The organism is Salinicola sp. MH3R3-1 (genome assembly GCF_001937155.1).
GTDB classification, from domain to species: Bacteria; Pseudomonadota; Gammaproteobacteria; order Pseudomonadales; family Halomonadaceae; genus Salinicola; species Salinicola halophyticus.
Genome location: NZ_MSDP01000010.1, coordinates 57,248 through 114,918, shown reverse-complemented (window position 1 = coordinate 114,918; position 57,671 = coordinate 57,248). Strand labels below are relative to the sequence as shown.

The window sequence follows — 57,671 nt, the reverse complement described above, 5'->3', positions numbered from 1 at the left end:
AACCAGACAGGCAACAACACTCAATAAAGCCCACAAGGAGTTCATGCCATGACAGACGCTGCTATTGCAGGTCCCCAGGTCATCATCGGCCTGGGTATCGCCATCTTCGTGATGATCGCGCTGGTGCTGAAGACCCGCGTTCATGCGCTACTCGCCCTGGTCATCGCCGCCTCGATCGCCGGCCTGATCGGCGGCATGTCGCCCAATGCGGTAATCGATTCGATCACCACCGGCTTCGGCAAGACGCTTTCCACCATCGGTCTGGTCATCGGCTTCGGGGTGATGATGGGGCGAATTCTCGAGGTCTCCGGTGCCGGCCAGCGCATGGCCTATTCGATTCTCAAGCTGCTCGGCAAGGATCGCGAGGACTGGGCCATGGCGATTACCGGCTATATCGTCTCGATCCCGATCTTCTGCGACTCCGCCTACGTGATCCTCAATCCGCTGGTGCGGGCGCTGGCGCGCAACAGCGGGCGCTCGGTGCTGACGCTCGGCATCGCGCTGGCCTCGGGGCTGGCGGTCACCCATAGCGCGGTACCGCCAACGCCGGGGCCGCTGGGCGTCGCCGGTATTTTCGGGGTCGATATCGGCCTGATGATCGCCTGGGGCCTGGTCTTCACCGCGCCGGCGCTGATCGTGATGGTGCTTTACGCCCGTTTCATGGGGCCGCGTATCGAGGCGATGATCGAGCGTGACGTGCCGGGATCGCTGAAACGCGACACCGAAGACGATCCGCTCGCGGCTCACCTGGAGGAAAGCGAGCTGCCGACGCTGTTCAAGTCGGTGTTGCCGATCGGGCTGCCGATTCTGTTGATCTTTCTCAACACGCTGGTGACGGCGGTGGTGGGCGACAGCGATGCGCCGGGTATCGTCGTTCAGATCGTCCAGTTCGTCGGCCATCCGGTGATCGCGGTGGGCATCGGCGTGCTGGTGGCGGTCTACGGTCTGGTGCCGAAGATGCCCAAGGATCAGGTCCTGGCGCATCTGGAAAAAGGCGTCGAAAGCGCCGGTATCATCCTGTTGGTGACCGGTGCCGGGGGCGCGCTGGGTGCCGTGCTGCGGGCCAGCGGTGCCGGTGACTACATCGGCGAGAGCATTGCCGGACTGGCGCTGCCGGCGGTGCTGATCCCGTTCATCATCGCCACGCTGGTGCGCTTCGTGCAGGGCAGCGGCACGGTCTCGATGATTACCGGCGCGTCGATCTCGGCGCCGATCCTGGCCTCGATGCCGGACGTCAACATGGTGCTGGCGGCCCAGGCGGCGTGTCTCGGCGGGCTATTCTTCAGCTACTTCAACGACAGCTACTTCTGGGTCGTCAATCGCCTGCTGGGGGTCAAGACCGCCAAGCATCAACTACTGGTGCTGTCGGTGCCGACCACGCTGGGCTGGGCCACCGGGCTGGTGGCGCTGCTGGTCGCCAACTCCTTCGTGGGTTGATGGCCGCCCGTCAGACGACAAGGAGTCCCGATATGAAAATCACCCGCGTCCGCGCCCGGGTTTTCGAATGGAAAGGCGAGACGGTGCCGCCTAAGGCGCACTTCTGCACCAACGCCATGGATGCGCTGTGGGATCGCGGCGATGCGATGCAGAGCTTTCGCTTTCACGGCTGGACGGTGATCGAGATCGAGACCGACAGCGGTCTGGTCGGTCTTGGCAACGTGGCGTTGGCGCCGAGGGTCGCCAAGACCATCGTCGACCAGCATCTGGCGCCGCTGATCGTGGGCCAGGATCCGTTCGACTACGAATACCTGTGGCAGCGCATGTACCGCGCCACGCTGGCCTGGGGGCGGCGCGGCATCGGCATGGCGGCGATCTCCGGTGTCGATATCGCGCTCTGGGACCTGATGGGCAAGGCGCTCGACAAGCCAGTGTTCAAGCTGCTCGGCGGTCGTACCAAGGAGAAGATCCCGTGCTACGCCTCCAAGCTCTACCACGACGATCTCGAGGTCATGCAGGCGGAGGCGCAGGGCTATCTCGACCAGGGGTTCCAGGCGATGAAGATGCGTTTCGGCTATGGGCCCAAGGACGGGCCGAAAGGCATGCGCGAGAATCTCAAGAGCGTCGCGGCGGTTCGCGAGGTGATCGGCGAGGATATCGACCTGATGGCCGACTGCTACATGGGCTGGAATCTCGACTATGCCCGGCGCATGTTCCCCAAGCTGGCGCCTTTCGACCTGCGCTGGCTGGAGGAGCCGGTGATTGCCGACGATATCGACGGCTACGCGGAGCTCAATCGCATCGCGCCGATGCCGATCTCCGGCGGCGAGCATGAGTTCACCGTCCACGGTTTCCGCCAGTTACTGGAAAAGCGTGCGGTCGCGGTGATCCAGTACGATACCAACCGGGTTGGCGGCATCACCGTGGCGCGCAAGATCAATGCCATGGCGGAAGCGTTCGAGGTGCCGGTGATCCCGCATGCGGGGCAGATGCACAACTACCATCTGACGATGTCGTCGCTGGCATCGCCAATGTCGGAGTTCTTCCCGGTGCATGACATCGAGATCGGCAACGAGCTTTTCTACTACCTATTCGAAGGCGACCCCGAGCCGGTCGATGGTTATCTGGACCTCGCTGACGACATACCGGGGCTCGGCCTCTCCCTCAACGAGCGCTACCTCGACGGTTTCCATATCCTCGAGTGAGGGGCCGTGGCGGCGCGAACAGCGTCGCGTCGCCACTCACCGGAGCCCACCGTCGCGGCGCTTCACGCCATCACGTCACCACATTCGCTTGAGCAGGTTGTCCCGGCGCACGAACTGATGCCAGACCACTGCCGCGATATGCAAGCCGATCACGTAGTAGAACACCGTGCCCAGCGTCTTGTGGATCGATTCCAGCGAGTGGCCCACATGCGGCAACACGCCGAAGGGTGAAGGCACCGCCAGTGACGTACCGGGGATCGGGATCGCGCCGTCACTCAGCCATACTGTCGAGATGCCCAGCAGCGGCTGCGCGAACAGAAACGCGTAGAGCGCCCAGTGGGTGATGCGCGACAGCAGTTCGAGCTTCGGGTGCAGTGGCGGCGAAACGGGTGGCGGAGACTTCCGGAGGCGTTCGATCAACCTAGGGATCGCCAACAGCAGCACGCCGATACCCGCCCAGAAATGGCTCTGGAGCAGAAAATCCGGTATGCCGGTATCGCGCGGGAAGAGATCCGTCGACAGGATGAGCGCGTAGGCCAGCACGACCAGTGCGGCGACTGTCCAGTGAAAGTGACGGGCCTTTGCCGAATATCTGTTGATGGGCGTGATGTTCACGACATGCGATCCTCTGATGGACGAGCCAACATCCATCCTAGTCGGCGCCGGCTTAGGGCTGACTTAACAGGGCTGACTTAAGCCGGGATCGCGCATTGCCTTCAAGCGCATCCGCCGTGGCGCGACCTGCAGCACCACGGCGTGAGGCCATCATGAACCTGTCAGGGCTTTTTGGCCTGCAAGCGTTCAGCCAGCCAGGCGCGGGTACCGGGATGGCCGCTGCGCTCGGCCCGTTCGGCAAGATCCAGCGCGAGTTCGACGTCGCCGGCCTTGAGCGCAGCGTCGATCATGCGGCGGTAATCGAAATCCGGCGCATTGGTCGCTGTGGTCGGAGCCGTCGTTGTGGTCGGAGCCGTCGCTGTGGCCGGCGCGGCCGCGCTGGGCTGCGGGCGGGAGCCGGACGTCTGAGGCATCTGCGCGGGGTTGCTGCCAAGTAGTGGCGCCATGCCGGTGTCGCGAGTCAGCGAGGCGATCTCGAGCGACACTTCGCCAGTCGCGGCATGGGTGGCGCGAGGGTCCGGGCCGGCAGGTTCGGCGAGACCTCTCACACGGGCGTAGGCTTTCTCTTCCGACTCGTAGGGCGTCGATGCCTGGCGATCTTCAGTACTGGTATAGATGACGACGTACTGGGCATCCGCCCCCGGCGTCAAACTGAATTCTCCCCCCAGGCGCGCGGCAGTAAAGCCGGTGGGACGACGTACCTTAAGTGAATCGCTCGATACCTTTCTGACCGGCTGGAAGTTCGCGTCGAGCACCAGGATCGTGGGTGCGAAGACCTGGCCGTCGCGAATCGAGCTGGAGACGCTCAAGGCGATCGGCCCGTTGTTGCGGGGTAGCTCGAAGGCCTGGAAGAAACTCTTGCCGTCGCCGAAATCATGAGCCGGGGACTGCGGCGTGAAGTTCAGCGTCAGCGTCTCCTCCGCCGTAATGGGGCGGTACGGCAAACTGGCGAGAGAGCTGCAACAGTCCGTCGTGCGCGCCAACGCCTGCTGCCCTTCCTGCGGCGGGAGGGTCGGAGAGTGGGGCGCCATCAGCGGTGTGCTACATCCCGCCAGGGCAATGAGTACCGTGCTCAACGGCACGATCAGTCGATACGAACGCAACATTCGGCAACTCCTGCTGGAGACGAAAACGGCCCCGGGGCATGAAGCCGCCGGAGCCCAAAGGATCGAAACAGCGCGAGCATGGCTCTCGCGATTGTGGGGATCAGCTACCCCACCACACCTCCATCTGCGCACCGAAGGTCAGGCCATTGTTGTCGTCGATGTCGACGTTGTTGGGGCCGGCGCCGGTGTCGAGCGAGTTGGCTTGGCGGGCATCGGTGTAGGCGTCGCCGTTCCACTGTGCGTAAGTGGCGAACAGGCGGATGGTCGGGCGAATCATCGCGCCGCGACCGGCCGACCACTGCTGAGCGAGGGTCAGCTTGGTCAGATGGTGATCGCCGCTGTCATAGCCGTTCACGCCACCCTGCGGCTCGATGCGGTCATAGCCCAGCTCGACCGCCGTGCTCATGATATCGCTCCAGTAGTAGACTGGGCGCACGCCGGCAGAAAACCACTTGCGGCCGGTGTTGTCGTCCATGTCCTTGTCTTCGTAGACGAGGGCGTAGAGCATGTCGAGCTTGTCCGGCGCCAGCCAGATCTGGCCGCTGTCGAGCACGCGCCACATGCTGCCTTCCTGGCGCAGCGAGCCGGTGCCGCGGCCGACGGCGTTGCCGTCACGGGTGATGATGCCATCCGTCGCGTACTGCACGGCAAAGGTGTTGCTGCCGCCGAACCAGCCGCTCTGGGTGTGCTCGATGGTGCCCATCCAGCCCTTGTCGCCGTCGTCGTAATCGACGCCTTGATCGTCGTAATAGTCCTTCTGCCACTTGGATAGCGACGAACGGCCGTAGTCGATACCCAGCTGCAGCGTGCCGCCGGGATTGACGGGAATGTCGGTCCAGCGCGCATCGACCGTGTCGTCCGAGATCTGCTGACCGGAATCAGGGAACAGGCCATCGCCGTCATCGTTGCCGGAGCTGCGGGTCCAGGCGAAACTCAGCTTGCCGGTGCCGACATCGATATCCGAAATCCCCACACCAGGACCGGAAACGTCCCAGTAGTAGAAGTCGTTCATGTGGATATCGTGGCGTTTGTAGAAGCGCTTACCGGCCCAGAGCGAGGCGCCGGGTAGGCCACTGACGACGTTGGTACCCGAGACGTACATTTCCCGTAGGGCGATGTCGTTGTCATCGTCCTGAAGCGATTCGGAGTCGTTGTCCTGGGCGGTGACATAGGCGACGCGGCTGGCGAAGTCGAACGACGTATCCTGCTGCTGATAGAGCTGTGCGCCCAGGCCCAGCTCGGCATAGGTCTCGCATTCGTTACCCAGGCGGTACTTGGCCGGGGCTCCTGCCGACTTGAAGCAGGTCTGGCTGCCGCCGCCGGAGGTCGAACCGATACCGGAACGGGCGTAGCCGAAAAAGTTGGGATTGATATCGGCATGGGCCAGGGCCGGCATGACGCAGGAAGCGCCGATGACAGCGGCGAGGAGCGGCCGGCGTAGCACGGATTGTGAGGCAATCATTATGGGTGTCCCTCGTGGTCTTATCGTTGATTGCTGTTGTTGATTGCTGTTTTTTGGCAGCCGTATGAATCATTCGGCTACGCAAGGCGCTCTGGAAGAAATCCGCCGTCGGCGGACACGCGCGAGGCTCTGCCAAAGCGTCATGCTCGGCGTACTCACATCCTGGTAGCTACCCGAAAGGGGTGTGAGCGAATCCGGTTTTTATCCATTATCGATGTGGCGATGTTGCGTTCCCTTGTTACCTGTTGCTGCCTTGCCCGCTCATGAATCGAGTATCAGCGACCGGCTTTTGGCCGGAAAGAATTTGGCGAGAATGTCGCACTGACTACTTATTCGTTCGCTGAAACATTGCCAGCTTCATTGGAAGCCTGAGTCGTAAATCCGCATTGACTGGCGCTATGCGACCCGGTGCTGCCATTGATGTGTCGCTTCGACACCTCGCCAGGCATGAGTCGTTGTTTTTGATCACCGGCGATGGGCGCCATTATTTCGATTAATTCGTAAACTTTCATTGTAACCATGGTCTAGTTAGACAAAGGTCTGAACTAACTCCAGTGTTACTCTTCAAAATCGCATTTTTTACAACGACCTATGAAGATTTCCTGTGCTGTGTAAGCTTTGTCCTACATACCAAAGTATTAAATATTACTAGCTGTCAGCTGTGATAAAGACGGCGCTCTTTTTGACGGTGATCAGGGCACGGCGATTCGGGTTTTTAAAAAATACTGTTGTCGGCAATGAGATAAAGGGGCCGGCTCGGGACCAGGATACTAATGCGCAGATAAACAGTTTTTGCCATATTGACGGTGGCTCTCATGCGCATGACCGCTGATGTGCCGGGCCGAATAAGCAGCGATAAGCCGGCTGGATCCCCGCCATGCAGGAGATCCAATGGTCGATGCCGTGCCGGGTGATTAGCGCAGTGCCTACTGATCAGGTAACGCACAGCGGTCATCGCGATGCACCAGGGTTAGAGAGACGCCCCTCGATCCATTGGCTTGGCCTAAGCTTCAGAGGCAAGGGTGGCGATTCGAGGATCGAGTCAGCACGGAGAACCAGGGAAGAGCGAGGATGGTGAACCGGAATGAAGCACTGAAAAGAGCAGGTGCCAATCCAATGGATGACGAGAGGAGTGACGAGCGACTCATGAGATCAGAGCGGGGACACGAGCCAGGCATGTCCATACCCAAGGAGCGCCACTACTCCGATCGTGTGGGTTGGCTGCGGGCGGCTGTGCTTGGCGCCAACGACGGTATCGTTTCCATCGCCAGCCTGATCATCGGCATGGCGGCGGCGGGCGCGACGCTGGCCGGCGTGTTGACGGCGGGCGCCGCCGGAGCAGTCGCCGGGGCGATGTCGATGGCGGCGGGAGAGTATGTCTCGGTCAGCTCGCAGAAGGATACCGAGCATGCCGATCTGGCGCGTGAACGGCGTGAGCTGGACGCCAACTACGAGTTCGAAACCCGTGAGCTGGCGGAAATCTACGAGGCGCGAGGCTTGTCCACCGCGCTGGCGCATGAAGTGGCCGAGAAGCTGATGCACCACGACGCCCTGGCCGCTCACGCTCGCGATGAATTGGGTTTCAGCACGGTCAACGCGGCACGCCCGTTGCAGGCGGCGCTGACGTCGGCACTGACCTTTCTCGCCGGCGCGGGGTTGCCGATCATCGCCTCGCTGATGGCGCCACGACACGCCATTTCGGTGGTCGTCGCCGTCGGTTCGTTGGTGGCGCTCGGCCTGCTGGGGATACTGTCGGCGAAAGTCGGCGGTTCGCGCCCGCGGGTGGCCGTGGTTCGGGTCACTGTATGGGGGTTAATGGCCATGGGCGCAACGGCTGCGGTCGGCTGGGCCTTTGGCGTGGCCGGGACCTGATCGGGCACGCATCGGCTGTCGCGAGCCAGGCTTGCAGGGTGGCCGGCAACGACTTGCCGAGCTCGTACCCTTCAACTAAGACTGTTGTTCATTGGCAGACAAGCCATTGGCAGGTAAGCCATCTGCACGAAGTCGGTCTGAACGAGTGACGTCTGCTTTACGGCTGACTCGATTCAGTTCGCTTGCCTCGTCCAGTGCACAACCCAACCCGAGCCAAGGAGCGGCCAACGATGGTCAAGAAAACCGAAATCCATGCGCAGCAACAGTCGCTACCCGGTAAAGAAGGCCTGATGCAGCCGCCAGCGGAATTCATTCGCCCGGGCTATCGCGGTAGCGGCAAGCTCGAAAACAAGATCGCGCTGATTACCGGCGCCGATAGCGGTATCGGCCGTTCTGCAGCCATTCACTTCGCCCGCGAAGGTGCCGATGTCGCGGTCATGTATCTCAGCGAAGACGACGATGCCAAGGAAACGCAGCGCCTGATCGAGGCGGAAGGACGCCGGTGTCTGCTGATCGCCGGTGACATCCGCGATGCCGCGTTTTGCCGCTCTGCGCTCGAACGTGTCGTCGAGACCTTCGGTGGGCTCAATATTCTGGTCAATAACGCCGGCACGCAGCAGGTGTGTAACGATCTCACCGAGCTCGATGACGAACAGTGGCGCGAGACGTTCGCCACCAACATGCATGGCATGTTCTATCTCACCAAGGCGGCGCTTCCTCATCTGGGCGAAGATGACGCGATCATCAATACGACCTCGGTCAACGCCTATATCGGCCCCGATTTTCTGGTGGATTACACCGCGACCAAGGGGGCGATCGTCAGCTTTACCCGGTCGCTGTCGAACCAGGTCGTGGGACGTGGCATTCGCGTCAATGCGATCGCGCCGGGACCGGTATGGACACCGCTACAGCCCGCCACGCTAGGCGCCCACGACCCGCAGATGCTCGAGGATTTCGGCTCCGATACGCCGATGGGGCGCGCCGCGCAGCCGTCAGAACTGGGGCCGTGCTACGTCTTCCTGGCCTCGCTGGATTCGTCCTTCATCAGCGGTCAGACGATTCACCCCAACGGCGGGATGGTGGTCAATGGTTGATCTCTCCCGGTTAGCAGCGGCGAAGGTGGAATGGACATTTACGTCACGGGCGGGGTGAATAGGCGCACGATCCATACGGTTCCTCGTTGAGGATATCGTCGACAGACGACAGGGCTGAGGAGGCTCGAGAAAGCATGCCAGGTACGACTTCCAATTTGCCGCCACGCCAGGACAGCTGGCTGGACCGGCCGGCGCATCTTCATTGGCTGGAAAGTGAAGGCCAGCGTCTGCTGGCGTTCTATCGCGCTTCGCGCCATCCCGAGTGTGGTTTCGCCGCGCTCGACGAGGATGGCCGACTGCCCGGTGATGCCAACCCCGACACCATGATTACCGCCCGCATGACGCACTGTTTCGCGCTGGCCGCGATGCGCGGCGAGCCGGGCATGGCGCCATTGGTGGCGCACGGCGTCGCGGCGCTGAAGGGCGACCTGCGGGATAGCGAGCATGGCGGCTGGTACGGCGAGCGGCCCAGGTCGGGTGAAACGCAGACCAAGCAGGCCTATATCCACGCGTTCGTGGCACTCGCGGCCGCCAGTGCCTGGCAGGCAGGCGACGAGGAGGCCAAGCCGCTGCTCGACGACATCGTCGACGTGATCGAAACCCGGTTCTGGGCGGAAGACGAAGGGCGGATGCGCGAGGGGTTCTCGCGTGACTGGCGCGAAGACGAAGCGTACCGCGGCGGCAACAGCAACATGCACGCTACCGAAGCCTTCCTGCAGCTGGCCGACGTTCTCGACGAGCCGAAATGGCGCAGGCGCGCGCTTTCCATCGTCGACAGGATCATCCACGCCCACGCCAGACCCAATGACTATCGCGTCGTCGAGCACTTCGACAGCGAGTGGAACGAGTGGCGCGACTACAATCAGGATACCCCCAAGGATAAATTTCGCCCCTACGGCGCCACGCCGGGCCATGCCTTCGAGTGGTCGCGGCTGATGCTGCACCTTGAAGGCGGGCTGTTGCGCCATGGCGAAGAGACACCGGGCTGGTTGCTCGAGGATGCCCAAGGGCTTTTCCATAGCGCGATCAAATTGGCCTGGCACGTCGATGGCCAACCGGGCCTGGTCTATACCCACAACTGGGATAACCAGCCGGTAGTGCACGAGCGCATGCATTGGACGCTCGCCGAAGCCGCCGCGACCTCGGCGGCGCTGCTCAAGCGTACCGGCGACGCCACCTACGAAACCTGGTATCGCTGTTTCTGGGATTACATCGATCGTTTCCTGATCGATCGCGAACGCGGTAGCTGGTGGCAGGAGCTCGATCGCCACAATAATCCGTCCAGCGAAGTGTGGAGCGGCAAGGCGGATCTCTATCACGCCTATCAGGCAACGCTGCTGCCCCGTCTGCCACTGTCACCGACCCTGGCCAGAGCGATCGCCGACGGCGCTTTGTAACGGGGCGGCCGTCAGTTCGACATGGAGCGCGCGGGGGTCGATTCGTCAGCTCCCGCGCCGGTCGACTTGGTCTGGTCCAGCACGCGCAGTTGATCCCGGCCGCCGCGTTTGGCCTCGTATAGCGTGGCGTCGCCATGATCGATCAGCGCGCCCAGATCATTCGGTGGCAGATCGAATACGCTGCCGCCGATGCTCAGCGTCACGGCCATGGGGGTGACGACAGTCGTCGAGGCGACTGCATGAAAGCGAGCTCGCAGCTCCTCGCCCAGCCTCGTGGCTGTCTCGCGAGGGCTGTCGCTCAGCAAAATCGCGAATTCGTCGCCGCCCAGGCGGGCCGCCAGGGCGCCTTCGGGCAGAATCTCTCGAATCAGTTCGCTCAACGTCACCAGCAGCCGGTCCCCCGCCGCATGACCATGCAGGTCGTTGACCGGCTTGAAGTTGTCGATGTCGATCAGCAACAGCGCCCCCGGCCGATCATGGGAGATATGTCTCAAGAATCGCGGCGCTCGCGTCTCGAACGCGCGCCGGTTGTAGAGCGCGGTCAACGGGTCCCGCTCGGCGAGTCGCTCGATCTGCCGTTCGCGCCGGTAACGCACCGTCCCGGTCATCGACAGCGCGATCAGCAGGATCGCCATGACGCCTTCGATCAACGAGATTCGAATCACCAGGCCGCGATAGGCCACGAGGTCGATCAGCTCACCGGGAATCAGCGCCAGTGCCACCTTGGCGAGATAGAAGACGCCGTGAATGAGCAGCGTGTAGTGCAGTTGGCGAGTGCCCAGCGTTGCCACGTCCCGTTCCAGCTGGAGCAGCAGGCTCGCTCTCAACGCGAGGGTGGCGACCAGCAACGAGTTGACGATCAGGTAGAACTTCGACGAAGTCGTGCCGTCCGGCAGCAGTAAAAGGCCACACCAGATCGGGATCAACAGCCACCAGGCCGGTGACAGCCGTCCGTCGACGAAACGCGCCACCCCCAGCAGGAACATCCAGTGCGCGAACACCAGCAAGCCGTTGGCGAACCAGACGCCGATCAGGAAATGGCCACTGGTGCGCAGCAGCGCCAGCGAACATCCCAGCGTGATAGAGGCGAAGCCGGTGGACCAGTAAAGCAGTGAGACATCCTGCGTGCTACGCCACTCCAGCAGCAGGTAGAGCGCTGCAGCGGCCGCAATGGCGATGGTCAGTGTCAGTATCGTGGCAGGGTCGAACGCCATGTTCGGATCGATCCATGTGAGTATCGGCGAGAGCGGCCTTTTTCGTCATGATCAGCGCCTTACCATGCGCTCGCCAGCCAGAGCCCATGCGCGAATGTGTCGGGATGGCGTCGGTCATTTAAGCGCTATCGACCTCACGAGTCACGTTCTGAAGTCAAATTTCCGGCAGTCACCATGCGCTGCCGACCACACTGCGACACTCCGGTTGGATGGCATCTTCTCGAACGTTCTCGGCAGCCGTTCGGCCACCGACTTTGCTTTCCACTTTCCGTTTTTCATGGGGCAGAGCGACCGGGTCATGGCATCGGCGGCATGGTAGAGACGACCGCAGCAGCATCTGACCGAGTCCTGCTCTCACTAAAGACCGGTACGACGACGGGGAAGCAAGCGGCATCAACAGTCACCCCGAGCGGCCGGGGCCGCTCGGGTGGTGCCACACGTCATCACCGGTGTTACCAGTGATAGCTCACTTTCGCGCGGATCTCCCGACCGGGGTTGTAGTAGTTGGCGGTGCCGGAGCCGACGACGTGCTGCTCGTCGAAGAGGTTGCTGACGTTGACCGTGAAGTCGGTGTTGCGGACGATCCGGTAATCGAAGGCGGCGTCGATCAGTGTCGCCGAACCGCTCTTCGACGTATTGGCGGCGTCGAAATAGTAGCCATCGGTATAGCGGGCGCCGAGGCCGACGCTCATCTTCTCGCCCGGCAGCGTGTAGTAGCCCCACAGCATGGCGGTGTGTTTCGGAGCGATGGCGAAGTCGTTGCCTTCGATCGAGGCGCCACTGTTGAGCGTGCCGCTCAGCACTTCCGTATCCAGGTAGGAGTAGCCGCCGACGATGCTCAGGCTGTCGGTCAACTCGGCCTTGGCTTCGAGATCGAGCCCGCGCGCTCGGGATTCACCCACGGTCTGCTGATCGATGGCGCCATTGTCCTGCACCACGGCGATGGTCACGTCGTCTCTTTCGAGGTTGTAGACTGCCGCCGAAAACTGGGCCTTCATGCCGTCGGGCGAGTACTTCAGGCCAACCTCCTGCTGCTTGCCGCGCTCCGGGGTGACGCCGATGGTGGGCGGCGCGACCGACTCCACGTAACTGATGTAGGTGGAGAGCTCATCGCTGACGATATAGGTCAGCGCGCCGCGAACGGTGGTCTCCGAGACATCGTCGCTGTCATCGAAAGCGGCGCCGTAGGATTCGCCCTCGCTGGAGAGATCCATCGAGTCGTTGCGCACGCCGGCACTGACGACGAAGCGATCGTAGAAGGAGAGGTTCTGCGTCAGGAAGACCGAGCGAGTTCGGTAATCCTGGTTCTCGTACCGGTAGGGTGTCAGGTTATCGGGGCCGCCGCTGTAGACCGGATTGGCGATATCGATGGGCGCTGCATCGCCGTAGATGGATTGAGTATCGGTCGAGGCATCACGGTACTCGACGCCGCCCAGCGTGCTGCTGTCGATATCGCCGACGCTGGCATCGTACTGCAGGATCGTGTTGCCGATGAATTCGTGAGCGTCGGTATCGGTACCGAAGTAGTCACGATCCAGTAGCGTACCGGTGCGTGCCGCGGAATCGGTGATATAGACGTACTGGAAGCCGTCCTCGAGATCGCTGTAGCGGACGTTGGCGCGCAGCGTCAGGCCGTTTTCGAAATCGTGGATCAGCTGGCCGGTGACGCTGGTGCGGTCGACATCATGGTCGTTGAAACCGGGTTCGCCGAAGAAATCGTCCCGGTCGTACTCCCGGTCGAGCGGATAGCCGCCGCTGTTGGGCGTGTCATCGCGATTGAGATAGTCGAGGATCAGCGTCGCCGAGGTCTGATCCGTCGGTTCCCACGTCAGGCCGCCCATCAGCAGCCCGTTGTTGTTCTTCGAGTGGTCGTACTCGCGATCGCTGTCCTGAATCTTGCCGGTGAAACGGTAGGCGAGCGTCTGGTCCGAATCCAGGACATCACCGACATCGATGCCGGCTTCCTTGTGATCGAACGAGCCGTAGGAGAGGAAGCCGTTGCCGAAGCGCTCGAAACGCGGTCGCTTGCTGACGAAGTTGACCGAGCCGCCCGGATCCGCTGGACCGAACAGCGTCGAGTTCGAGCCGCGCAGCACTTCGATGCGTTCGTAGGCATAAGGGTCTTCCCGCACGCCGCGCATGGAGCCGAGCGTCATGCCATCGCGATAGGTCGTGGCCTGAAAACCGCGAATCTGGAAATAGTCGTTACGGTCGTCGGTGCCGTAATAGTCGGTGACGACACCGGGGGTGTACTGCAGGACTTCTTCGGTGGTCTGGGCACCGCGCTGCTCGATCTCTTGCTGGGTGATCACCGAGACGGAGGCAGGCGTGTCCTGAATGCTCGTGGCGACTTTGCCGCCAACCCATAGCTCGCGGGCGACCACGGTATCGGCGTCGTCATCGGGCGCTACCTGAGCGTTGACGATAACGGGAGATAGCCGGTACGCCCCGTCTTCTGTCTGCTGCGCGCACCCGATGGCGGGAATGGCGAATAGTACGGAGCCGCAGAGAATCGCCGTGGTGGTCTGGTACCACCAAGGCGGGTTCCCGCGGCTCACGATCGTGCGATTGCGACCGCTCATCGTGATGATCCCCAAGAGTGAATGATCCCTTCTTATAGGCCCGCGGTTTTTTTAGTAGCGGGCTCGGGGATTATCCGTAGCATACGACGGCCAGTCAATAATGATAATTCTTCTCAGTTTCATTCGCGTTCAGGAATGGCTGACTCGTCCACTGTCGGAATCTTGTGCGGCAGCGCGCACTCGTCGATGATCGATAATGAAACGACCTCCCTCTGCGTCAGGCAGAGGGAGGTCGTTTCGTTTCGCCTCGCATTGGGCAACTGTCGGTGCCCGCCACTGGGGCGCGACTTCAGTCTTCGATACGCGAAAGCAGGCGTTGGCCCCGACGAGTCCGGCGAGCGCGACGCAGGCCGCTGGAGGCCATCTTCCAGCCCAGGATCCGGCCCACGCCCACCGCAACGCCGGAAGCAGCGCCCCACAGCAGCGCCTCGCGCCAGCGTACGTCGGGATCGTCCGGGTTGATTGGTGGTTCGAAAGCGTGACGACGGGTCGCTTGCTTGAGCGCCTGGCGGGTCGCCACGCCCGAGAGGATGGCCGTGGAAGTGCCGATTATTGTCCAGAGCGTGTAGGGTTTCATGCAGGCCTCCTTGCTGAATTCGAGGCTATCAGCATGGCCGATGACGGAACATCTCTCCACCCGGTAGCCCGAATCGCTTCTACCGTTCGCAACCGGCCGAGCGTCTCGCGCTGCGGTGGCGCTTCGGGGAGCGGCCTTCGAACCGAGATCGCTCAGACACTTTGCCTTTCCACCAGCCTCACCCCGAGGTCGAGGCGTCTGTCGCTCTCCGGCAGTTCCCCCTTGAGCCGTGACAGCAGCATTCGGGCGGTGTGCTGGCCGATTTCCCGGCGCGGCGGTTCGATGGTGGTGAGCGGAGGCACGGTACTGGTGGTGAAGTCCAGATTGCCGAAGCCGGCAAGGGCAACGCGGTCGGGAATGGCCCAGTGCTGGCGTTGGCATTCCATCATCACCCCGAGCGCCACCATATCGTTGGAACAGGCGATGGCTTCGATTTCGGGGTGTTCCTGGAGCAACGTCTGAGTCAGCCGGCCGGTCTCTTCGGCATGGCTGCGCCCGCTCAGCTCGCGAAGCTCGACCGTGCCGCCGGCGGCTTCGACGGTGTCGCGAAAGCCGTGGTAACGATCCCCTGCGCGCACGTCGCGCTGAAAGTTGGTGCTGACGAAGGCCATCCGGCGCCGGCCCTGACGCAGCATGTGCTCGGCCACCAGGCGACCGCAGCTGTGATGCGAAAACCCCACCACCATGTCCAGTCCCGGCTGACCGTAGTCCCACATCTCGACGATGGGCGTGTCGTTGTGGGCGAGCAGCGACAGCGACTTGCGGTTATGCAGAAAGCCGGTCAGCACCAGGCCGGCGGGGTTCCAGCTCAGGATCGAGCGGATCAGCTCCTCTTCCCGCGAATCGTCGAACTCGGTGTTGCCGATCAACAGTTGATAACCGGCGCTGCGCAGATGGCGTTCCAGCGTCTCGAGCGTCTCCGAAAAGAACGAGTTGGTGATGGTGGGCACCAGTACGCCAATCACGTTGGAGCGAGAAGAGGCCAGCCCGCCGGCCATGGTATTGGGGAGATAGCCGAGCCGGTCGATGGCCGCCTGGATCTTGTCGGCGCGGCGGGGGGAGACCTCGCCAGGTCGGCGCAGGTAGAGCGATACCGTGCTCGGTGAAACGTTGGCCAACTGGGCGACTTCGCCCATGGTCACGCGCTGTGAACTGCGTCTGTTTCTGGCCACTTTCGATCCTTAAAACGTCAGCGTCATCGGTTTGCGAACTGGTGCCGGTACGTGACGTTCCATGCGTTGCTGTTTCGATGATGTTTCGATTTGGCTCGGTAGTGTACCGGGTCATTGGCGAGGTTTCGTCTCGTCAACGGCTCTCGTCTTTTGGTCTAATTCTACGACGAATGGACGAATGGCAATGATTGTCCGTCAAAAATCGTAGCGCTACGATTTTAGCTCGATTCGCAGAGCAGGCGTTATGCATCGAAAGGCTTAGGCGAGGCAGCAACTCGATCGAGACCAGGATAAGCGCTCAGAGGTCTATCGAATTCTGCTAAAGCGCTTGTTTTCCGCCGTTTTCGCAGCGCTACGAAAAATGGAGCTAACCATGACATCATTGCGTTATTCGCTGGCCGTACTCGCGCTGATCGGCGCGACCCAGTCGGCCGTGGCCGCCGACAATCTGGACATCATCGTGCCGTTCGCGGCCGGTGGCGCCACTGACATCGTCGCGCGCAGCTTCGAGCCGACTTTCTCGCAGCAGCTGGGCGTTACCTCGGTGGTGCGCAACGTCGCCGGAGCCAGCGCTACGGTCGGTACCGCAGAAGTCGCCAAGAGCGAGGGCAATCCCAACATCATCGGCTACGAGCCGGCCGGGGCGCTGACGATTCAGCCCTCGCTGAAAAAGCTGCCCTACGGTCCGGATAGCTTCACCTACATCTGCCGCACCGTTTCCAATCCGATGTTCCTGATGGTCTCGAAATCCTCCGATATCACCTCGTTCAAGCAGCTGGTCAAGGAGTCCCAGGATCAGCTGTTTCTCTATGGCTCTTCCGGCCCGGGAACGCTGCCGCATCTCGCCATGGCGGCAACCGTGGTCAACAGCGACCTCAAAGCCGAGCACATTCCCTACAGCGGTTCGGGCCCGGCGATGAATGCGCTGGCGGGCAACGAGATCCAGATCATGGCCGATACCGAGACCATTCTCGAAAACTACGATCTCCGCCCGCTGGCGGTGTTTGCCGACCATCGCGTCGAGGGCTACGACGACGTGCCGACGATCGAGGAGCTCGGTCTGCCCGAGCTGGATTTCGCCGTCTGGCAGGGCGTCGTCGCCCCCAAGGGCATCTCGGATGAACGTGCCCAGCAGTACGCCGATGCCTGCAAGGCGACGGTCGAATCGGACAAGTTCAAGACCTTTGCCGACAAGGCCAAGGCGGGTATCGCCTATCTCGGGCCGGATGATTTCAAGGCGTTCGTGCAAAAGCGCTTCGAGGCCAACAAGCAGGTGCTGAAGGATGCGGGTCTGACGCAGTAAGCCGTTTTCACGATCCGTTGTTCGCTTGAGCGATGGCTCTCTCGATCTCTCAGGAGTCGCGATTCATGTTCGCATCCTTGATTCACCCCCGCGTCTTGACCGCGCTGGCGCTGCTGCTGGCCGGTGGCGCTCTTTCGGTCTCGGCATGGCAGGGGCCGGACAGCGCCATGCTGGTGCCGCGCATCGTGCTGACGATCTGGTGTGTGATGGCGCTGGCGATATTGATCGGCGAGCTGGTGCGCCGTGTGCCGGTGAAAAACGTGACGCTGTCGCCACTGCCGCTGCTGATGGCGGCGGTGCTGATCGCCGCAATTGCCACGGCGAGTCTCGGTTTCCTGATCCCGGCGCTGCCACTGGTGGCGCTGACGCTGTGGCTGTTCCGTATCCGACGGCCGTTGCCGCTGCTGGTGGGCACGATCGTGATCGGTGGCGGGCTGTGGTTCCTGTTCCACCATGTGCTGCTGATCCGGCTGCCGGCGCTGCTGACGAATGGAGTGATCTGAGATGGACGTGATTCTGGCGGCGATGGGTGACGCCTTCACCTGGCAGGCGCTGCTCGCCATCGTGATCGGTACCTGGGCGGGCATCATCATCGGTGGGCTGCCCGGGCTGGGCTCGGTGGTGGGCTTGACGATCTTCCTGCCGTTCACCTTCGGCATGGATGTCATCACCAGCATGGCACTGCTGATCGGCGTCTACTGCGGTTCGGTCTACGGCGGTTCGATTACCGCGATCCTGATCAACACGCCGGGTACGCCGCAATCGGCAGCGACCACCTTCGACGGTTACCCGATGACCCAGCAGGGGCGGGTCGACGAAGCGCTGGGCTGGGCGACCTTCGCCTCGTTCTTCGGCGGCGTGCTCTCCTGCGTGCTGCTGATCTTCTGCGCCCCGCAGCTGGCCAAGTTCGCCGTCAACTTCGGCTCGATCGAAGTCTTCGCGCTGGTCTGTCTGGCGATGCTCTGCATCGTCGGGATCTCTCGTGGCAGCCTGCTCAAGGGCCTCGCCTGCGGGATGATGGGTTTCTTCTTCTCGATGGTCGGCAGCGACCCGATCACTGGCGCCGACCGCTTCACCTTCGGCACCTACGCGCTCAGCTCGGGGCTGGATCTGATCCCGGTGGTAGTGGGGGCGTTCGCGCTGTCGGAAGTCTTCGTTCGATTTTCGGCGCGTGACGAGGAAGCCACTTCCATTCCCGAGGCGCGGCTGCGCTTCCCCACCCTGCGCGAGATCGGCCGACGCCTGATCGAACTGGTGCGGGGTTCGTTCATCGGCAGTTTCGTCGGCGCACTGCCGGGTACCGGCGCGGCCGCGGCGGCGTTCATCAGCTATGCCGCGGCGCAGAAACTGTCGCCGCGGCGGGCCAATCTGGGTAAGGGCGAGCCGGATGGCATCATCGCCTCGGAATCTTCCAACAACGCGGTGACCGGCAGCGCCTTCATTCCCACCCTGGCGCTGGGCATTCCCGGCGACGTGGTCACGGCGATGATGATGGGCGCCATGGTGATTCACGGCATCACACCGGGCGTACGTTTGATGGCGGACCAGGCGCAGACGGTCTACGCGCTGTTCGTGGTGCTGATCATCGTCAACGTCGCCATGCTGATTCTGAGCAAGCCCTCCATCGGGCTGTTCCGCTACCTGTTCAAGCTGCCGCTGGGCTTCGTGATGGCCGGCATCGTCATGTTCAGCTTCATCGGCGCGGTGTCGGTACGCGGCAATCCGCTGGATCTGGTGGTCGCGGCATTGACCGGGATTCTCGCCTACGTGCTACGCCGCGGTGGCTATCCGCTGGCGCCGCTGGTCATCGGCATGGTGCTGGGGCCGGCGCTGGAGAGTTCATTGCGCCGAGGCCTGCTGATCTCGCGCGGTGACTTCTTCTCGTTCTTCACCCATAGCGGTATCGCCACCACGCTGTTCGTGTTGATTGCGCTGTTTCTGGTCTGGACAGTGGCGGCGGGCGTGCTTGAGTGGCGGGCGAAAGTCGCTGCTCGGGAGGAGCGATCATGACGCTGACCCTAATCTCGTTTCTCGGATTTACGGCGCTGGTTGCGGTCATTTCCTGGTGGAAGACGCGGCGTGACGATCTCAGTCAGATATCGGGCTATTTCCTGGCCGGGCGCAGCCTGAGCTGGATCGTGATCGCCGGCTCGCTGTTTCTGACCAACATCTCGGCGGAGCAGTTGACCGGGCTCAACGCCAACGCCTTCAGCAACGGCGCCAACGTGATGGCGTGGGAGACCGTGGCGGCGCTGACTCTGATCGTGCTGGCCTTCGTCTTCCTGCCGCGCTACTTGCGCTCCGGCATCGGCACCGTGCCGCAGTTTCTCGAGCACCGGTACGGCCGGCGGATGCGGCTCGTCGCCTCGTTCATCTTCATCTACGCCATCGTCATCGGCTTCCTGCCGTTCGTACTCTACGCCGGTGCGATTACCCTCGGCCAACTGTTCGATATCGGCACGCTGTTCGGCATCGGCCAGACCGCCACGACCTGGGTGATGGTCATCGCCATCGGCGTGGTCGGGGGCATCTACGCGGTCTTCGGCGGGCTCAAGGCGGTGGCGGTCTCGGACACCATCAACGGCGTCGGCCTGCTGATCGCCGGGCTGCTGGTGCCGATCCTGGGCCTCTATACGTTGGGCGGCGGAGATCTGTTCGGCGGCTGGCAGGTGATGACGACCCAGGCGCCGGAGCGGCTCAACGCCGTCGGCACCTCGCCGGACGCCAACATCCCCTGGTACGGCATGATCTCCGGCGTGCTGCTGATCAACCTGTTCTACTGGTGCACCAACCAGGCGATCGTGCAGCGGGCGCTGGGTGCGCGTTCGCTGGCCGAGAGCCAGAAGGGCGTGCTGGCCGCCGGATTCCTCAAGATGGCCGGCGTCTTGATGCTGGTGTTGCCGGGCATCATCGCCTGGCATCTCTACCAGCAGGGCATGCTGGAAATTCCCACCAAGCCGGGGAGCGAGACGCTCAACGCCGATGTCGCCTATCCGGTGCTGGTGCGCTCGATCCTGCCGCCCTGGCTGACCGGCTTTTTCTGCGCGGCGATGTTCGGGGCGATTCTCAGCTCCTTCAACAGCGGCGTGAACAGTCTCTCGACGCTGATCAGCCTGGATATCTACAAATCGCTGATCAAACCGAACGCCACCGACCGCGAGACCGTCCGCGTGGGGCAGCTGTTCGCCACTGCCACCATCGCGATCTGCATCGTGATCGCGCCCTATATCGCCAACGCCGATAGCCTCTACACCCTGATGCGCACCATCATGGCGGTGATCAATGTGCCGATCTTCACGGTGATTCTGTTCGGCGTGATCTCCAAGCGAGCGCCAGCGCTGGCGGGTTACGTCGGCCTCGTCTTCGGCATGACGTTCTTCTATCTGACGCACTTCGTGCTGGGTGACGATCTCGGCTTCGTCCAGGTCCACTGGTTGCTGCTAGTGGGGATCAACTTCCTGCTGATGCTTGGCGTGATGACGCTGGTGCGCGTGCTGAAGCCGCTGCCCGAGCCGGTCGAGATACCGGATACGCGGGAAGTCGACATCACGCCATGGCGCTATGCCCGGCACGCCAGCTGGCTGCTGGTGGCGCTGTTCGTGCTGGTCTACGCGGCGCTGTCACCGTTGGGCGTAACTTCGCCCTCCGGCTCTATCGTCATCGTCCTCGGCGTCAGCGGGGTCACTTTGCTGGTGCTTTACGGCCTCTACCGCCTGATCGCTTCTCGCCTGCGCGGCAAGTCCGCGCAGACGGCCCGGTCCAGCACGTAAGTTCATCCCATTCTCTATCCGTTGCGGAGTCATTCTCCATGAAGATCACTGATCTCAAAACCCACGTACTGGCCGCGCCGCTGGAGCAGCCGTTTTCGTTCTCCCAGGGCTGGGTGCATCAGCGCACGGCGATGCTGGTGGAGATTCACACCGAGGATGGCCTGATCGGCTGGGGCGAATGCGTCAACCACGGCCTGCAGCCGCCGCAGGTTGCCCAGGCGATGGTCGAATACGCGCTCAAGCCGCTGGTGATCGGGCGCTCGGTGTTCGAGCGGGAAGTGCTGTGGGAGACGATGTACAACCACACCCGCCCCTACGGTCAGAAGGGCGTGGCGCTGTTCGGCATCGCGGCGATCGACATCGCGCTGTGGGATCTGGCCGGCAAGGCGCTGGGCCAGCCGATCCACCGCTTGATGGGTGGCGCTTTTCGCGACGAGATCCGGCCCTACGCCACCGGTTTCTATCGCCGCGAGGGCGGCAACTATCCCGAGGAAGTGGTCGAGGAGGCGCTGCGCCATCAGGCCAACGGCTACCGGGCGATGAAGATCAAGACCGGTTTCGGCATCGAGGCGGATATCCGCGACATGCGCGCGGTGCGCGAGGCGGTGGGCGATGAGATCGCGCTGATGATGGACGCCAACTGCGCCTACAGCGTGCCGGCGGCGCGGCGCATTCTGATGGAGCTCGAAGAGACGCGGGTGCATCTGTTCGAGGAGCCGCTGAGCCCGGAGAACCGCCACGGCTATCGCGAACTCAAGGGCGTCTCGCGTACTTGGATCGCCGCCGGCGAGAACGAGTACTCCAAGATTGGCTACCGCGACTGGATCAGCGAAGGCGCGCTGGACGTGATTCAGCCGGATATCGGCGCCGCCGGCGGGCTCACCGAGTGCCGCAAGATCGCTGCGCTGGCCCAGGCCTTTCACGTACCGATGATCCCGCACGTCTGGGGCACCGGCGTGGGGTTGGCCGCCGCCGTCCAACTGATCGCCACCTTGCCGCCGCAGCCGCTATCGCTCACCCCCGACGAACCGATGCTCGAATACGATCAATCGGCGCACCCGTTCCGTCAGGAGCTGATTGGCGGCGAGTTCCAGCTCAACGCCAACGGCTGTGTCGAAGTGCTCGACAAACCGGGCCTGGGCATCGAGATCGATCGATCCATCATCGACCAGTACACCGTCCAGTAACTGGCGCCCACAGGAGATCTCATGAGTCAGAACCGTAAAATCCTGCTGCTGGGCGTCGATGGTCTGATCCCCGAGCTGGTCGAGCGCTTCTGCGCCGAGGGCGTGCTGCCGAACATCCAGCGCCTGCGCGACGAAGGCGGCTCGACGCGGCTGCTGCCCTATATCTCGACCTGGGGCGATACCAATTTCGTGACGTTCCTGACCGGCCAGGCGCCCGGCACCAGTTGGGTCGGCCAGCGCCTCCCACCCAGCGGCACCGGGCATCTGCTGGAGCTGATGCGCGACGCCGGCCAGCGGGCGGCGCTGGTGCACTTCCCCGAAAGCCTGGTGCCCGCGGGCGAGCGCGATCTCTGCTTTGCGCCGTTCTACAGCGGCAGCGGCCCAGCGCCGATGGAGCTGGCGCCGGCGTGCCTGCACAGCACCCATCTCGACCGGTGGACATCGACACCATCGACCGAAGCGCTGGGCTGGCCGCCCACCGGCACGCTGGCTCACCACCAGAAGCACAATCGCTTCGCCATCGAGCGCTCGGATGACGGTTTCGTCGCGCTGATTCCCGCCCATCGTGGCGAGCCGGTACCGGTAACGTTGCGTCTCGACGGTGGGCGTTTGCGTCTCGAGATCGCGAGAGCGGAAGCGAGCCTGCGCGTCGACGAATGGAGCGACTGGCTGCCACTGACGGACGAGCACGCCATTGAGGGCAAGCCGGCGGCGGTGCGCTTCAAGCTGCTCGATCTTGATGCCGACAGTGGCAGGATCGACCTGCTGCAGTCCCAGATCACCGCACCGGAAGGCAGCAGCGGTAGGCCGGGCCTGGCGCGCCGGCTGATCGAACGCCACGGGCCGTTCCTATCCAAATGGACCGTTTCCGCCGACCCGGATACCCGCTACTTCGAAACCAGTTTCGAAGAGGGGCGCTACCAGCTCGAGTGGCTGGTCGACAGTGCGTTGACCCTGCTCAATGACGAGGGTTTCTCGCTCTTCGCCACCGTCTTCCGGCTCAACGACGAGACCCATCACACCTGCCTCGCCCAGTGCGATCCCGAATCCAAGTTCTACACGGCCAGCGATCACGAGCGTTATCTCGAGGTGATCCGGCGCTCGTACCGCATTCTCGACGCCGCCGTGGGCCGGGCCCTGGCCGGCTGCGACGACGACACCACGCTGGTGCTCGCCTCCGATCACGGCGACGTGCCCAACTCCCACCTCTGTGATATCCACAGGCGGTTGGCCGAATTCGACCTGTGCACGATCGACGGAGAGGGCAAGCCCGACGTCGCCGCGAGCCAGGCGTTGCTCAAGGACGAGCGCGGCGGCCTGGAAATCTTCGTCAATCGCGACCTCGTGCCGACAGCCGAGATCGAGCGGGTACAGACGCGCATCCTCAAGGCGCTGACCACCTGGTACGTCGAAACGGCTAGCGGCGAGCGCAACGTGGTCGCGCTGGCACTCAAGAAACAGGACGCCAGCCCGCTCGGCTACTGGGGGGAACGCATGGGCGACGTGCTCTTCGCCTACGCCCCCGGCTTCGTCTGGGGCACCAACCAGCGCGGCGATACCGTCGCCGAACTCGTCACCCCCGGCGCCAATCACGGCCCGCAGGTGCCCACCGCCAGCACCGGGTTCGCCTCCAACCACGGCGTGGCGTTCTTCCACGGCGCCGGCATTCGAGCCGGCGTCGAACTGCCGTTCGATACCCATCGCGGCATCCAGCGCATGGACAGCGCCGGGGCCACTTTCGCGCGGTTGCTCGGGCTCTCCACTGACTCGCTGGAGGGCAAGGTGCTGGAGGGGTTGCTGGAGTCACGCCGGTAGAGGAAACGCGACTCGGACGACGCACAAGTCGTCAGTGCGGACCGCCCAGATACCTTCAGGCCAGCCCCTCACTCATCAATTAGTCCGCCCTCTTCATGAAAGGGGTGCGGCATTCCATAGTCGCCGAACACGGCGTGGTGAGTGATCAACTCTCCATCGCGCCAGAGATGAAGTTGATAGCCCGGCGGCTCCATGACGAAAGCAGAGGGACCGTTGTCGCGTAGATCGAGCGCGACCTGGTGGGCGGTGCTGGGGCAGCAGCTGGCGATGGTGCCGGCAAAGCGCTGAAAGATCGTGCGGTGGACATGGCCGCAGATGATGCGTTCCACGTTGGGGTAATCGCGCACGATCGCGGCCATCTCGGCTGCGCCGGTGAGGCCGATGGCGTCCATATGCGCGATGCCGGTGGCGAATGGCGGGTGGTGCATGAAGATCAGCGTCGGCCTCTCCGGCTGTTCCGCCAGACGTGCTGCAAGCCAGTCGAGACGCTGGGCGCAGAGTTCGCCCCTTCCTTCACCGGGAATCAGGGTATCCAGCGCCAGCAACCTTAGCGGAAAGCGTTCGATGGCGTATTGGATGAACGGGCCTTCACCGAGATAATCGTGCTCGGGGAAGGCGGCGCGCATCGCCTGGCGATCGTCGTGGTTACCGGCAATCAGATACCAGGGAATTTCCAGCGGCGCGAGCCGCTCGGCCAGCGTAGCGTACTCTTCAGGGCGGCCGAAATCGGTGGCATCGCCGGTAATCAGCACCACTTCCGGGCGTGGGTCGAGCGCGTTGAGTGCGGCGACGGTCGGCGGCAGATAGCGGTCGGTCTCGACCACGCGATAGGCCTTCTGGCCCGGCTGGCGAACGTGCAGGTCGGTGATCTGGGCGATCAGCATGATGACGGTCCTTGAAGACGGTAGTCCCTAGTTCAGGCGGCGTGGGTCTGATCCAACGTGACGGCAACGGTATCGCCCGGCTGCCACGGGGCATCGGGTCCGGCCAGCGCCGTGAATGGCTGACCGTCGTCGAGGACGAGCTCGAAGCGGATATGGCTGCCAAGATAGAAGCGGGCGACGATGTTGGCCTCGAGCCCGTTACCCGGCGAGCCGAGTCGTATCTCGTGCGGCCGGAAGCTGAGCGACTCGACGCCGTGGTGAGCGCTCACAACACTGCCCTGAAGCTGGCAAAGCGTGCCGATGAAGTCGGCAACGAAAGGAGAGGCGGGTTCGCGATAGAGCGTCTCCGGCTGCCCGATCTGTTCCAGCCGTCCGGCAGACATCACCGCTACCCGGTCGCCGAGCATCATCGCCTCCTCCTGATCGTGGGTGACGATCACGCAGGTGATGCCGAGCTTGCGTAGCAGGGCGGCGAGATCGACCCGCAGCTGTTGGCGCAGGCGCGCATCGAGTGCGGTCAACGGTTCGTCGAGCAGCAGTACGCGGGGCTCGATGGCGATCGCCCGGGCCAGCGCCACGCGCTGCCGCTGCCCGCCGGAGAGCTGATCGACTCGGCGCTCTGCCAGCGCTTCCAGCTCGACCAGTTCGAGCATTTCCATGACGCGCTTTCGCCGCGTATCGACATCCACCCCGCGAATCTTGAGTCCGTAGCCAACGTTCTGCGCCACGTTCATGTTGGGAAACAGCGCGTAGCCCTGAAAGACCACGCCGACGCCTCGCGCCTCCGGCGCTACCCGGGTGACGTCGTCGTTGCCGAAACGAATGATGCCGCCGGCGTCGGTCTCTTCCAGACCGCAGATCATGCGAAGGAGCGTGGTCTTGCCGCAGCCGGACGGGCCGAGCAGGGCGAGCGTTTCGCCGGCGCGCACTTCCAGGTCCAGCGGCTCGAGCGCGCGAGTACCATCGGGCCAGGTCTTGGCGCAGTTGTTCAGGGTGATGGAAAGCGCCTGAATGGGTGAAGCAAGGGTCATGTCGAAGCTCCAAGCGAGATGCTGCCACTGCGCGTAGTGCGGGCCGCGAACCACTGCAGGCCGACCATCAGTGGCAACAGCATCAACAGGAAAACGAGGGTGTAAGCGGAGGCGACCTCGAGACGCATCGAGGCGTAGCTGTCGGCCAGCCCGACCGGCAGCGTCTTGGTCAGCGGCGTGTGCAGCAGCCAGGTCAGGTTGAATTCGCCGATGGAGAGCGTCACCACGGTCAGCGCGCCGGTGACGATACCGCTGCGGGCGGCAGGCACGATGATGTCGAAAAAGCGTCGGCGGCGGCTGGCGCCGAGAGTCGCCGCGGCTTCGTCCAGCACCACCAGATCGGCGCCCTGCATCCCGGCGCGCACCGCGCGGACCATGAACGGCAGCGTGAACAGCACATGGCCGATGACGATGAATAAAACGCTACTGCGCAGCCAGCCGACGCTACCCCAGGAGACGATCAGGGCCAGTGCGGTGGCGAGCCCCGGCACGGCGACGGGGAGCGTCAGCAACTCCTCGAGCAGGCGGGAAAGTCGGCCGGGAAACAGCGTCAGCACCCAGGCAGCGGGCACGCCGATGACTGCAGTGATGACGAGCGTGGCCAGCGCCACGCCGTAGGAGCGCCAGATCGTGTCGGCATAGAGATCCCAGACCTGAACTACCCAGTCCAGCGTCAGACCGCTGGATAGCCCGACGAAATAGTTCTTCGTCAGCCCGGCAGTAACGGAGAGCAGTACCGGGCCGATCAGGAAGGCAGTGACGGCCAGGGTAATCGTCAGGCCCAGCCGGGTGTCGAGGCGAGAATGGATCATGGGCTTGAAGTCTCAGCGGCATGGTTTAACGGTCGGTTCGACGGTCTGTTTTGAATATCGGGGAAACGACATCAGCGGGCGCTGGCCGAACGGTTGGCGAGCGTGTTGGCGATATAGAGCGCCGCCCAGGTGGCCAGCCCCAGCACCACGGAGAGTGCCGCGGCAACCGGAATATTCGCGTAGTTGGTGAACTCGTCGTAGATGGTTATCGGCAGCACGTCGATCTTGGTGCCGAGCGTGAATACCGTGCCGAAGGCGCCCATGGCGGTGGCGAAACACATCGCACCGGCGGCGGTCAGCGCGCTGGTCAATGCCGGCAGCTCGATATCGACGAAGCGTCGCCAAGGGCTTGCGCCCAGGGTCTGCGCCGCTTCCAGCCAGTGCCTGTCGATCCCTTCCACTGCCGCCATCAGCACACCGATGGTGCGCGGCAGCAGGAAGTAGAGATAGCCGATGAACAGTCCCGCCATGCCGTAGGCGAGCACCATCGGTTCACCGGAAAGCGCTTTCGCCAGCGTATTGAGCACGCCCTGGCGCCCCGTGGCGAGAATCACCAGAAAGCCCACCACCACGCCGGGAAAGGCGAGTGGAAAGATCAGCAGCGACATCAGCACCCGCCGCCCGGGAAACGCCGGGTGACGGGCGAGAAATCGGCTGACCGGTAGCGCGATCGCGAGCGTGGCAAGCGTTGCCGCCAGCGACAACCCCACGGTGTTGGCCAGACTCTGCCAGTAGCGCGGCTGGGTCAGCACCAGCCAGTAGGCGGAGACGTCCATGCCCTGAGGCGTCGCCGCGCCCAGCCCGGCCAGCTTGGCCATCGGCAGCAGCCAGAAAGCGACGAACAGCGTGATGGCCGGAATGGCGATGATCAGCCAGGCGCGGCGACCCATCTCAGTCGACCTCGTTGGCGTAACGCTGGGAGAAAGCGCGCTGGGCTGCCGCCATCTCGGCGTAGTCGATGGTCCCGGCACGGGCATAGTCGCTATCCGGCAGGAACTTCGCCTGGGCTTCCTTCGAGGCGGCACCCGGACGCACGGGGCGCAGGTAGGCATCGGCCCAGATCGACTGCCCCTTATCGGAGAGCACGTAGTCGAGCACCTTCTTGCCCGCTTCCGGGTTGGGATCGTTGGCTACCAGGCTCATCACGTAGGGCACGGTGATGGTGCCCTCCTGCGGGATCACGAATTGGACGTTGGCGTTGTCGTCGTAGCGCGCCCGATAGGCGTTGAAGTCATAGTCGAGCAGGATCGGAATCTCGCCGGAGAGCACGCGGGCGTAGGCGGTCTGCTTGGGTACGATGGGGTCGTTTTCCTGCAGCTTCTGAAACCACTCGATCGCCGGGGTGAAGTCCTTTAGCGAGCCACCCAACGCGCCGTTGACCGCGACCGCACCGACGTAGCCGACGAAAGCCGAAGACGGGTCGAGATAACCGATCAGGCCGCGATACTCCGGCTTGAGCAGGTCTTCCCAGGATTGCGGCACCGGCGTATCGCCCAGCGCATCGACATTGACCATGAAGCCCAGCGTACCGGAGTGAATCGCGAACCACTTGCCGTCCGGATCCTTGAGGCCGGCGGGAATTTCGTCCCAGTGGGCGGGTTTGTAGGCTTGCACCAGGTTCTGCTCGGCGGCCTGGATGCCGAAGGTGACGCCGTAATAGACGACATCGGCGACCGGGTTGCTCTTCTCGGCAGTGATCGAGGCCAGCGACTGACCGGAATTCTTGTTGTCCTGGGGCACGTGAATGCCGGTGTCCTGCTCGATGGCCTTCAACTGGGTGCCCCAGTCGGCCCACTCCGGCGGGCAGTTGTAGCAGATAGCGTTGTCGTCGGCCTGGGCCGCCAGCGGGCTCAGAGCGGCGCCGACGACTCCCAACGCCATGGCGGCGGCGCGTAGCGTGTGCTTCAACATGATGCAATCCTCAAGAGTGGCAATGCGATGGTTGAACGGCTTGGTGCGACAAACTGGCGACGGTATCGCCGCCAAACAGGCGATGGGGCAGGCGCAGAGAACGGCTGCCTTCGCCGCCGAGCGCGCTGAGTAGCTCCTGGCAGGCCTGGCTACCGATCTCGAAACTCGGCTGGTGGACGCTGGCCAGCGACGGCACCATCAAGGCGCCGAATGCCATGCCGTCGAAACCGCATACCGAAAGATCCCTGGGCACGCGTAAACTGAGTGAAGACAGTTCGGCGATCACGGCGGTGGCGAGCAGATCGTTAGAGCAGAACAGCGCGGTCGGCGGCTCCGGTGACGCCATCAGGCTCTTCAGACGACCTCGATCGGCAGCGGTATGCTGCGGCATCGAAACGTGGATCGGCGCTGGCAGGCCCAGAGTCGCGGCGCGATCCAGCACGCCATCGAGACGCTTCGACGCGCGATCGGAAGCGTCGAGCGGGCCGCTGATCATGGCGAGTTGGCGATGTCCGCATGCCACCAGATATTCGACCATGTCGCCGGCGGCGGCGTGGTTGTCGACGCTGACGAAAGGATGCGAATCGCTCTCGTTGTAGGCCAGCACGAAGGGCACGTCGCTGGCGGTCAGCTCGTCGAGGGTGGCGCTGGTACTCGGGTCGGAGACGGTCAGGATCAACCCGTCAACGCGGTGATCAAGCAGGCTGCGAGCAGCGGTTCGTTCGCGCTGACTGTCGTAGCCCGTCGTCGCCAGCATCACGCTGTAGCCGGCCTCCAGTGCACGCGCTTCGGCGCCCTCGAAACAGGCCGCGAAGACCGGGTTTGACATTGTCGGCAGCAACAGTCCCAAGGTCTTCGTGCTGCCCGAGCGCAGGCTGCTGCCGATCCGGTTGGGCCGGAAACCGAGACGCTTGGCGGTCGCCAGGATCCGCTTGCGAGTCGCGTCACTCAGCATTTCGGGTCGGTTGAACGCGCGTGACACCGTGGCCGGAGACACGCCGGTCTGTTCGGCAATCTGGACGAGCGATGGACGTGGCGTGAATGACATAACGGCAACGCAGCCTGCATGAATGAAAACGTTTGCAGTTTGAGTTCGGCGCGTGACACTGCGATGACGTCAACATGTCAGTTGAATGATGCGTATCCGTTGAAAGTTGCGAAGAAGGGAGGCGCCGGCGCCGCTGACGGGCATGGTGGGCTTCAGGACAACCGGCCAATGGACAGCCTTGATTAACCTGAAGGAGTCACCGGGGCGATGCTCAACTCGCCAATTCGAAGATCCAGACGTCAAAAAAAGCCCTCGTTGAGAGGGCTTTGTTATTGGAAACGTGGTTTGGAACCTCGCCTGTTGCTGCGGCTAGCTACTAGGCACGGATGTTCTATGAATTGATGTCCGGCTTCTCGGGGGTGAAGCTGGGTGGGTCGCTGGCCGGGAAGCTGTCTTCACTCATGTCGTCGACGCGATCCTGGATCTCCTGTTCGGAGGGGATTTTTGGAAAATCGTCGATCGGATCCGTCAATATCCAGTGGGTCTCCTGCCGCGTGATTCGGTTCGCCGGGATACGATAGGTCGTACCCACTTCCGTCTCCACGAGGACGTTTTGCGCGCCGTTTTCCTTGCTGACTCGGCCGATCCATCGCTGGTTGCCGTCAAGAACCGCGTTTTTATCGTTTTCCCATGTCTTCGACCTGTATCGGATCTGTTGATGAAGCGGGGGCCGCGTTTTGCACCATGCGGTCCCTGACGGGAGGCCCTCTACCAACCCGTCTTACGATAGCCCGTTCTCTCGATGGCGACCGTTAATGTGCTTTAACGTCGGAGGGCATCCCGATTCAGGAAGAGGATCGGGAAGCCCGCTCCGCTCTGCATGAGTTATCTCGAGACCGCCGGCGAGGCGGGGAGGCGATCCAGGATGGGAGTCACTCCGCCAGCTGGTAGATCCACACGCTGAATCCGCCCAGGGTATTGGGGCCGAAGGTGTGGGTCAGCGGTACATCGGTGGCGTCGCGGCCCTGGGCGATCAGCACGCGGCCGATGCAGGGCGCGTTGTTGCGCGGGTCGAAGGTCCACCAGCGTCCGCCGAGATAGACTTCCATCCAGGCGGCGAAGTCCATGTCGGCATAGGGCGGCGGGTTGCCGATATCGCTGACATAGCCGGTGCAGTAGCGGGCGGGGATGTTCATGCAGCGGCACAGCGTGACGGCCAGATGGGTGTAGTCGCGGCAGACGCCGACGCGTTCCCGGTAGGCTTCCGCGGCGGTGCGAGTGGGTCGCGAGTGCTCGTAGCCGAAAGTGATGTGGTCGTGGACGAAATCGCAGATCGCCTGAACGCGCTGCCACCCCGGCGGGGTGGACTGGAATCGTTGCCAGGCGATTTCGCTGAGCAGATCGGTTTCGCAATAACGGCTACCCAATAGATACAGCAGCACGTCCGACGGCAGTGTCTCCACCGGATGCTGCTGCGCCGTGACATCGACCGGATCATAGCCGCCGTCGTCGTGCAGCACGGTGTTGGTGCCCAGTGAGAAGGTGCCGGCGGGCGCCACCAACCGATTGCACCAGTTGCCGAAGCTATCGCGATAGCTCGATAGCGGAACGATGGGAGTGGTCGTCAGGTGATCGGGCTGCTCCAGGCTCGCGAATCGTGAGTGGTGCACGTTGAGCATCGCGATCATCGGCGTGGGCGCAGCGAACTGATAGATCATCTCGCAGCCTAGTTGAATTCTCACAGCGGTATCTCCTGGCGAACCTGTCGAGAGGAAAAGGGCGGCTGATGGCCAGCCCGAACTGATGGGGCGTGAGCGATAGGACGTAAGCGTTGAGATTTGAGCGGCAGGACAACCGCCATCACAAGACATGACGGTGCGTAGAAGCCGTCATGGCGTGTCTTCATTTCAGTATGGGCTGCCTTCGGCGATTAGGCGAATCGACGACCTGCACCGTCGTTGGTAGTGGTTGTGGCTGTGGCTGTGGTTGCCGTTGCGGTTGCCAGGACCGTGGCCCGGCGGGCGCGGCGACTAGAGCTGCAGGGCACGTAGTCGTTCACCGAGCCCCCCTGGGGCCCGGGCATCCTGACGGGTGCTGGTCAGGACCTTCAGGGTTTCGCGCCAGTCGATGGTGTAGCCGTGCTGCTGCAGGGCGGCAACCAGATGCACGTCCTCCTGGGTGGCGAGCGGGGCGAAACCGCCGACCGCCTGATAGGCGCCGGCAGCAACGCCGAGATTGGCGCCATGGATGTGCCGGCCATCGGGCAGGGCGCGTCGATAGGCGACGAAGCGGCGGCGCAGCTCCCGGGGTAGCTGGTCCCAACCCTCCAGCCGGATACCGCCGCAGACGGCATCGGCGCGACTGTCGAGCTGCTGGGCGAGCCAGTCGGGCTGAACGATGGTGTCGGCGTCGGTGAAGGCCAGCCAGCGCGCGCCGCGTTCGATCAGCCATTGCGCGCCGACATGGCGCGACATGCCGACGTTGGTGAAGTCGACGTCGAGCGTCGTCACGCCACGTTGGCGCGCGACGGCGTGGGATCCATCAGTGCACGCGTCCAGCACCACGACGATACGCACGCCTTCCTCGATGACTGCCGGATGCCCCGCCGCGGCCTGCAGCGACTCCAGACAGGCGTCGAGCAAGGCCTCCTCGTTGTGGGCCGGCACGACCACACCGATCATGGCGCGACCTCGGCAGACCACAGGTCCAGGCGGAAATCGCGCTCTGTCAGGGTACTGACACGGGGCATTTCGAGGATCTCATGCAGCCGTTCATGCACGACGTCGCCGCTCATCCGGCCATCGGCCAGTGGATGGCGCCAGTGGCACGCCACCAGCTCGCCAGACGGGTGCAGGGCGCGTTTGAGACCCTCGATCGTTGCCTGTAGTGCGGCGGGTTCCAGGTAATACCCCAGCTCGCTGAAGACGACAAGATCGAATGCCCCGGTGGGAAGCGCCTCGGTTGGCGTGTCCGACAGCTCGTGCTGCTCGACCTGTGCGTATCGCCAGGGTGCCAGTCGGCGGCGAGCATGAGCGACGGCGCTGGCGCTGATGTCCCAGCACAGCAGTCGATCGCAACGCGGCGCCAGGTCGGCGCTGAGTACGCCCACCGAGCAGCCGGGTTCGAACGCGTGGCGATAACGCGAGCGCGTTAGCATTGCCAGCGTCAGAGCCCGCTTGCGCTGTTCGTACCAGGAAGCGTCGTAGTGCCACGGATCGCTGGATTGGGCGTGCAGACGCTCGAAATGCGCGTGAAGTTCGAGCCTGGCATCGGCCTTGGCGGCATCTTGCGTGCCGGCTTCGGCAATGCCGGTCGAAAAGTCTTCATTCGTGCCAGGTTCGTTCATGCCAAGTTCGTTCATGTCACGGGCGCTCATACCAGCAGCACCTCGTGATCCTGCATCAGGCGAGCAAGCGCCTGGGCAGACAGAATCGGTGGCCGGCCGGTCGTGGGGTCGGGCTCGCACTGGCTGACGTGTTCGCGCATGGCGTGCTGCTTGCGCTCGATTTCGGTGGCCGTCGACGGCAATCGGTAAGCGCGATGCCACGGCACACGCGGGTCGTCCGGCGTTGCCCAGTGCCACATCCAGATCGGCATCTCGAGCAGGGTGCGTTGGCTCTCCTTCAGCAGCTTGGCGCAGACCTCGCCGACCGCTTCATGATCGGCATGGCCATCCCCGCGCCATGTCGTGACAATGACGTCGTCGTCGCGCAGCACCTTGTGCAGCCGGAAGGCGAGTTCCGCCGTTTCCGTGGCGACTTGCGTATCGGGCAGTCTCAGGCGAATCGTCTCGATGTCGTCGAGCCCCAGGCAGGCCAGTGCGCGTTGGCTCTCCTCGGGTCGCGTGGCGGCCAGCCGCTCGGGTGGCCAGCGTGTCGAGTCCGGGTGGCTGCCGGTGCCGTCGGTCACCGAAACCATCAGCAGTTCGCGACCCAGGGCATGACACTGCTGCAGCAGGGCGCCGCAACCGAGGATCTCATCGTCGGGGTGCGGTGCTACCACCACCACGCGTCGACCTTTGGCGATTCGCGCTTCCAGATCGAACGTGGGCAATGCCGCCAGCTCCGGCCAGTCAAGCCAGATCTCCAGCGGCGTGCCATCGCCTTCGATTCGCCGCTCTTTTCCGATCATGGCCACAGATTCCATTCCGAAATTTCCTCGTGATCCTGTCGGCGATAGTCCCCGATCGCCTGCAGGTCGCGCTCGGCGTGGCACTGGCGGACGAATACCGGCAGGTCGGCGATCAGCCGGGCAAATGCCGGATCGCGACAATAGGGGCCGGCACCGACGCCGCGGCCGACATGATGAATGACTTCCTCGACGACGGCGTCGACGGCGCAGCGTACGGACAACGCCAGATAGCGTGCATCGGCGTCGGGGTGCTCGTCGATCCAGCTGGCGGCCTCTCGCAGGCGCGCTTCACCATGGCGCAGCGCGAGTTCGACCGCGCCCAGATGCGCCAGGGCGTGCGGGTCGTCCCGCTTGGCGACGCTCGCCCGCAGTATCTCGCCCAATCTGGCGGCGGCGCCCCACCAGCAGGCGGCGATGCCGATGCCGCCCTGCCAGAAACCGGGACGTTGTAGATAGCCTCTGGCGGGACCGACGAGAACTGACTCGGCGCCGTCGAAATCCACGTCCACGCTCTGGGTGGCCGCCATACCCACGGCATGCCAGCCGGTCTGCGTGACCCGAACGCCGGGCGTTTGCATCTCGACGGCAGCGAGATAAGGAATTTGCTCATGCCAGGCGGTGACCAGTGCGTGAGAGACCGTCGCGGCGCCGGAGCACCACGCCTTGCGACCGTTCAGGCGTACGCGCTGGCGGTCCGGCAGCGGCCCGGTCGTCGCTTCATCAGCAATGATCTCGACGCGGGCAAACGGCGGTTCCGCGGCCCACACGGCCCATGTCGCCTCTGGCGGGAAGCGATCGGCGTCGCTCAGCTCGGCGATGATCGCCAGCGCGTCGGTGTGGCCTTCGAACAGTTTGATCAGCGCGAGATCGAGTCCGGCAATGTCTGCAAGCGTCGCCCAGCGGGTCAAGGTCTCGCCCTGGGCCGGCCGTGGCAGTCGATCGAGCTCCAGCGCGATCAACTGCTCGAGGCGCCGCGCGAGTGTCTGAGGCTCTTCCGCCGGCGTTGCCCACTCGGTGCGAAGCCGACGCAGCGCGCGCCGCCAATCGGGGTGGGGCATCGTACGCTCCTTCGTAAAACGTGGCGCCTGCCTTGGCGCATCACATGCTCATGCTCGACAAGATACTGTTTAAGCAAGGGCGGGGGATTCGATCCAGGTTAAGGAGGAATCGATATAAATCGCTGGGCGGCCCAGATAGCGATGTTCGGCCGCGACCGGCTGGTGCTTTCGCTTGCAGCGATGAACATCAGATACTCAGATAGTCTCCCGGCAGCCGCTGTGCAAGAAAATCCATCAGCAGCCGAGCGCGGCGGGAGAGCGCGGTCTGACGATAATAGACGACGTTGATGCGCTGGGTCTGGAACTGCGTCTGCTCGGGTAGTATGTCGATCAGCGTGCCGAGCTGGCGGGGGCGAAGGGTCATGTAGTCGGCGAGACAGGCGATGCCCTCGCCGGCCGTCACCAGCTCCAGCAGGGTTGGACCGCTGGAAGCGGATAGCGAAGGTTTCACGTGAAACGGCTGGCCCTGGGCGTCGAGCAGCGGCCAGTCATTGAGGTGATCCAACTGGCTGAAACCGAGCAGGCTGTGGTCGGCGAGATCCTCGACGCGGCGAGGCACGCCATGGCGCTCGAGATAGCCAGGGCTGGCGAGAAGCCGCAGCGGGCTGTGGCCGAGCGGACGGGCGTGCAGCGAAGAGTCGTTCAGCTCGCCGATGCGTATGGCGAGGTCGACGCGCTGCTCGAGCAGATCGATGAAGCGGTCATGGGTGTCGAGTTCCAGCGTGATGCCGGGATAGCGGGCCCGAAACTCGCCGATGATCGGCACGATCACGAACTGCATGAAACTTGGCGCAGCGTTGACGCGCAGCCGCCCCTGGGGCTGGTCATGGTGGCCGACGATTGCCTCCTCCGCGATTTCCACGGCAGCCAGTATGCGTCGACAATGGGCGAGGAACGTCTCGCCCTCGTCGGTCAGCTCCAGCCGTCGCGTCGTCCGTCGCAGCAGTGTCGTCGCCAGTTTCTGCTCCAGCCGGTTGAGAGCCCGGCTGACGCCGGAGACGGTCATTTCCAGCCGCTCGGCGGCGGCCGTGATCGAGCCGCTGTCGACTACGGCGATGAACGCCTGCTGCTCTTCCAGGGTGCTTTTCATGGCGCGGCGATCGCCTTCCGGGATGTTTGTTGATTTTAAATCAAAAGTGACTTGTCGCCAGCCGGGTTTTTCTTTCTTGGGTATGGGGCACAATCAATCATCGATTAGTGGCGGCACACGGCCACTTCATCATTGTCCATCGAGAGGCGACTTCATGAAGATACTTTTGATCAACGGCGGCAAGCCCTTCGCCCATTCCGGCGGTGAACTCAACAATACGTTCCACGAAGTTGCCGTGGAGGAGCTGCGTGAACTGGGTCATCAGGTTCACGAAACGATCATCGAGCAGGGCTACGACGTCGACGCCGAAGTGCAGAACTACCTATGGGCCGACACCATCGTCTATCAGATGCCCGGCTGGTGGATGGGCACGCCGTGGAGCGTTAAGCGCTACATCGACGAGGTGTTCACCGCCGGTCATGGATCGCTCTACGCCAACGATGGGCGCTCGCGTCAGGATCCGAGCAAACAGTACGGCAGCGGCGGGTTGCTGCAGGGTCGACGCTACATGCTCTCGCTAACCTGGAACGCCCCGCGGGAAGCGTTCGACGAGCCGGGAAACTTCTTCGAAGGCCGCGGCGTCGACAGCGTCTACTTCGCGTTCCACAAATCGCAGACTTTCGTCGGACTGGAAGGGTTGCCCACTTTCATTGCCAACGATGTCATGAAGATGCCGGATGTCGAACGCCACACGGCGGAGTATCGCGAGCATCTGGAGCGGGTTTTCGGCACGGCAGGAGCACCAGCTGCCGAGGCACGAGGTTCGGTATCTGTCTGAGAATTTCGTTCCTTGAAAAACTTGCGCGTGACACGAAGACAGCGCTGGCTGCCTTTGATCCGTTTAGAGTCTCGGGTCGGGCTCGAAGGGCAGCGCCTCGGCCGTCGCGACGACCTGCTCGAACAACGGATGTTCAGGATTGAGCATGTAGTTTAGCTCTCGTGGTACCACGATGCTGGGCAGTGCCAGCGCGAGGCTTTGACCGGAGGTCAGCCAGCCGTCGCCCAGCTCGGCGGTCTCCGCTGGTGCCGGTGCTTCCCTCCAGTTTTCCGGTAAATCATCTACCCCGACGCGCAGAATACTGTCGGCTGGCAGCGTCAGGCGCAGCAGCGTATAGGCATTGAGCAGTCGGTAGTTTTCCAGATGTACCATAATTTCCAGCAATGCCAGTGACTCGGAACCCGCAACGTACACACAGGCTCTGCCGGGACTGTTCCAGCGTCCTCCGAAGAGTCGTGCGCCTTCGCCATCGAATGCACTGTCCTGATACTTCCGTTTGACCAACCGATAGGCAGTGATCTCGTTCACGCAGAGACCCCGTGCTCCAGTCGGCCGATCAGGTTCAGTACCGTTTGGTATTCGGCCGATGTCGCGCTCATCTCGACGGGTCTGCGCCCGCCCAGCCCGATATTGGGATCGAGCAGCCAGGCGCGTGCCCCATCGGCATCGCCTTCAAACAGATCCAATGTCGCCTTGAAGAGCTCGGCAAAGCGATACAGCCGGTCGCTTTCCGCCATCTTGAACCGCCCCGATTTGGCGCGGCGGTTCAGCGTGGCAGAAGGAATCGCGACGTAGCCAGCCAAAGCTTTTTGCTCGATGCCCGACATCTGAGCCAATCTGGGGTAGACCCGGTACTCCAAGCCTTCATGGAGCACCTCATGCAGGCGGCGCCCGCGAGCGGGCAGGCCGATCTGCTGCCAAAAACCGGCGGCTGGTGCTTTTGGTGGCTGGTATTGCGTGAAGTGGCTGTCCATGGCGGAATTCTCATTTGGTAATTTTTGGATATATCAAATGATATACTCGGCGCGATCGCAACCGTCAAGTGACGCTCATGGCCTGAAAGGGGATCTATCGAATTGGCATTGCCTTGAGCCCTCTTGTTTCCGATATACTCATCCGCATTTTTCCCGATCGTGCGGTCGGGCCTGACGCCAACGGAAGCAGTCATCAATATGGCAAAAGCACAAGCGAAGAAAGGCACTGCCAAAGGCTTCGAAGAATCTTTGTGGGACAGCGCCAGCAAGCTGTGCGGCAGCGTGGAATCGACCAAAGATGTTAAGAGAACTTAAAACGGCACTGGCGACACTACTGGTTGAACAGCCATGAACCCTGCCGGTTCACGATTCTCAGGACAATTGTTAAATAAACTGCCATCGAAAATCAGAACATCAAAAGCATATCTCCGAAATTTTTAAATTTTTCTGAGACCAAGAGAATTTCGCAATGAATGCCGTAGAGATAGAAGAAGCTGTCTCCCAGCTTTCGACCGAGCCTTTCGACCCCGAGCAGTTCCCCTTCGTCTTCCTTGCCGCCTTCGGCAACAAGGAAGCGACGATCAAGCGTCTGCGCGCTGGCAATACCAACAAGTCGGATGTGGGAGGCGTTCTTCAACGCAACAATATCCATATCGCCATCGCCGAGCCCGGTAGGACAGCCGAAAAGCTGGCTGAGTTGAAAGCCAGCCTGATGACTGAGCGACAGAAGGCGAAGTTCATTCTCGTCACCGATGGAGAACAGATCGAGGCCGAGGAGATCGGCTCTGGAGAGGCGCTTGCCTGTCGCTACGAGGAATTGGGCAATAACTTCAGTTTTTTCCTCTCGCTTGCCGGTATCTCTACTGTTCGAGAGATCAAGAATAATCCCATCGACATCAAGGCGACTTCACGTCTTAATCGCCTGTATGTTCAGTTACTCAAGGATAATGCTGACTGGAGCACGGCCGAGAAACGCGGAGATCTCAATCGTTTCATGGCTCGGCTGATATTCTGCTTTTTTGCTGAGGACACCGGAATCTTCAACGGCACCGGCCTTTTCACATCGACAATTCAGAAAATGAGCGTGGCCGACGGCTCCAACACCAAAGACGTCATCCTTGAACTTTTCCGTACCATGAATCTCGATCCGCGAGAGGGTGAGCGCAGAAATGTACGTTCATGGGCGGATAATTTCCCGTACGTGAATGGCGGGCTCTTCGCCAGCGATATCGGTTGTCCCCGCTTTACCCGCACCACTCGGGCCTATCTGATTCGAGCAGGCGAGCTGGACTGGAAATCCATCAACCCCGATATTTTTGGCTCCATGATCCAGGCCGTTGCCGATGATGATGAGCGCGGCGAGCTGGGCATGCACTATACTTCGGTGCCGAATATCGAGAAGGTACTGAATCCGTTGTTTCTTGATGATCTTCGAGAGCAGCTGGAGGCAGCAGGCACCAATAAGCGCAAGCTCTTCAACCTGCGTCAACGGCTGTCACGCATTCGCGTGTTCGATCCAGCCTGTGGATCCGGAAATTTCCTTGTGATCGCCTACATCCGCATGCGCGAGATCGAAGACGAGATCTTGCGGCGCCGGGGCGAGCCCCTGACCCGATCGGCAATTACTCTCACTCAGTTCTTCGGGATCGAAATCAAGAATTTCGCTGCCGAGATTGCGCGGCTGTCACTGCTGATTGCAGAGTTCCAGTGTGACGTGCGTTTCATTGGCCAGGCTGAAGCACGAACGCTGGTTCTGCCGCTTCATGCGACGGGAAATATAACGAAGGGCAATGCGTTGCAGATTGACTGGACAGAAGTCTGTCCAGCGGTGACGGTCTCGGTTAGGAAATATGACCAAGGGACGTCGGCTAGGAGGTCGAACCTCGAGACAAATAATGAAGAATGGGAAACATACATCTGCGGAAACCCACCTTATCTTGGGAGCCAAGACCAAAGCAAGAAACAAAAGCAAGATTTAGCCTTGGCCTTTAGTGGGGCTATAAAATCTACTAAGTCTGCTGATTATGTCTCGGGTTGGTTTATTAAAGCTAGCCAGTACTCCAAAAGAGGTGGTGGTAGATTCGCCTTTGTAACTACAAACAGTATCTGCCAAGGGAGGCAGGTTGCTCTCTTTTGGCCTGCTTTTCTCGGTGATAATCTTGAGATTCAGTTTGCTGTTCCTTCTTTCTTGTGGAGGAACCTTGCTTCACATAAAGCAGCGGTTACAGTTTCAATTGTAGGAATTGGAGTGAAGTCTAATCGACCAAAATTCGTATATGAAAAAAACCAAATTCAAGAAGCCAAATTTATCGGGCCCTATCTGATCCCAGATCATCAAACCATTGTGTCTCCCTCTCGGAAAGTTCTCAGCGGGCTTACACCAATGTCTAACGGGTCTATGCCAAATGACGGCGGGGGACTACTAATGAGTCTTGAAGTATATTCTGATCTTGTATCCAAGTTCCCTGGGGCAGCAAGGTTTTGTCGTCAGTTCTTGGGTTCGCATGACAGTATCAATGGTGATATGCGTTACTGCTTGTGGATAGAAGATGAAGAATTTGAACAAGCTCTGAGTATCTCTGCTATTCATGACCGTATTGAATGTGTGCGTAAACATCGGTTATCAAGTGATCGAAAGGAAACTAATGAGCTTGCGGATATTCCATATGCTTTTGGTGAAAGAAGACATGGGGAAGGTCGTGCGCTATTAGTCCCGCGTCATAGTTCAGAAAGCCGCCCATATCTTCCGTCACTTTTTGTTGGGGAAGATACAGTTATAGGTGATAGCGCTATCTCAATGCGTGGGTTTAAGATGTGGGAGTTGGCTTTGTATTCGTCCAAGCTGCACTTGGCTTGGGCAGCAACAGTGTGCGGAAAAATAAAAACAGATTATCGTTATTCAAACTCTCTTGGCTGGAACACTTTTCCCGTCCCAAAGCTCACCGAGCAGAACAAGGCCGACCTCACTCACTGTGCCGAGAATATTCTGTTGGCTCGAGAGAAGCATTTTCCCGCTACCATCGCGGATCTCTACGATCCCGAGCAGATGCCCGATGGCTTGCGTGCCGCGCATGACCAAAACGATGAAACACTTGAGCGCATCTACATCGGCCGCCGCTTCCGCAATGATACCGAGCGGCTGGAAAAGCTGTTCGATATGTATACAAAAATAATGACTGCCCAGGAGAAGGCATCGTGACAGATTCAGCCAAGAGTGCATCTTCCGTTGCCGTGCAGTATGCAGCAACGGGCGCGTCGAAGCAGTCGAATGAACTGGGCATGCGTGCCATGCAGGAGCGTGCTTTTAATAAGCGCGGTGAGAAGTATCTGTTGATCAAGTCACCGCCGGCCTCGGGCAAGTCGCGAGCGCTGATGTTCATTGCGCTCGACAAGATCGAAAACCAGGGGCTGAAGCAGGCGATCATCGTGGTACCGGAGCGCTCTATCGGAGCATCCTTCAAGAATACGCCACTCTCGGCCAACGGGTTCTGGGCCGACTGGACTGTGGCGCCTCAATGGAACCTCTGCAATGCGCCGGGCGCCGATGATCCGAAGGTGGCCAAGGGCAAGGTCGATGCGGTACGCACCTTTCTTGCGTCATCCGACAAGGCGCTGGTATGCACTCATGCCACGTTCCGCTTTGCGGTGGAAGAACTGGGCGTGGAAGCGTTTGACGACCGGCTAGTGGCAGTTGATGAATTCCACCATGTCAGTGCCAACCCCGATAATAGATTGGGTGCGCATCTTCGCGCCTTCATGGCGCGCGACCGAGCCCATATTGTTGCGATGACCGGCTCCTACTTCCGGGGCGATGCCGAAGCTGTACTGATGCCGGAAGACGAAGCCCGGTTCGAGAAGGTGACTTACACCTATTACGAGCAGCTCAACGGCTACGACTATCTGAAGTCGCTTTATATCGGTTACTACTTCTATACCGGACCTTACGTCGACGCGATCGCTCAGGTGCTCGATCTGGATAAGAAAACGATTGTGCACATTCCCAACGTCAACGCGCGTGAGAGCCTGGGTGACAAGATTCGCGAAGCGGAAGATATCATGCAGGCACTCGGTAACTGGAAGGGCAGCGACCCAGAAACCGGCTTTCAATTGATCGAACAGGCCGATGGACGTGTGCTTCGCGTGGCTGATCTGGTTGATGATGACGGTGCCCGGCGGGATCGGGTCATTGCATCATTGAAGGATCCAACACAATCCGATAACCGGGATCATGTAGATATCATCATTGCGCTGGGCATGGCGAAAGAAGGTTTTGACTGGATCTGGTGTGAGCATGCGCTGACGATCGGCTATCGCAGCTCGCTGACCGAGATTGTTCAGATTATTGGCCGCGCCACGCGCGATGCACCCGGTAAGACCAGCACACGCTTTACTAATCTCATTGCCGAGCCGGACGCCTCGGAAGAAACGGTCAACGAGGCGGTCAACGATACCCTCAAGGCAATCGCGGCAAGTCTACTAATGGAGCAGGTGCTGGCACCGAAGTTCACCTTCACGCCCAAGGACGCCGGGCGCAAGGAGGGATTCGACTATGGGGAAGCGGGTTATCAGGAAGGCCAGACCAATTTCGGCGTCAACGAGGCGACCGGCCAGTATCATCTTGAAATTGGCGGCCTTGTCGAGCCTAAAAGCACCGAAGCCAAGCGCATCTGTGAAGAAGACATTAATGAGGTGATTACTGCTTTCGTGCAGGACCGACCGAGCGTCGAACGTGGTGTTTTCGATGAAGAGACCCCGGCCGAGGAGCTGACGCAGCTACGCATGGGGCGGATCGTGGCCGAGCGTTACCCGGAACTGACCGAAGAGGATCAGGAGGCCATTCGCCAGCATGCCATTGCGGCAGTTGCCGTTACTCAGGAAGCGAAGAAGCAAACGTCTGATCAGGAACCGGGCGATAAGCCTGCGGTTAACACAGCCTTCGTCAATGGCGTGCGCCGTTACGTTACTCACGTCAAGGATCTGGAGATCGATCTCATTGATCGAATCAACCCGTTTCAGGCATCACGGGCCATCCTTGCCAAGGCCATGGATGAAGCGACACTTGGTCAGGTGGCGGATGTTATCGCCAGCAAGCGTCTGAATCTGACCTACGAGGAAGCACGAATGCTGGCCGAGCGAGCAGTACGCTTCAAACGTGAAACAGGACGGCTACCCTCCAGAAGCGCAGCTGACCCGTGGGAGCTTCAGATGGCTGAAGGAATTGCTTATCTTCAGCGGAGGGCCGCGGCCAATGGCTGATAAAAGCGATCTCGATATCCTGAATGAGCTGGGCGTGGAGCCGGAGCACAAGAAGCAAGCGTCTACCACGCCACGAGAGGCGCGTATCATTGCCGGTTTCGAGGACATTCAGAAATTCGTTGAAACTCACGGCCACGCGCCCCGTCACGGTGAAGGCTTGGATATCTTTGAAAGACTTTATGCCGTTCGGCTGGCCCGTTTACGTACTCAGGATGAGTGCCGCTCGTTGCTTGTCGACCTTGACCATCAGGGGCTGCTGAGTGATGAGACAACGGAGGTTCAGCCTGACGCGCTGGATGATACAGCCTTGCTTTCTGAGCTGGGAGTTATGGCGGACCCTGAAAATGATGTCACCAGACTCACCCATGTACGTTCACGAGCCGAGATCAAGGCTGCCGAGGAAATTGCGGAACGCACGCGGTGTGAGGACTTCGAGCAGTTCATACCGATATTCGAAGCACTCAAGGCTGACCTTGCTAGTGGAGCGCGTACGACACGGAGATTTGGCGGCAGATCTGAAATCGAGCAGGGCCGTTTTTTCATTGTGGAAGGCATGACGGCCTATATCGCGCATGCCGAGGCGGAATTTGTTAACAATGCGGGCAATCGGGATCGGAGACTTCGCGTTATTTTCGATAACGGCACCGAAAGCAACTTGCTGGCTCGGTCGCTCCAACGAGCACTGACTCAGAGTTCCACTGGGCGACGAGTAACCGAGCCCGATGCCGGGCCGCTCTTTACGCAGGAAAACGAGGCCGAGGGCGACAGTACCGGCACAATCTATGTGCTGCGTAGTCTTTCCAGCGATCCCGAAATTGCCAGCAAACGTGACATCGTTCACAAGATCGGAGTGACCGGCGGAGAAGTCGAGCGGCGGTTTACTGATGCGGAAAATGATCCAACGTTTCTCATGGCGTCAGTGGAGATTGCGGCAACCTTTCGACTCGTTGATGTGAATCGTCACGGGCTTGAAAACCTGCTGCACCGCTTTTTTGCACCAGCACGTCTCGATGTGACGATTCATGACCGATTCGGTAAGCCGATACGCCCCCGAGAATGGTTCATGGTGCCGCTAGCAGCGATTCGAGAAGCGGTAGATAAGATTCAGGATGGCAGCCTGCACCGCTACGAATATCGGCCCGAGCAGGCCGCTATTGTTGAAAGTTCCTGATCAACTTACCTCGGCCTAATCGTTCGGGTTCTTGCTGGTAGCTACGATCCATTTTGGGTGGTTAGCAAAACAGGTGTTAGGCATGTCAAAGCCATAGTACGCGCGTTGAGGCAATGCGCGTGTTACCTCCATCGCCAACTATGTGATGAAGATGCCGTATGTCGAACGCCACACGGCGGAGTATCGTGAGCATCTGCGCGAAGTGCTCGGCAAGGCGAGTGCGCCAGCTACCGAAGCCATCAGGGATACCATCACCAATTGACATCGGCAGGCGCGGGCGTCACGCAGCGCGAATAAAATCCGGTATGCTGGGAAGGTCGATAGCTTGCTCACTGTCGGTCATTCCCGGTCTACTGAGGTGTTCTTCATGTCTTTTCCCGGCGCGAATCCTGCCGAACTGCCTTCACGCCCCGATGCCAAAACGCTTCAGGCGTTAATCGCCGAGCTGGAGCCGGTCCTGGGCAATCGCATTACCACGGCGGCGGGGATTCGCGATCAGCACGGGCATGACGAGTCCTGGCATCATCCGGCCGCGCCGGATGCGGTCTGCTTTCCGCACTCCACCGAGGAAGTTTCCGCCGTGGTGCGAGCTTGCGCGGCGCATCGGGTGCCGGTGATTCCCTACGGCGTTGGCACCTCGATCGAGGGCCAGGTAATCGCCGATCATGGCGGGCTATGCGTCGATCTTTCGCAGATGGATACCGTGATCGAGGTTCGCCCTGAAGATATGGACGCCACCGTCCAGCCGGGTGTGACGCGCACCCAGTTGAATACTCACCTACGCGCGACGGGGCTGTTCTTCTCCGTCGACCCGGGGGCGGATGCCAGCATGGGCGGCATGGCCTCGACCCGCGCCAGCGGCACCAATACCGTGCGCTACGGCACCATTCGCGAGAACGTGTTGTCGATGACCGTGGTGATGCCGGACGGGCGCATCGTCGAGACCGGCACGCGGGCGCGCAAGTCCGCGGCCGGCTACGATCTCACCCATTTGATGATCGGCGCCGAAGGGACGCTCGGCATCATTACCGAGTTGAACGTGAAGCTGCACGGGTTGCCGGAAGCGATTTCGTCGGCGACGGTGGCGTTCGACGACGTCGCCGGCGCCATCGATGCGGTGATCGCCTCGATCCAGTACGGCATCCCCATGGCGCGGATCGAGCTGATGGATGCGCTGGCGATGCGCGCGGTGAATGCATTCTCCCGGCTCGACTATGCCGAGAAGCCGACGCTGTTCCTGGAGTTCCACGGCACTCACGCCGGGGTTAAGGAGCAGGCCGAGGCGATGGCCGAACTGTGCCAGGAGTTTGGCGGCAGCGACTTCGCCTGGGCGACCCAGGAAGAGGATCGCCAGGCACTCTGGCAGGCGCGCCACGATGCCGCCTACGCGGCCAAGGCGCTGCGCCCGGGGATGGAGTTCCTGGCCACCGATATCTGCGTGCCGATCTCCAAGCTGGCCGACTGCATCGAAGCAACCCAGGCGGATGTCGCCGAAAGTGGCCTGATCGCGCCGCTGCTGGGCCATGTCGGTGACGGCAATTTTCATCTGGTCGTCGCGGTGAATCGCCACAGCGAAGAAGAGCTCGAGACGCTGGCGGCATTCAACCAGCGCCTGATCGAACGGGCGCTAGCCGCTGGCGGCACCTGCACCGGCGAGCACGGCATCGGCACCGGTAAGCGCGCCTACATGGAAGTCGAACACGGCGAAGGCTGGGCCGTGATGCGAGCGATCAAGACCGCGCTCGATCCGCTTGGCATCATGAATCCGGGCAAGCTGGTGTGACCTCGGTGCCGACCACCAGCTGTCCTCAGGCGTTGGCGGAACGGGTCTCGGGCTCCAGCACTTGCGTATGCAGCGTCTTGCCGTCGCTGTCCTTGAGCGTGACCGTCAACGTCTCGCTCTCGGCGTCCAGATCGGCCTGGCCGAAGAACTGATAGCCCGCCGAGGGCGGCAGGTTCGACTGACCTTCCGGCGGCGCCTTGAAGAACGTCACCTGTGGGCCGAAGGTCGCGTCCATCTCGCTGGGGCCGAAGGTGCCGGCGTGGAGCGGGCCGCTGACGAATTCCCAGAACGGCTTGAATGCCTTGAAACTGGCGCGCTCCGGGGCGTAGTGGTGCGCGGCGGTGTAGTGAACGTCGGCGGTGAACCAGACGACGTTGGCGATATCGTCGTCACGAATGGCCTGCAACAGCCGGGCAAGCTCCATTTCGCGCCCGAGCGGCTGGCCGGGGTCATTGTTGGCGATCGCTTCGAACAACTCGCCATCCGGCACGACCATGCCGATGGGCATGTCGGCGGCGATGATCTTCCAGGTCGCGGTGGAGTCGTTTAGCGCCTGCCGCAGCCAGCGGAACTGGTTTTCGCCCAGGAACGCGGTGGCTGAGGATTCCTCTCCTTGCAGGTTGGCGCTATTGGGGCCGCGATAGCTGCGCATGTCGAGCATGAAGACTTCCATCCCCGGCCCATAGGAGAAACGGCGATAGATCCGCTGCGGGGCGGAAGTGGACATCCGGATCGGCATGTATTCGAGAAACGCCTGACGGCCGCGGGCGGCGAGCAGCGCGACGTTCTTTTCCGTATAGAGATCGTTGTTGAGGATCTCCTGTGGATACCAGTTGTTGGTCGTCTCGTGATCGTCCCACTGGGCCAGCATCGGCACTTCGGCTGCAAAGCGGCGGAAGTTGGCGTCGAGGTGGTTGTAGGCGTGCTGGCCGCGATATTCGTCCAGCGTTTCGGCGACCTTCTGCTTGGCCGGCGTGACGATGTTGCGCCACACGCCGCCATCTGGGAGCTTGGTCTGCGCTTCCAGCGGCCCGTCGGCGTAGACCGTATCACCGGAGTGGATGAAGAAATCCGGCCGAACCTGGCGCATCGTCTCCCAGGTGCGCATGCCGCCTCTGGACTCATCGATGCCCCAGCCCTGGCCGACCACGTCACCGGACCAGACGAAGCGAATGTCTCTGGGTTGGGAGGGCGGCAGTTGCAGCCGTCCAACCACCGGCTCGCTCGCCGCGCGTGAATCGCCCTGCGCGGCGAATTGCACCCGGTAGTAAACGGTACTCATGCCCTGCAGGCCGGTCGCGTCGATCTTGCCGATCAGGTCGGTGCTGGGCAGCACATCGATCCAGGGCAGCTGACGCGCGCCGCGGAACTCGGGATTGTCGGCGACCTCCATCAGCATCCGCGATGGCATGCTGGCACGCCCCCACAGCATCGCGCGATCGGGCAGCACGTCGCCACTCATCACGCCACCTTCGAGGGTTGGGCGGCGTCCCTCTGCCAGAATGATTGCCGGCGCGCCCAGCAGTCCGGTGCCGGCCAATCCAAGACCGATACCGAGACGGCCGCTGGTCGTCAGAAAGTCACGCCTGGAAAAATGCTTTCGATCCGTCGTCATGGTCGGTCCCCGTTCGGTCGCTGTCGATAGTGCCAGTGACGATAGATTAGGGGGCGCTAATGACGAAGATGTGAAGAGATGTCAGGAATGTCGTACCGGTGGAAGGTCGCACGCTGGCAGTGATCGACCAGGGTCCTCCGGGGGCGATCTCAAGCCATTCGTCGTTTGAGCATGTCGATCAGTTTTTCCACCAGGGGCAAGCGCTCGCTCTGTTTGCGGTAGAGCAGCCAGGTCTTGTTGGTGAGCTGTTGCCCATCTGCCTGAACGATGGGGTAGCGGAAAAGGCGGTCAGTTTCCTGCAAGGCAATGCTCGATACGATGGTGTAGCCGAGGCCGTGTCTCACCATGGCCATGCACGCCTCGATCTTGTCCACGCTCATGGCGACACGTGGCGGCTCCGAGAAGCGTGCGTTCCACCAGTCGGCCACCAGTCGGTTCTGAAACGTGCTCGTATCCAGTGCTATCTGAGGCAAGCGCGGCAGGTCGTCGAAGTTGATCGCCTCGCGACTGAAGACGTAGAACGGGTCTTCATCGACGACGAACTTGCGTTCCTTCCAGTTGAACGAATCGCGCACCAGCGCGAGGTGAATCTCCTCATGCTGCAATTGCACGAACAGCTCGTGACTGAGACCGCTTGTCAGCGAAAAGCTGGCGCCGCCATGGCGTGCCTGAAATGCCGCGAGCAGCGGGGGGAGTCGGTAGGCGGCATAATTGCTCGACACGCCCAACCGTATCTCACCGTGCGGATGCTGCTGCATGCGGGTCAGCTCTTCTCGCATGCGCAGATCTTCTCGCAGCATACGCCGCGCATGGTCGACGAGATGCTCACCCTCCTGGGTGAAATTCAATTTGCGGCCGTCACGCTCGAAGAGACGCACATCGAAACGTTCTTCGAGTCGCTTGAGCCGATAGCTCAGCGCCGGTTGGGAAGTGAATAGTTTCTCGGCGGCCCCGGTTACGCTGCGCGTCTCAAAGACAGTCAACAGGATGTGCCAGTCGCGTTCGTTCATGTCAGGGTGCCCAGATGGTGTCATAAATAAATTTTATGGCAATGGAGGTCGGTGGCCAAGAAATCCGTCTTTGTATGTCATTGCTCTCCAGTCGTATAAACAATGGAACGCTGTTTACCGGCTAAACAGCGTCACATATGACATGAGAGGGACATTCTGTTGCCACAGGTTCAGCACAGCGATAAACGAATTTTGGCGGATGTCGTCGACAGCCTCGACGAGCAACTGCGGCGGTTGGCGTTGAGGCTTCACGCCAACCCCGAACTCAGTTTCCAGGAGCATCAGGCCATGGCGTGGTTGACGGCGCCGCTGCAAGAAGCCGGATTTGAGGTCGAAATGGGCATTGCCGGCCTGGAGACAGCGTTCCGTGCGCGCTGGCAGGGGGCCGAAGGTGGGCCCACGATCGCATTGCTGGCGGAGTACGATGCCCTGCCGGAACTGGGTCACGCTTGTGGCCACAATCTTATCGGCACGGCTTCCGTCGGCGCGGCGCTGGCACTCAAACAAGCGTTCCCCGATCTGCCGGGCACGATTCTGGTCATCGGCACCCCGGCCGAAGAAGAGGGCGGCGGCAAGATCATTCAGTGTCAGCATGGCATTTTCGATGAAGTCGACGCGGCCATGCTCTGCCATCCGCGCAGCAAGAACATGGTGCTGCGAGGAGGACTGGCCTGCGTCGACGCCGTTTTCCGCTTTCGCGGCCGCGCTGCCCACGCGGCTTCGGCGCCGCAGGATGGCATCAGTGCTCTCGACGCGGTGATTCAGACCTTCAATGGGGTCAACGCCCTGCGCCAGCTGTTTACTGACGATGTGCGGGTTCACGGCATAATCACCCACGGTGGCGAGGCGACCAACATCGTGCCGGCGTACGCCGAGGCGAAATTCCTGATGCGCGCCGCCAACGTCAAGGGGCTGGGCGTGGTTCGCGACAAGGTATTCGCAGCTGCCCGCGGTGCCGCCGAGGCAAGCGGCGCGAGACTCGAGATCGAGGAAGGTCTCACCTACGCCGAACGCAATAACAACCACGCGCTCGCGGGTATCTTTCGACGTCATCTCGAAGACCAGGGGCTGGAAGTGGAAGAGCCCGCCGCGAAAGGAGGAATCGGCTCATCCGACATCGGCAACGTCGGACAGATCACGGCGACGATTCATCCCTACATCCGCATTGGCGATTGCGTGCCGCATACGCCGGAATTCGCCGAGGCGGCCGGTTCTGAGGCGGGCATGCAGGCGCTCAGCCAGGCGACTCGCGCTTTGGCGATGACCGCTTTTGAGCTCTGCGTCTCTCCAGAGGCCATGGCCGCCGTCCGGGGCGAATTCGAGAGCTGGCGCGCCAATCGCTAGATAGATCGCGGATCGCGACAAGACGCCGTCCAATAATAACGGCATTGGTCAGGAATCGATCCGGTGACAACGAGCAGCAACACGACTCTTTATAACAACAGCAATTCGGAGACATCGACATGGCCTACCAGAATGACGCTCGAGCGTCTGCCCAAGCTTCCGTGACCTCAGGCTTTTTCCGACAACTTTTCCGCATGCCCCATACCTATGTGATCCTGATCATCATGGTGCTGGTGGCGGCGGCAATGACCTGGCTGATACCCGCCGGTGCTTTCGACCGCGTCGCTGACGAGGCCTCGGGCAAACAGCTGATCGTGCCGGGCTCGTTCCATGCCATCGCCTCGACCCCGGTCGGCATCACTCAGATTCCCATGGCCGTGGTCGAGGGGCTGATCGACGCGGCCGACGTCATCTTCTTCATTCTCATCATCGGCGGTGCCTTCCAGGTGATCCAGTCCACCGGGACGGTCGATGCGCTGACCGGGCGCATCGCCAAGGCGCTGGGCAATCGTGGCCTGCTGGTGGTGCCGGCGTTTCTCGGCTTCTTCTCGATCGGTGGGTTCACCATGGGTATGTCGAGCGAGGTCATGGTGTTCGTGCCAATCGGGATTGCCGTGGCGCGTTCGCTGGGTTTCGATGCCATCACCGGCACCGCGATCATCTCGCTAGGCGCGGCGTGCGGTTTCACTGCCGGACTGCTCAATCCGTTCAATGTCGGGGTTGCCCAGGCCATCGCGCACGTGCCGCTGTTTTCGGGCATGTGGATGCGAGCACTCCTGTTGATTGCCATGCTGCTCGTTTCCAGCCTGTACATCATGCGCTACAGCGCCCGTGTACGTCGTGATCCCGCGCGCAGTGTCGTCGCCGATCTGGAGCGCGAGCAGCATAAGAATCGGCTCGTGTTGCTCGATTCGCTCCCCCGGCTCGAGAGGCGACATTACTCGACTCTGCTGGTCATGGCAGTCGGTTTCAGCGGTCTGATCTGGGGCGTGATGACACAGGGCTGGTATATCAAGGAGCTGGCAGCGCTGTTTCTGACCATGGGCGTTGCCGTCGGTGGCTTTGCTGCTTACCGGGCGAGCCGCATCGCCGAGGAGTTCGTGGCGGGTGCCAAGACCGTCATGTTCGGTGCGCTGATCATCGGTATCGCGCATGCCGTACTGGTGGTGTTCCAGGAAGGCAACATCATCGATTCGGTGGTCTATCATCTCGCCAATATCGTGGGAGAACTGCCGCGGACACTGCAGATCGTGGGCATGTTCTTCTTTCAAGTCATCATGAACGTGTTCGTGACCTCCGGCACCGGCCAGGCGGCGGTGACCATGCCGATCATGACGCCGCTGGCGGATCTGCTAGATATCAGTCGTCAGTCGGCGGTTCTCGTCTTTCAGATGGGGGATGGCTTCACCAACATGATCTTGCCTACGTCTTCGGCGCTCATGGGCTGTCTGGCGGTATCGGGCATCCCTTATCAGAAGTGGTTGCGATTCGCCGCTCCGCTGATCGGCCTGTGGATTCTGCTGGGGGTCGGGTTCGCATTGTTCGCCACCGCCGTGAGTTATTGAGATGACACCGGATGCCCGCCCCTTCGGCGACACTGAGCTCGGAAGAATCGACGAGTCGCTGATGACGGAGCTGCTCGAAGCGTTCAGTCACTGGCATCGGCTGTCGGCGACACCGGACGCTGAACGCAGCGTCGACTGGTTGATGGCACGGCTTGAATCGATCGGTATCGCAGTCGAGCGTCACACGTGCCGACTCTACCTGAGTGACCCCGTGTCAGCGTTGCTTTCTCTGCCGCAGCGCCCCGATCTTGGTTTCACTCCCAAGACGCGTTCCTTCGCCGCTGACTGTCCGGACGGCGTTGCGGGATTACGGATTCAGGATCCCTACGCTTTCGAGCCAGTCACTTCGAGAGAGCGTCTTGGTTGGTACGAACGAGTGCGTGATCGAATCGTCATCGCTGACAACGGTTTCGAGGATTACGTCGAGCGCTTGAGCCGGTTCGGGGCTCGGGGTCTGATTCATGTCTGGGGTTCAGACGAGCCAGCGGTGCATGAAGAGACCGTCGGACCGATATGGGGAACGCCGACGCTTGAGGATCGGAAGCGACTGCCCCGGCTGCCTGTCATCGGACTCAATCGTTCGGAGGGCGAAGTCTTATTGAGGGCAATGGTCGCCAGCCACACCGATTTGAGTGCATCGATGTGCACTCGCGTGGCGACACGGGTTGCCGAGGCTGGACTACCGGTAGCGGAGATCCCCGGCGAGAGCGACGAGTTCGTGCTGCTCTCCGCACACTACGACTCCTGGCACGAGGGCGTGACGGACAATGCCACCGGCAACGCGTTGTGCCTGGCCATGGCCGAACTGTTCCAGCGTCACCGCCACCAGTTGCGGAGAGGGCTGCGCATCGCCTGGTGGCCCGGGCACTCCAACGCGCGCTATGGAGGTTCCACCTGGTATGCCGATCGGCATCGATCCGAATTGCACGAGCGCTGCGTGGCCCACATCAACGTCGATTCGCCGGGTTGCCTCGGTGGCGACGTGTTGAGGGTCAACGGCAGCGGCGCGGAGTGCGTTGATTTTCTGTCACGACCGGTTCGGCAGCAGGCCGGCTCGTCGCCGGAAGACATCGGCATGCTGGGACGAGGTGCGGACCAATCCTTCTGGGGGTTGGGCATCCCGCTGCATCTGGCGCTCAAGGAGTTGCCACGTCCAAAAGATCGCAATACCCGTTCGCCCGGCTGCGGCGGTGGATGGTGGTGGCACACCGAAGCCGATACCTTGGACAAGGTCGATTATCACCATCTCCATCGTGATGCGAGCATTCACGCATGGTGGCTTGCCACGCTGCTGTTAGACGAGCGCCTACCGCTGGATGTCGCCGGGTACCTGACGCGGATCGGTGTCGATCTTGCCGATCTCGAAGCTCGCTGTGATAGCGCTCTCGACTTCGCGCCGATCCGAGGCGCGTTCGCTAACCTTCAGCCGTTGGCGCTCGAGCTCGACGGACGCTGGCGGCAGGATCCGACACGTTGGCAGGGTGCCGCACGCCGGCTGCTGGGCGAGTTACACCGGCTTCGCCATACGTCGGTAGACGACTATCAGTTCGACAGCACCTACGCCGCTGGTCCTTTCCCCGGTTTGGGCGCCGTGACCGGTATCATGCGTGAGGACGCTGACCCGGCGATCTGGCTATTCGCTGAAACCCAGTTTTTCCGTCACCGTGATCGTCTGACAGATGGGCTATATCGAGTGAGCGTGGAGCTCGGACAAAAGCTTCGATAGCCCCACATCCTCAAGCAAGTCGATTACGCTGGAAAGACATCAGACCCTCCAAGAGACTCTCCATGATCAAACGCATTGGCAATACCGACATCCAGCCGCGCCATCGTTTGAGCTGCCACTGTGGCGCGGTGGTGCTGGAACTCGAATTACCCGATGGCGTGGTCGAGCCGCATCGCTGCAATTGCTCGTTATGCAAACGCAAAGGCGCGATCACCTCGGGCGTTGTGCTGAACGCGTTGCATGTGATCGCCGGTGAAGACGTGCTGCGCTGCTATCAGTTCAATACGATGACCGCGAAGCACTATTTTTGCGGCAATTGCGGGATTTATACCCACCATCGGCGGCGTTCGAATCCCGACCAGTACGGCTACAACATCGGCTGTCTGGAAGGTGTCGATCCGTACGATCTGGGCGAAATCGAGCTGACCGACGGCGTGAACCACCCGGCCGACCGTTGATGTCAGATGCAAGGCCGCCCGCTCGATCATGCAGCGGGCGGTTTTTCAGTGGCGGTTACGTTGGCGGGATCGGGTTGGCTCAGGCTTGCCGAGCCGCCCGCGCCGCGTGCAGTTTCCGGTAGCTTTCGAGCAGGCGCTGATGCCGATCCAGGCCTTCCAGTTGCACGTTGGTCGGTGTCAGACCGGCGAAGCGAACCGAGCCCTCTACGGAACCGACGGCTGCCGTCATCGTTTCCTCGCCGAACATTCGGCTGAGATTGTAGCGGTAGTCGTCGAGCTCGAGTTCTTCATCCAGCGTGATCTGCAGTACCGCGAGCAGCGCCTGATAGAACAGGCCGCGTTCGACGGTGTTGTCGTTGAACTGCAGGAACATCTCGACCTGATCCAGCGCGTCCTCGAGTTGACCGAGCGCCAGATTGATCAGCAGTTTCAGCTCGAGGATCGTGAGCTGGCCCCAGACGGTGTTCTCGTCGAACTCGATGCCGATCAGGGTGATGACCTTCATCTGCTCGTCGAGCTCGCTCTCGTCCAGCCGCTCGAGCAGGTCGGCCAGTTGTACATCATCCAGCGCGTGCAGGTTGAGAATGTCCTCGCGGAAGGCGAGCGCCATGTTGGTGTTGTCCCACACCAGATCTTCCACCGGGTACACCTCGGAGTAGCCCGGCACCAGAATCCGGCAGACCGGCGCGCCCAGGTCTTCATGGAGCGCCACGTAGGCTTCCAGGCCCTCGGCTTCGAGAATGCCGAACAGGCTGGCGGCTTCTTCGTCATTCGAACCCGAGAAATCCCACTCGACGAACTCGACGTCCGCGGTGGCGCTGAAGAAACGCCACGAGATCACGCCGGAGGAGTCGATGAAGTGCTCGACGAAGTTGTTGGGCTCGGACACCGCCTGGGAGTTGAAGGTGGGCGGCGGCAGGTCGTTCATGCCCTCGAAGCTGCGACCCTGCAGCAGTTCGGTGAGGCTGCGCTCGATCGCGACCTGCAGGCTCGGGTGCGCGCCGAAGGAGGCGAAGACGCCGCCGGTGCGCGGGTTCATCAGCGTCACGCAGGCGACTGGGAACTGGCCGCCGAGCGAGGCGTCCTTCACCAGTACCGGAAAGCCCTGTGCCTCCAGCGCGGCGATCCCTTCCTGGATGCCAGGATATTTCGCCAGCACGGTCTCGGGCACATCCGGCAGCACGATCTCCTGCTCGATGATCTGTTTTTTCACCGCGCGCTCGAAGATTTCCGACAGGCACTGCACCTGAGCCTCGGCGATGGTGTTGCCCGCGCTCATGCCGTTGCTCAGGTACAGATTTTCGATCAGGTTCGACGGAAACCAGACCGTCTCGCCATCCGACTGGCGTACAAAGGGCAGCGAGACGATGCCGCGGTCGGTGCGACCGGAATTGGTGTCGAAAAGATGCGAGCCGCGCAGTTCGCCTTCCGGATCAAAGATCGCCCGGCAGTGGTCGTCGAGAATCTCTGCGGGCAGTTCGTCATTCGGCCCCGGCTGGAACCACTGCTCAGAGGGATAGTGGACGAAGTCGCTACCGGCGATCTCCGGGCCGAAGAACTGATCGTTGTAGAAGAAGTTGCAGGAAAGGCGCTCGATGAACTCGCCCAGCGCCGAGCAGAGAGCCGCTTCCTTGGTCGCACCCTTGCCGTTGGTGAAGCACATCGGCGAGGCGGCGTCGCGAATGTGCAGCGACCAGACGTTGGGCACGATATTGCGCCAGGAGGCGATCTCGATCTTCATGCCCAGACTCTCGAGGATTCCGGTCATGTTGGCGATGGTCTGCTCTAGCGGCAGGTCCTTGCCCTCGATCCAGGTCGATTCGCCCTCGCCGTCTTTGACATGAGTCCCCGCCATCAGCAGCGCCTGGGCGTCTTCGTCGATGTTCTTGACGGTTTCGATCTGGAATTCCGGGTTGTTCTGGATCACCCGTTTGACCGAGCAGCGCTCGACGGAGCGCAGAATGCCGATGCGATCCTTCTCGGAGATATCATCCGGCAGCTCGACCTGGATCCGGAAGATCTGGTTGTAGCGGTTTTCCGGGTCGACGATGTTGTTCTGCGAGAGCCTGATGTTCTCGGTCGGGATCTCGCGCGCGTTGCAGTAGACCCGCACGAAATAGGCCGCACAGAGCACCGTGGAAGCGAGGAAGTAGTCGAACGGCCCCGGTGCGGAGCCATCGCCCTTGTAGCGGATCGGCTGATCGGTGATGACGGTGAAGTCATCGAACAGCGCTTCCTGACGCAGGTTGTCGAGATAGTTGACCTTGATTTCCATGGAGAAGGACCGCGTTGGTAAGTGGCTGCGCCTCCGGTTCTGAGCCGGGGCGGATGCGGTCATTATCCGGATTTGAGGTCGCTTCGTCTTGGGGCGCTTCGTCTTGAAGGCGTTAGTCCTGGAGATGTTTCCTTTCGGGAGCGTGACTAAAAGGCCCGAGCCCCTTCGGATAAAGGGCTCGGGCCACATCTCTTGCCCAACAGTCGTGCGACAAGTGCGCTCGACGCGAAAGCGTCTACGAGGCGACGTGAAAGGCCATGGTCGCTTGCACGGCCCGCTTCCAGCCGTCATACAACTCATGGCGCCGATCGTCGCCCATGACGGGTTCGAAGCGGCGTTCGATCGCCCATTGCTCGGAGATCTGCTCGCGGGATTCCCAGAATCCGAGTGCCAGACCGGCCAGGTAGGCGGCGCCCAGCGCGGTGATTTCGCTGATCTCGCTCCGCAGCACGTCGACGTTGAGAATGTCCGCCTGGAACTGGGCCAGGAAGTTGTTGGCGATAGCGCCGCCATCGGTACGCAGCTCGGTCAGGTCGAGACCGGCATCGGCCTGCATGGCCTTGAGCACGTCCGCCGTCTGATAGGCCATGGACTCGACCGCGGCACGGATGAATACCTCCTTGCTGGTGCCCCGTGACAGGCCGAACATCGCCCCGCGCACGTTGGAATTCCAGTAGGGTGCTCCAAGGCCTGTGAATGCCGGCACCATATAGACGCCATCGTTGTCGCCGGCGCGCTCGGCATACGCTTCGGAATCCGAAGACTTGCCCAGCATGCGCAGCCCGTCGCGCAGCCACTGGACCACCGAGCCGGCCACGAATATCGAGCCTTCCAGGGCGTATTCGACCTTGCCGTCGATCTCCCAGGCGATCGTCGTCAAAAGGCCGTTCTCCGAAGCCGTGGCTTCGGTACCGGTATTCATCAGCGTGAAGCAGCCGGTGCCGTAGGTGTTCTTGGCCATGCCGGGCTTGAAGCACGCCTGGCCGAACAGGGCGGCCTGCTGGTCACCGGCGATACCCGCGATCGGCAGTTGGGTGCCGAAGAAGAACTTCGGGAGCACGTGACCGTAGACTTCGCTGGAGGATTTGACCTCGGGCAGCATGGATTCCGGCACGCCGAACATCTCGAGCAGTTCCGGATCCCACTTCCGCTCGCGGATGTTGAACATCATCGTGCGCGAGGCATTGGTCACGTCGGTGACGTGCTCGGCGCCGCCGGTGAGGTTCCAGATCAGCCAGGAGTCCATGGTGCCGAACAGCAGCTCGCCTTTCTCGGCCTTCTCTTTCACGCCATCGACGTTATCGAAGATCCATTTGATCTTGGTGCCCGAGAAGTAGGCATCGATCACCAGACCCGTCTTGTCGCGAACCATGTCGGCGTGGCCGGCTTCACGCAGCTCGTCGCAGATTTCGGCCGAGTGCCGCGATTGCCAGACGATGGCGTTGTAGACCGGCTGGCCGGTGTTCTTGTCCCAGATCACCGTGGTTTCACGCTGATTGGTGATGCCGATGCCGGCGATCTCTTCGACATCGACCTGGGTGTTGTTGATCACTTCGGTCAGCGTGGTCAGGACGCTGGTCATGATGTCGCGGGGGTTGTGCTCGACCCAGCCCGGACGTGGGAAAATCTGCTCGAACTCGCGCTGGGCGGTGCCGGCAATCCGACCGTCGTGGTCGAACAAAATGGCGCGGGAACTGGTAGTGCCTTGATCGATGGCCAGAACGTACTTCTTCTTGTCACTCATGAGAAATCTATCCTTCTGAATGGTGAGTCCTGAATAAGGAATCCTGAATGAGGAGTCGACGTGTTTATGAATAGTCCGTTGCGGCTCAATAGATCGTGGCAACGAATGCGGCGAGACTGCTGCCAATGATCGGGCCCACGAAAGGCACCCATGCGTAGCCCCAGTCGTTGGAGCCTTTATTGCTGATTGGCAACATGGCATGGGCAAGCCGCGGCCCCATGTCCCGCGCCGGGTTGATCGCGTAGCCGGTTGGCCCGCC

Annotated in this window: 47 protein-coding genes (1 of these 47 cut by a window edge); 20 read left to right on the top strand and 27 right to left on the bottom strand. The window is 61.6% G+C overall.

Going from position 1 to position 57,671, the window contains the following annotated elements:
- Nucleotides 1-48 precede the first annotated feature (48 nt).
- Both BTW08_RS07665 and BTW08_RS07660 read left to right on the top strand, forming a co-directional pair.
- Nucleotides 49-1,437, top strand: coding sequence for a gluconate:H+ symporter (locus tag BTW08_RS07665; protein ID WP_075561929.1), 1,389 nt, complete (start codon nucleotides 49-51; stop codon nucleotides 1,435-1,437).
- 32 nt (nucleotides 1,438-1,469) lie between these two features.
- On the top strand, nucleotides 1,470-2,642 hold the full coding sequence (locus BTW08_RS07660; RefSeq protein WP_075561928.1) for an L-rhamnonate dehydratase: 1,173 nt from the start codon (nucleotides 1,470-1,472) through the stop codon (nucleotides 2,640-2,642).
- A 75-nt stretch (nucleotides 2,643-2,717) separates the two neighbouring features.
- Here BTW08_RS07660 and BTW08_RS07655 read toward each other — a convergent pair whose 3' ends face one another.
- From BTW08_RS07655 to BTW08_RS07645, 3 genes are all read right to left on the bottom strand, one after another.
- A complete protein-coding gene (locus tag BTW08_RS07655) occupies nucleotides 2,718-3,257 on the bottom strand; it encodes a cytochrome b (protein ID WP_210403216.1) in 540 nt (179 codons plus the stop codon).
- 161 nt (nucleotides 3,258-3,418) lie between these two features.
- Nucleotides 3,419-4,363 carry a MalM family protein gene (locus BTW08_RS07650; RefSeq protein WP_075561926.1) on the bottom strand — a complete coding sequence of 315 codons (945 nt, stop codon included), beginning with the start codon at nucleotides 4,361-4,363 and terminating at the stop codon, nucleotides 3,419-3,421.
- A 100-nt stretch (nucleotides 4,364-4,463) separates the two neighbouring features.
- Entirely contained in the window at nucleotides 4,464-5,825 is a 1,362-nt protein-coding gene (locus tag BTW08_RS07645) for a maltoporin (protein ID WP_075561925.1), read from the bottom strand.
- Nucleotides 5,826-7,001: 1,176 nt separating this feature from the next.
- Here BTW08_RS07645 and BTW08_RS07640 point away from each other — a divergent pair.
- The 3 genes from BTW08_RS07640 to BTW08_RS07630 all read left to right on the top strand — a co-directional run bounded on the left by BTW08_RS07640 (nucleotide 7,002) and on the right by BTW08_RS07630 (nucleotide 10,188).
- Nucleotides 7,002-7,697 (top strand): VIT family protein, encoded by a 696-nt coding sequence (locus tag BTW08_RS07640; RefSeq protein WP_075561924.1) that lies wholly within the window; start codon nucleotides 7,002-7,004, stop codon nucleotides 7,695-7,697.
- A gap of 230 nt (nucleotides 7,698-7,927) precedes the next feature.
- Complete coding sequence (locus BTW08_RS07635) at nucleotides 7,928-8,791, top strand: SDR family oxidoreductase (RefSeq protein WP_075561923.1); 864 nt, start codon at nucleotides 7,928-7,930, stop codon at nucleotides 8,789-8,791.
- A 134-nt stretch (nucleotides 8,792-8,925) separates the two neighbouring features.
- On the top strand, nucleotides 8,926-10,188 hold the full coding sequence (locus BTW08_RS07630; RefSeq protein WP_075561922.1) for an AGE family epimerase/isomerase: 1,263 nt from the start codon (nucleotides 8,926-8,928) through the stop codon (nucleotides 10,186-10,188).
- Between the two features lie 11 nt (nucleotides 10,189-10,199).
- On the opposite strand, the gene BTW08_RS07625 is transcribed toward BTW08_RS07630, so the two are convergent.
- The 4 genes from BTW08_RS07625 to BTW08_RS07605 all read right to left on the bottom strand — a co-directional run bounded on the left by BTW08_RS07625 (nucleotide 10,200) and on the right by BTW08_RS07605 (nucleotide 15,733).
- A complete protein-coding gene (locus BTW08_RS07625) occupies nucleotides 10,200-11,402 on the bottom strand; it encodes a GGDEF domain-containing protein (RefSeq protein ID WP_075561921.1) in 1,203 nt (400 codons plus the stop codon).
- Between the two features lie 452 nt (nucleotides 11,403-11,854).
- Nucleotides 11,855-13,984 carry a TonB-dependent siderophore receptor gene (locus BTW08_RS07615; protein ID WP_075561947.1) on the bottom strand — a complete coding sequence of 710 codons (2,130 nt, stop codon included), beginning with the start codon at nucleotides 13,982-13,984 and terminating at the stop codon, nucleotides 11,855-11,857.
- Between the two features lie 289 nt (nucleotides 13,985-14,273).
- Nucleotides 14,274-14,561 carry a DUF4235 domain-containing protein gene (locus BTW08_RS07610; RefSeq protein ID WP_075561919.1) on the bottom strand — a complete coding sequence of 96 codons (288 nt, stop codon included), beginning with the start codon at nucleotides 14,559-14,561 and terminating at the stop codon, nucleotides 14,274-14,276.
- Nucleotides 14,562-14,713: 152 nt separating this feature from the next.
- Nucleotides 14,714-15,733: a LacI family DNA-binding transcriptional regulator gene (locus BTW08_RS07605; RefSeq protein ID WP_083627750.1), complete on the bottom strand. Its 1,020-nt coding sequence runs from the start codon at nucleotides 15,731-15,733 to the stop codon at nucleotides 14,714-14,716.
- Nucleotides 15,734-16,106: 373 nt separating this feature from the next.
- On the opposite strand from BTW08_RS07605, the gene BTW08_RS07600 reads away from it, so the two are divergent.
- From BTW08_RS07600 to BTW08_RS07575, 6 genes are all read left to right on the top strand, one after another.
- Entirely contained in the window at nucleotides 16,107-17,036 is a 930-nt protein-coding gene (locus BTW08_RS07600; RefSeq protein ID WP_075561918.1) for a tripartite tricarboxylate transporter substrate binding protein, read from the top strand.
- A gap of 65 nt (nucleotides 17,037-17,101) precedes the next feature.
- Nucleotides 17,102-17,539, top strand: coding sequence for a tripartite tricarboxylate transporter TctB family protein (locus tag BTW08_RS07595; protein WP_075561917.1), 438 nt, complete (start codon nucleotides 17,102-17,104; stop codon nucleotides 17,537-17,539).
- A gap of 1 nt (nucleotide 17,540) precedes the next feature.
- A complete protein-coding gene (locus BTW08_RS07590) occupies nucleotides 17,541-19,046 on the top strand; it encodes a tripartite tricarboxylate transporter permease (protein WP_075561916.1) in 1,506 nt (501 codons plus the stop codon).
- Nucleotides 19,043-20,806: a solute:sodium symporter family transporter gene (locus BTW08_RS07585; RefSeq protein ID WP_075561915.1), complete on the top strand. Its 1,764-nt coding sequence runs from the start codon at nucleotides 19,043-19,045 to the stop codon at nucleotides 20,804-20,806. Before BTW08_RS07590 ends, BTW08_RS07585 begins: the two co-directional genes overlap by 4 nt.
- A 38-nt stretch (nucleotides 20,807-20,844) precedes the next feature.
- Nucleotides 20,845-21,993, top strand: coding sequence for a mandelate racemase/muconate lactonizing enzyme family protein (locus tag BTW08_RS07580; protein ID WP_075561914.1), 1,149 nt, complete (start codon nucleotides 20,845-20,847; stop codon nucleotides 21,991-21,993).
- 21 nt (nucleotides 21,994-22,014) lie between these two features.
- Nucleotides 22,015-23,808 (top strand): alkaline phosphatase family protein, encoded by a 1,794-nt coding sequence (locus tag BTW08_RS07575; RefSeq protein WP_075561913.1) that lies wholly within the window; start codon nucleotides 22,015-22,017, stop codon nucleotides 23,806-23,808.
- A 68-nt stretch (nucleotides 23,809-23,876) separates the two neighbouring features.
- Here the strand turns inward: BTW08_RS07575 and BTW08_RS07570 are convergent, their stop codons facing one another.
- From BTW08_RS07570 to BTW08_RS07510, 13 genes are all read right to left on the bottom strand, one after another.
- Entirely contained in the window at nucleotides 23,877-24,692 is an 816-nt protein-coding gene (locus BTW08_RS07570; protein ID WP_075561912.1) for a phosphodiesterase, read from the bottom strand.
- A 32-nt stretch (nucleotides 24,693-24,724) separates the two neighbouring features.
- Nucleotides 24,725-25,723 carry an ABC transporter ATP-binding protein gene (locus BTW08_RS07565; RefSeq protein ID WP_075561911.1) on the bottom strand — a complete coding sequence of 333 codons (999 nt, stop codon included), beginning with the start codon at nucleotides 25,721-25,723 and terminating at the stop codon, nucleotides 24,725-24,727.
- Nucleotides 25,720-26,535, bottom strand: a complete 816-nt coding sequence (locus tag BTW08_RS07560; protein WP_075561910.1) for an ABC transporter permease subunit — start codon at nucleotides 26,533-26,535, stop codon at nucleotides 25,720-25,722. Before BTW08_RS07560 ends, BTW08_RS07565 begins: the two co-directional genes overlap by 4 nt.
- 71 nt (nucleotides 26,536-26,606) lie before the next feature.
- Entirely contained in the window at nucleotides 26,607-27,425 is an 819-nt protein-coding gene (locus tag BTW08_RS07555) for an ABC transporter permease (protein ID WP_075561909.1), read from the bottom strand.
- A 1-nt stretch (nucleotide 27,426) separates the two neighbouring features.
- Nucleotides 27,427-28,446, bottom strand: a complete 1,020-nt coding sequence (locus BTW08_RS07550) for an ABC transporter substrate-binding protein (protein WP_083627748.1) — start codon at nucleotides 28,444-28,446, stop codon at nucleotides 27,427-27,429.
- A gap of 10 nt (nucleotides 28,447-28,456) precedes the next feature.
- Complete coding sequence (locus BTW08_RS07545) at nucleotides 28,457-29,494, bottom strand: LacI family DNA-binding transcriptional regulator (RefSeq protein ID WP_075561908.1); 1,038 nt, start codon at nucleotides 29,492-29,494, stop codon at nucleotides 28,457-28,459.
- Between the two features lie 331 nt (nucleotides 29,495-29,825).
- Entirely contained in the window at nucleotides 29,826-30,026 is a 201-nt protein-coding gene (locus BTW08_RS07540) for a hypothetical protein (RefSeq protein ID WP_139313596.1), read from the bottom strand.
- A gap of 340 nt (nucleotides 30,027-30,366) precedes the next feature.
- Entirely contained in the window at nucleotides 30,367-31,176 is an 810-nt protein-coding gene (locus BTW08_RS07535) for a transglutaminase family protein (RefSeq protein ID WP_075561906.1), read from the bottom strand.
- 288 nt (nucleotides 31,177-31,464) lie between these two features.
- Nucleotides 31,465-32,115 (bottom strand): glycosyltransferase family A protein, encoded by a 651-nt coding sequence (locus BTW08_RS07530; RefSeq protein ID WP_075561905.1) that lies wholly within the window; start codon nucleotides 32,113-32,115, stop codon nucleotides 31,465-31,467.
- Nucleotides 32,112-32,780: an SAM-dependent methyltransferase gene (locus tag BTW08_RS07525; RefSeq protein WP_083627753.1), complete on the bottom strand. Its 669-nt coding sequence runs from the start codon at nucleotides 32,778-32,780 to the stop codon at nucleotides 32,112-32,114. The genes BTW08_RS07530 and BTW08_RS07525 overlap by 4 nt, the downstream gene beginning before the upstream one ends.
- Nucleotides 32,781-32,806: 26 nt before the next feature.
- The gene (locus tag BTW08_RS07520; protein WP_083627747.1) at nucleotides 32,807-33,580 is read right to left on the bottom strand and encodes a PIG-L family deacetylase; all 774 of its coding nucleotides are present in this window, start codon (nucleotides 33,578-33,580) and stop codon (nucleotides 32,807-32,809) included.
- The gene (locus tag BTW08_RS07515; RefSeq protein ID WP_075561904.1) at nucleotides 33,562-34,623 is read right to left on the bottom strand and encodes a hypothetical protein; all 1,062 of its coding nucleotides are present in this window, start codon (nucleotides 34,621-34,623) and stop codon (nucleotides 33,562-33,564) included. Before BTW08_RS07515 ends, BTW08_RS07520 begins: the two co-directional genes overlap by 19 nt.
- A 187-nt stretch (nucleotides 34,624-34,810) precedes the next feature.
- Entirely contained in the window at nucleotides 34,811-35,713 is a 903-nt protein-coding gene (locus BTW08_RS07510) for a LysR substrate-binding domain-containing protein (protein ID WP_075561903.1), read from the bottom strand.
- Nucleotides 35,714-35,867: 154 nt separating this feature from the next.
- Here BTW08_RS07510 and BTW08_RS07505 point away from each other — a divergent pair, with 154 nt between their 5' ends.
- Nucleotides 35,868-36,491 (top strand): NAD(P)H-dependent oxidoreductase, encoded by a 624-nt coding sequence (locus BTW08_RS07505; protein ID WP_075561902.1) that lies wholly within the window; start codon nucleotides 35,868-35,870, stop codon nucleotides 36,489-36,491.
- A gap of 63 nt (nucleotides 36,492-36,554) precedes the next feature.
- Here the strand turns inward: BTW08_RS07505 and BTW08_RS07500 are convergent, their stop codons facing one another.
- Entirely contained in the window at nucleotides 36,555-37,019 is a 465-nt protein-coding gene (locus BTW08_RS07500; RefSeq protein ID WP_075561901.1) for an RES family NAD+ phosphorylase, read from the bottom strand.
- Nucleotides 37,016-37,465, bottom strand: coding sequence for an antitoxin Xre/MbcA/ParS toxin-binding domain-containing protein (locus BTW08_RS07495; RefSeq protein WP_075561900.1), 450 nt, complete (start codon nucleotides 37,463-37,465; stop codon nucleotides 37,016-37,018). The genes BTW08_RS07500 and BTW08_RS07495 overlap by 4 nt, the downstream gene beginning before the upstream one ends.
- 469 nt (nucleotides 37,466-37,934) lie before the next feature.
- On the opposite strand from BTW08_RS07495, the gene BTW08_RS07490 reads away from it, so the two are divergent.
- From BTW08_RS07490 to BTW08_RS07475, 4 genes are all read left to right on the top strand, one after another.
- A complete protein-coding gene (locus BTW08_RS07490) occupies nucleotides 37,935-40,664 on the top strand; it encodes a DNA methyltransferase (RefSeq protein WP_075561899.1) in 2,730 nt (909 codons plus the stop codon).
- The gene (locus tag BTW08_RS07485; protein ID WP_075561898.1) at nucleotides 40,661-42,721 is read left to right on the top strand and encodes a DEAD/DEAH box helicase; all 2,061 of its coding nucleotides are present in this window, start codon (nucleotides 40,661-40,663) and stop codon (nucleotides 42,719-42,721) included. The genes BTW08_RS07490 and BTW08_RS07485 overlap by 4 nt, the downstream gene beginning before the upstream one ends.
- Entirely contained in the window at nucleotides 42,714-43,892 is a 1,179-nt protein-coding gene (locus BTW08_RS07480; RefSeq protein WP_075561897.1) for a GIY-YIG nuclease family protein, read from the top strand. Before BTW08_RS07485 ends, BTW08_RS07480 begins: the two co-directional genes overlap by 8 nt.
- Before the next feature lie 367 nt (nucleotides 43,893-44,259).
- Entirely contained in the window at nucleotides 44,260-45,675 is a 1,416-nt protein-coding gene (locus tag BTW08_RS07475) for an FAD-linked oxidase C-terminal domain-containing protein (RefSeq protein ID WP_075561896.1), read from the top strand.
- Between the two features lie 25 nt (nucleotides 45,676-45,700).
- Here the strand turns inward: BTW08_RS07475 and BTW08_RS07470 are convergent, their stop codons facing one another.
- Complete coding sequence (locus BTW08_RS07470; protein WP_075561895.1) at nucleotides 45,701-47,290, bottom strand: alkaline phosphatase D family protein; 1,590 nt, start codon at nucleotides 47,288-47,290, stop codon at nucleotides 45,701-45,703.
- A gap of 149 nt (nucleotides 47,291-47,439) precedes the next feature.
- Complete coding sequence (locus BTW08_RS07465) at nucleotides 47,440-48,300, bottom strand: LysR family transcriptional regulator (RefSeq protein WP_075561894.1); 861 nt, start codon at nucleotides 48,298-48,300, stop codon at nucleotides 47,440-47,442.
- A gap of 159 nt (nucleotides 48,301-48,459) precedes the next feature.
- Between BTW08_RS07465 and BTW08_RS07460 the strand changes: the two genes are divergently transcribed.
- From BTW08_RS07460 to BTW08_RS07445, 4 genes are all read left to right on the top strand, one after another.
- On the top strand, nucleotides 48,460-49,644 hold the full coding sequence (locus BTW08_RS07460; protein ID WP_210403215.1) for a M20 family metallopeptidase: 1,185 nt from the start codon (nucleotides 48,460-48,462) through the stop codon (nucleotides 49,642-49,644).
- Nucleotides 49,645-49,838: 194 nt separating this feature from the next.
- Nucleotides 49,839-51,209 (top strand): AbgT family transporter, encoded by a 1,371-nt coding sequence (locus tag BTW08_RS07455; RefSeq protein WP_210403214.1) that lies wholly within the window; start codon nucleotides 49,839-49,841, stop codon nucleotides 51,207-51,209.
- 1 nt (nucleotide 51,210) lies between these two features.
- Nucleotides 51,211-52,935: a M28 family peptidase gene (locus tag BTW08_RS07450; protein ID WP_075561891.1), complete on the top strand. Its 1,725-nt coding sequence runs from the start codon at nucleotides 51,211-51,213 to the stop codon at nucleotides 52,933-52,935.
- A 62-nt stretch (nucleotides 52,936-52,997) separates the two neighbouring features.
- On the top strand, nucleotides 52,998-53,393 hold the full coding sequence (locus BTW08_RS07445) for a GFA family protein (protein WP_075561890.1): 396 nt from the start codon (nucleotides 52,998-53,000) through the stop codon (nucleotides 53,391-53,393).
- A gap of 79 nt (nucleotides 53,394-53,472) precedes the next feature.
- On the opposite strand, the gene BTW08_RS07440 is transcribed toward BTW08_RS07445, so the two are convergent.
- From BTW08_RS07440 to BTW08_RS07430, 3 genes are all read right to left on the bottom strand, one after another.
- Nucleotides 53,473-55,668: an OsmC domain/YcaO domain-containing protein gene (locus BTW08_RS07440; protein ID WP_075561889.1), complete on the bottom strand. Its 2,196-nt coding sequence runs from the start codon at nucleotides 55,666-55,668 to the stop codon at nucleotides 53,473-53,475.
- A 235-nt stretch (nucleotides 55,669-55,903) separates the two neighbouring features.
- A complete protein-coding gene (glpK, locus tag BTW08_RS07435) occupies nucleotides 55,904-57,412 on the bottom strand; it encodes a glycerol kinase GlpK (protein ID WP_075561888.1) in 1,509 nt (502 codons plus the stop codon).
- An 85-nt stretch (nucleotides 57,413-57,497) separates the two neighbouring features.
- Nucleotides 57,498-57,671: the end of an MIP/aquaporin family protein gene (locus tag BTW08_RS07430; protein WP_188113826.1), read on the bottom strand. 555 nt of this gene lie beyond the right edge of the window; the window shows 174 of its 729 coding nt (coding positions 556-729); its start codon lies beyond the right edge, outside the window; it ends in the stop codon at nucleotides 57,498-57,500.

Bases quoted from the DNA above. Each gene is read 5' to 3' on its own strand.
- BTW08_RS07665 (WP_075561929.1), top strand. From the start codon at position 49: ATGACAGACGCTGCTATTGCAGGTCCCCAGGTCATCATCGGCCTGGGT.
- BTW08_RS07660 (WP_075561928.1), top strand. From the start codon at position 1,470: ATGAAAATCACCCGCGTCCGCGCCCGGGTTTTCGAATGGAAAGGCGAG.
- BTW08_RS07650 (WP_075561926.1), bottom strand. From the start codon at position 4,363: ATGTTGCGTTCGTATCGACTGATCGTGCCGTTGAGCACGGTACTCATT.
- BTW08_RS07645 (WP_075561925.1), bottom strand. From the start codon at position 5,825: ATGATTGCCTCACAATCCGTGCTACGCCGGCCGCTCCTCGCCGCTGTC.
- BTW08_RS07640 (WP_075561924.1), top strand. From the start codon at position 7,002: ATGTCCATACCCAAGGAGCGCCACTACTCCGATCGTGTGGGTTGGCTG.
- BTW08_RS07635 (WP_075561923.1), top strand. From the start codon at position 7,928: ATGGTCAAGAAAACCGAAATCCATGCGCAGCAACAGTCGCTACCCGGT.
- BTW08_RS07630 (WP_075561922.1), top strand. From the start codon at position 8,926: ATGCCAGGTACGACTTCCAATTTGCCGCCACGCCAGGACAGCTGGCTG.
- BTW08_RS07625 (WP_075561921.1), bottom strand. From the start codon at position 11,402: ATGGCGTTCGACCCTGCCACGATACTGACACTGACCATCGCCATTGCG.
- BTW08_RS07615 (WP_075561947.1), bottom strand. From the start codon at position 13,984: ATGAGCGGTCGCAATCGCACGATCGTGAGCCGCGGGAACCCGCCTTGG.
- BTW08_RS07610 (WP_075561919.1), bottom strand. From the start codon at position 14,561: ATGAAACCCTACACGCTCTGGACAATAATCGGCACTTCCACGGCCATC.
- BTW08_RS07600 (WP_075561918.1), top strand. From the start codon at position 16,107: ATGACATCATTGCGTTATTCGCTGGCCGTACTCGCGCTGATCGGCGCG.
- BTW08_RS07595 (WP_075561917.1), top strand. From the start codon at position 17,102: ATGTTCGCATCCTTGATTCACCCCCGCGTCTTGACCGCGCTGGCGCTG.
- BTW08_RS07590 (WP_075561916.1), top strand. From the start codon at position 17,541: ATGGACGTGATTCTGGCGGCGATGGGTGACGCCTTCACCTGGCAGGCG.
- BTW08_RS07585 (WP_075561915.1), top strand. From the start codon at position 19,043: ATGACGCTGACCCTAATCTCGTTTCTCGGATTTACGGCGCTGGTTGCG.
- BTW08_RS07580 (WP_075561914.1), top strand. From the start codon at position 20,845: ATGAAGATCACTGATCTCAAAACCCACGTACTGGCCGCGCCGCTGGAG.
- BTW08_RS07575 (WP_075561913.1), top strand. From the start codon at position 22,015: ATGAGTCAGAACCGTAAAATCCTGCTGCTGGGCGTCGATGGTCTGATC.
- BTW08_RS07570 (WP_075561912.1), bottom strand. From the start codon at position 24,692: ATGCTGATCGCCCAGATCACCGACCTGCACGTTCGCCAGCCGGGCCAG.
- BTW08_RS07565 (WP_075561911.1), bottom strand. From the start codon at position 25,723: ATGACCCTTGCTTCACCCATTCAGGCGCTTTCCATCACCCTGAACAAC.
- BTW08_RS07560 (WP_075561910.1), bottom strand. From the start codon at position 26,535: ATGATCCATTCTCGCCTCGACACCCGGCTGGGCCTGACGATTACCCTG.
- BTW08_RS07555 (WP_075561909.1), bottom strand. From the start codon at position 27,425: ATGGGTCGCCGCGCCTGGCTGATCATCGCCATTCCGGCCATCACGCTG.
- BTW08_RS07550 (WP_083627748.1), bottom strand. From the start codon at position 28,446: ATGTTGAAGCACACGCTACGCGCCGCCGCCATGGCGTTGGGAGTCGTC.
- BTW08_RS07545 (WP_075561908.1), bottom strand. From the start codon at position 29,494: ATGTCATTCACGCCACGTCCATCGCTCGTCCAGATTGCCGAACAGACC.
- BTW08_RS07530 (WP_075561905.1), bottom strand. From the start codon at position 32,115: ATGATCGGTGTGGTCGTGCCGGCCCACAACGAGGAGGCCTTGCTCGAC.
- BTW08_RS07525 (WP_083627753.1), bottom strand. From the start codon at position 32,780: ATGAACGAACCTGGCACGAATGAAGACTTTTCGACCGGCATTGCCGAA.
- BTW08_RS07520 (WP_083627747.1), bottom strand. From the start codon at position 33,580: ATGGAATCTGTGGCCATGATCGGAAAAGAGCGGCGAATCGAAGGCGAT.
- BTW08_RS07515 (WP_075561904.1), bottom strand. From the start codon at position 34,623: ATGCCCCACCCCGATTGGCGGCGCGCGCTGCGTCGGCTTCGCACCGAG.
- BTW08_RS07510 (WP_075561903.1), bottom strand. From the start codon at position 35,713: ATGAAAAGCACCCTGGAAGAGCAGCAGGCGTTCATCGCCGTAGTCGAC.
- BTW08_RS07505 (WP_075561902.1), top strand. From the start codon at position 35,868: ATGAAGATACTTTTGATCAACGGCGGCAAGCCCTTCGCCCATTCCGGC.
- BTW08_RS07495 (WP_075561900.1), bottom strand. From the start codon at position 37,465: ATGGACAGCCACTTCACGCAATACCAGCCACCAAAAGCACCAGCCGCC.
- BTW08_RS07490 (WP_075561899.1), top strand. From the start codon at position 37,935: ATGAATGCCGTAGAGATAGAAGAAGCTGTCTCCCAGCTTTCGACCGAG.
- BTW08_RS07480 (WP_075561897.1), top strand. From the start codon at position 42,714: ATGGCTGATAAAAGCGATCTCGATATCCTGAATGAGCTGGGCGTGGAG.
- BTW08_RS07475 (WP_075561896.1), top strand. From the start codon at position 44,260: ATGTCTTTTCCCGGCGCGAATCCTGCCGAACTGCCTTCACGCCCCGAT.
- BTW08_RS07470 (WP_075561895.1), bottom strand. From the start codon at position 47,290: ATGACGACGGATCGAAAGCATTTTTCCAGGCGTGACTTTCTGACGACC.
- BTW08_RS07465 (WP_075561894.1), bottom strand. From the start codon at position 48,300: ATGAACGAACGCGACTGGCACATCCTGTTGACTGTCTTTGAGACGCGC.
- BTW08_RS07455 (WP_210403214.1), top strand. From the start codon at position 49,839: ATGCCCCATACCTATGTGATCCTGATCATCATGGTGCTGGTGGCGGCG.
- BTW08_RS07450 (WP_075561891.1), top strand. From the start codon at position 51,211: ATGACACCGGATGCCCGCCCCTTCGGCGACACTGAGCTCGGAAGAATC.
- BTW08_RS07445 (WP_075561890.1), top strand. From the start codon at position 52,998: ATGATCAAACGCATTGGCAATACCGACATCCAGCCGCGCCATCGTTTG.
- BTW08_RS07440 (WP_075561889.1), bottom strand. From the start codon at position 55,668: ATGGAAATCAAGGTCAACTATCTCGACAACCTGCGTCAGGAAGCGCTG.
- glpK (WP_075561888.1), bottom strand. From the start codon at position 57,412: ATGAGTGACAAGAAGAAGTACGTTCTGGCCATCGATCAAGGCACTACC.